Raw genomic sequence first — 50,052 nt, 5'->3', positions numbered from 1 at the left:
GNGNGTATCCGGGCCGCGGGTTCACCCCCGAGAGCCCCCCTGTGCCTACCCGCGCAACCACTCGACCGCGCGATCGAACACGGCGGTGAACCCGCGCTCGACCTCCGCCTCGTCGGCGCCCTGCAGGGGAAACGGGTTCGCGTGGTCGTACGCATAGGCCATGTCCAGTATCTCCACGCGAGCACCGGAGCCTGACAACGTCCCAGCCACGGCATTGGCGGGCATCACACTGTCCTTGCGCAGCGGAATGGCCCGGATCCGAGAGCCAATCCGCTGGAGTGCGGCCTCACGAGCGGCGTGGAGCCGATCATCCCGCACCATGAGCTCGAAAGCCCGGCCCACGGCATCCTCGGAGAGGAGCCGGCCCAGCTCGGGCCGGCTCTGTTTGTGCGAATCGAGCTGATCGAGAAACACATGCAGCGCCCGAGCGGCGGCGCTGTCGAGGATCTCCCGGGCCAGGGGAGACGTCTGCGACAGCATGCAGCCCCCGCAGAAGTTCACGAGCCGGGAGTCGGCGAACCGCCCGCCCTCATCGGCCATGAAGAGGAGCTCGGCCAGGAACGCGCCGATGGAGTACGCGAAGACATCCAGCCGGGCGCCAGGAGCCAGCAACGCCTCCTCTCCCCGGTGGACGCTCTCCGACAGGAGCGAGAGATCCCTCAAGGTCCGGACACCGGACCAGACGAAGCGCTCAGGGCGGGCGTGGATGCGGGTGCTCAAGGCGGCGTTGGCGAAGCTGGAGGCCGCGAGCTCCGGCATGCGGCGCATGCGCTCGCGGCTGAGCTGCCGCATGGAGCGAGGGTCCGACCAGAGGGCCGGGGACCTGTCCATGTGGAAGGCGACGGGGAAGAGGATGACGGGGACGCCGAGCCCCTCGACGAGGGCCTTGGCCCACGGCAGGTACTTCTCCCAGCGGCGCTCGTTGAGACCGTGGAGGAGGAGCACGCCCCGGGAGTGCCGCTCGGAACCAGGCGGCGCGAGGACGCGGTAAGGGAAGTCGAGGTTTTCCTCGACGCCCTCGTCCCGGTCGAGCAAACCCTTGTGGGACTCCGGCTCGAGCGCGGCCTCTGGCACCGGCAACAACGGGGGACTCCCGCCGGACGGCTCTCGCGCGGAGCGGAACCGGCGCTGATGCAGGACGAGCCCGGTGTCCATGATTCCGGCACCGCGCCCGTCCTGAAAGGCCTCGGCGAGCCTGCGGTACGTCCCGATGTAGCTCATGCAACCCCCTCCCGGTGGAGGACCGCCCTTCCGCGCCCCATGGTGTCACGAGGACGCGGGGCAGGACAGGGGCGCGAACCCCTACCCTGCCCCAGGCTCATCCCGCGGAGGTGGCGTTACGGCGCGGAGCAGAGGTTCGCGCTCTGGCCCACGGCGAACAGGAGGGCCTCTCGCAACGTGTCCGGCCGGTCCGCGCGGAAGAAGCTGCCCCGTCCCGCCAGCGCAATGCTCTGGAGCATGGGGCTGCTGTCCCCGTAGCCGACCACGAACGTCCGCACCGTCTGGCTGTTGGGCATGTCGCTTCGCAGATCCGTGTGCGACAGGAAGAACGCCACGTCATCCATGAAGTTCTTGTTGCCCACCCCATGGCCGATCGGCCAGTTGTAGTCGGCGTAATCACACGCTTCCTTGGTGGTGCCAAACAGGTGGCAGTAGTTCACGCCCCCCACGTTGGGATTCAACTCAGGATCGATCGGGTTGAACGTGAGCAACGAGCCATCCGGGTGCCTGGCGCCATTGGCCTTGAGAATGTCCATCATCTTGGTGATGGGCACCGAGTTGTCGGACCGGGGCGCTCCTGCGCTCACCACGATGATGTTGTTGCTCTGTGAGGCGTTGCAAACAGATTTGTCATATCCGGTGCCCTCCCAGGGCTGACCCGGCAGGACCTTGTCGGTATACGGATCGGCATACGGAGGCTTGAGCCACTCCTGCGCGGCCACGCCCCAGAAGTACCCCGGCTGACCGGTGTACGGGTTATCGTAGGTGCCACCATTGCAGCAGCCCGGCCAACCGAAGTCACCAGGATTGACGGGCTGCTGGAACCAGTACCCCCACCGGTTGTCCGCCACCTGAGAGGAGAAGTAGCCGCCCAGCCCGAAGAGGGCCTCGCCGATGGAGCGCTCGTTGTTGTTGAACTTCACCTCGTTGACGGCATGCCTCAGCCTGGACCGGTTCAGCGCCTCATCATTGAAGGTGGGGTAGGACTGGTCACACGTTGGACGGAGCTTCTCGAGCATCGCTGGCGGATCGAACCAGCCGTGATCCTCGCCGAAGGTGGCCACGCCCATGCGCACGTTGGTCACCGAGCTGATGACGTCCTTGAGTGCCTTGCGCGCCACCACGAACCTGGGCGGACGCACATTGAGCACACGGCCGCTGAGGACCCACTTACGGAACGCTTCGGGCGGAAGCGGCGGCTCGTCCAGTTCCTTGAGGGGACCGGCTCCGCTCGGATTCGTCGCCTGGGTCGTGGGGGTCACGATCGGACCGCGCCACCAGCCCTTACTCGCCAGACACGCCCGGCACTCGGTCATGAGGGGCGAGTCGACGGAGCCATAGGGGTAATCCGTCAGGTCCCAGCCCACACTCGCGTAGCAGACCGACAGGATGTCCCCGTAGCTGTAGAGGGGGCCCGCGAAGTTGTTGCCGTTGATCGTGAACCAACCCTCCTTCACGTTCCAGGCGAGGCGCCGGCCGCGCGAGAAGTAGAACTTGTTCGGGTCGAAGAACGGCGACTTCAGATCGCTGTCGGAGTCATAGGGGATGGAGCCATTCTTCGCTGGATCCACGCTGTTCTTGTCGAACCAGCTCATCGCGGCGACGAGCGCCGGGTCCTCGCAGCCCGTGTCCATGGCGAGACCGGCCGAGCCCTCGCTCCCTTGATCTCCCTTGGGGGTCACGGGCACTGCGGGCACCTTGTTGGCCGCGTACCAGCCCGGAGTGAAGACCTCGGGCAGGGATTGCGGGTAGTTCTGCATGGCCTCGCTGTTGTCCATCAGGAAGACCACACCCGGTGGCACATCCTGCGCCTGGACCGGCAGGGACAACAGCCCCGAGGCCCCGGCCGCCACCGCTCCCACGGTCAATCCCAGCCGATGGCCGGGCGAACGCCTGGAAATACCTACACGTCTCCCCAAATCACTGTGCATGTCATGGGCTCCTGGGGTTGGGTGCTTCATCGCCTCACACGGCTACGGCCGGTCTCGAAGCGCCAATCTTGATACCGCAATGGGCAAGCACTTGTATATGCCCCAAAAACCTCTGCCCTCCCACCTCCGTCACCGTCCAGCCCGGAAACAAAGGTGCCGTGGCAGCGAAAGCCTCATCATGACAAACCATGCAGGGAGTGCGGCATGCAAGGTTTTCGGTGTGCGGCTTCCCCGGTGTGCAAGACTTGAGGATTCCCGATGGAGTCCCCGCGCACTCCGTACGTATTTCTCAGCATGACCACCGCTGGGAAGGACGAAGGCCAGGACAGGGTCCGCACGGCCCCCTGCCCTGGCCTCGGCTCATCCCATCAACACGGCGTCAGGGCGTGGAGCCCGCGAGCGGGCGGATGACGTTGAGTGCCTGGAGGAGGGCCTCCCGGAGCTCGGTGGCATTTCTCGACCGGTAGAAATTCCCCCGGCCCGCCAGGGCGATGCTCTGGAGCATGGGGCTGCTGTCACCGTAGCCGATGACATGCGTGCGAACCGTCTGGGACCCCGCCATGTCACCCCGCAGATCCGTGTGCGACAGGAAGAAGGCCACGTCATCCATGAAGTTCTTGTTCGTCACCGCCAGACCCGTGGGCCAGTTGTAGTCGGTGTAATCGCAGTCCTGCTTCGTGAAGTACTCGACCAGAGGGTACTCGTCGCGCTTCACGAAACGGTCGCAGTAGTTCACCCCTCCCACGTGGGTGTTCGTCTCGGGGTTGGCCGGGTCGAACGTGAGCGGCGAACCATCGTGGTGCGTGGCTCCATTGGCCTCGAGGATGTCCATCATCTCGGTGATGGGCACCGTGTTGTCGGAGCGAGGCGTTCCGTCGGTCACCACGATGACGGCATTGCGCTGGGTCTCCGCGCAGACGGAGCGCCGGCCTCCCGGGGTCCCTTCCTCCCAGGGCTGGCCCGACAGGTATCTGCCAGTGACGGGATCCGTAGCGGGCGGCTTGAGCCACTCGTTGCTGGCCATGCCCCAGGAAGCGCCGGACATGCCCGTGTAAGGGTCATCGTAGGTGCCACCATTCCAGGCACCCGGCCAGCCCCAGCCCGGGTTGAGAGGCTGCGTGAACCAGTTCGCCCACTGATTGTCTGTCCTCTGAGAGGAGAAGTAGCCACCCAGACTGAACAGGGCTTCACCGGTGGAGCGCTCGTTGTTGCGGAAATCCACCCGGTTCACGACCTGCGTCAGCCGGGGCCGATTGAGCTGCGTCTCGTTGATCGCCGGGATGGAATCGTCGCAGCTCGGACGCAGCGGCTCGATCAGCAAGGCAGGGTCGAACCAACCATGGTCCTCACCGAAGGTGGCCACGCCCATTCGCACACCAGGCGCCATCCGGATGACATCCTTGAGCACCTTGCGCGCCACCACGAACTTGGGCGGCCGCACGTTGAGCACACGGCCCCTGAGGATCCACTTGCGGAACGCCTCGGGAGGAGGCGGCGGCTGGCCAATTTCTTGCCAGGGGCCCGCCTGGCTTGGACTGGTGTTCGAGGTCACGATCGGACCGCGCCACCAGCCCTTGGTCGCCAGACATGTCATGCACTCGTTGATGAGGGACGAGAGGCTACCCCCCGCCCCGTACGGGTAGTCCGTCGTGTCCCAGCCCACGCCGGCGTAGCAGGCCGTCAGCGTGTCCCCCATGCTGTTCAGGGGGCCCTCGAAGTCGCTGCCGTTGATGGTCCACGGGCCCTCCTTCACGTTCCAGGCGAGGCGCCGGCCACGCGAGAAGTAGAACCGGTTCGGGTCGAAGAACGGCGACTGCAGGTCGCTGTCGGAGTCATAGACGATGGAACCATTCTTCGCCGGATCCGTGCTGTTCTGGTCGAACCAGCTCATCGCGGACACGAGCGCCGGATCCGAGCAGCCCGTGTTGATGGCGAGCCCCGCGGAGCCTTCTCCTCCGAGGTCACCCCGGGCGGGATTCGTGGGCGTGGGGTAGTAGCCGGGCGTGAAGACCTCGGGCAGGTACTGCGGGTAGTCCTGCATGGCCTCGCTGTTGTCCACCAGGAAGACGACATTGGCGGGCACATCCTGCGCCTGGACCGGCAGAGACAACAGCCCCGAGACCCCGGCCGCCACCACCCCCACGGTCAATCCCAGCCGCTGGCCGAGCAGCCTCCTCGGAAAAAACACACCTCTCCCACAATCACTGTGCATGTCACGGGCTCCTGGGAAGGAATGCTGCAACGCCTCACACGGCCATGGCCGGTCCGAGGCGCCAATCTTGATACCGTAATGAGCAAGCACTTGTACATGCCCAAATCAAACCCTGACATCGAATTCCCCTCTCCATCCGTCACCGAAACAAAGGTGCCGTGAGAGCGAAAGATTCATCATGCAAGGCCATGCAGCGATTGCGGTGCGCAGGGATTGCGGTGCGCAAGAGTTGCGGTGCGCAAGGTTTGCGGAGTCCGGAGGAAACACCCGGGAACCTCGTACGTGATTCTCTGGATGACGTAGAGGTCACCGCGGTGGAACAGCCCCGTTCGCCCAGTCAAGGGGAGCCTTCCTATTCCCGGTCCTTCCGGTGTGACTCCGGGTACGGGTGGATTTCATGGCGCGGGCCCGGGCACCCGTGCACATTGCCGCCGCCTGCCAAGGAGAAACTTCAAGGAGTCCCACGAATGAAGCTCTACTACTCCCCGGGTGCCTGTTCGCTGTCGCCGCACATCGTCCTGCGCGAGGCGGGCCTGACCTTCGACATCGAGAAGGTGGACCTGCGCAGCAAGAAGACGGAGTCCGGCCAGGACTTCACCACCATCAACCCCAAGGGCTACGTCCCGACCCTTCAGCTCGATGACGGCGGCATCCTCACCGAGGGCCCGGCCATCGTTCAGTACCTCGCCGACAAGGCGCCCCAGAGCAAGCTCGCCCCGGCCAACGGCACCATGGAGCGCTACCGCCTCCAGGAGCTGCTCAACTTCATCAGCACCGAGCTGCACAAGGGCTTCAGCCCCCTCTTCAACCCCACCTATCCCGAGGACGCGAAGAAGATCGTCACCGAGAACCTCTTCAAGCGCTTCAACTACCTGAACACCTACCTGGAGAAGGGCCCCTACCTCACGGGCGAGCAGTTCACCGTGGCCGACGCCTACCTCTTCACCGTGCTGGGCTGGACGGCGTTCGTGAAGATCGACCTGGGCCAGTGGCCGGTGCTCAAGGCCTACCACGAGCGCGTGGCCGGCCGTCCCGCCGTGCAGGCGGCCCTCAAGGCCGAGGGGCTGCTGAAGTAGTCCCCCGAAGTCCTGGTGCCCGGACCGTGGAGGGCCCGGGCACCCCGTGCGCGAGAGGAATGGGCAGTGACGGCGCGGCCGTGCTGTAGTCGGCGCCCCTGTCCCGGACCGGAGACCGCACGGTGAAATCCCTCCCCCTCCTCGCCCTCGTCCTCGCCGCGATTGTCTGGCCCGCCGCCCCCGCGCTCGCCGCGAAGGCGCCCTCCCCCGCCCTCGAGGGCCTCGACGCGCTCTACCCCCAGCTCGATGCCCTCTACAGGGATCTGCACCAGAACCCGGAGCTCTCCCACCAGGAGGAGAAGACCGCGGCGAAGCTCGCCGAGCGCCTGCGCGCGCTGGGCTTCGAGGTGACGCCGAAGGTGGGCGGCCATGGTGTGGTGGCCGTGCTGCGCAACGGCAAGGGCCCCACGGTGCTGCTGCGCACCGACATGGATGCCCTCCCGGTGGAGGAGAAGACGGGGCTGCCCTACGCCAGCAAGGCGATGGCCAAGGATGACACCGGCCAGAGCGTTCCGGTGATGCACGCCTGCGGGCATGACGTCCACATGACGGCCTGGGTGGGCACCGCCACCCTGCTGGCGCGCGCGAAGGACCGGTGGCGCGGCACCCTCGTCATGGTGGGCCAGCCCGCCGAGGAGCGGGGCAGCGGCGCGCGAGGGATGCTCAAAGATGGCCTCTACAAGCGCTTCCCCAAGCCGGACTTCGCCGTGGCCCTCCACAACAGTGCCAGCGCCGCCGCGGGCACCATCGAGTACGTGGCCGGCTACGCCCTGGCCAACGTGGACTCCGTGGACATCACCCTCCACGGCAAGGGCGGGCACGGCGCCTACCCGCACACCACCGTGGACCCCATCGTGCTCGCGGCCCGTACCATCCTGTCACTGCAGACGCTCGTCAGCCGGGAGAAGCACCCGCTCGAGCCCGCGGTGGTGACGGTGGGCTCCATCCACGGCGGCACCAAGCACAACATCATCCCGGACGAGGTGAAGCTCCAGCTCACCGTGCGCTCCTACAAGCCCGAGGTCCGCAAGCAGCTCCTCGCCGGCATCGAGCGCGTGGCCAACGCCGAGGCCGCCGCGGCCAACGCGCCCCGCAAGCCCGACGTCTCCGTGACCGAGGGCACTCCCGCCACCTACAACGATCCGGAGCTGACGAAGCGGCTGGTGGGCGCCATCACCCGGGTGCTCGGCAAGGAGAACCTCCGCGAGGCCACGCCCGTCATGGGCGGCGAGGACTTCTCCGAGTACGGCCTCGCCGGAGTCCCCGCCGTCATGCTCTGGCTGGGCACCGTCGAGCCCAAGCGGCACGCGGAGGCGAAGGCAGCGGGCGAGACACTCCCCTCGCTGCACTCGCCCCTCTTCCATCCGGACCGGGAGCGGACCCTCCGCACCGGCGTCACCTCGCTGACCACCGCCGCCCTGGAGCTGCTGGGCAAGCCGTAGGGCCGCGCTCAGTTGGGCTGCACGCAGAGGTAGTTCAACGCCGTCACGACGTTGCTGCTCACGCCCGTGGCGTCGATGATCCGGAACTGCACCTGCGCATTCCAGTAGTAGGCGTCCGTGTAGAAGCCACGGGGGCAGTTCTCCGACAAGGTCGTGCCTCCGTCGAACCAGCCGCTGCTCCAGTTCCCCAGGTCGCTGGAGTAGAGGATGTTCCAGCTGTACCGGTAGGGCGCGGCACCGCCGGTGCCGCTGCCCGTGCAGTTGATGGTCGAGGAGGGCCGCGAGCAGGAGAGTGACGCCGTGGCACAGGTCTGCACCACGGACTGCGAGGCGGAGCGGGGGCTCTCCACGCAGACGGTGCGGTTGCCGTTGCTATCGATGACCATCGGGTAGGCCCTGACCTCGAAGGAGTGCGTGCCGCAGGCATGCCCGGCGCTACTGAAGAACCAGGTACCGGAAGCCCCAGTGCGATCCTCGACGGACCGCAAGACGCCATTGACGTAGTAATTCAGGCGCACCGCGTTGGCGCCGGAAGACACGCTCCAGCTTCCGCTGCCGGCGATCTCTCCACCGTACGAGCTGATGCCGCCGATGGAGAGTTGGGTCACGCTCGAGCCGGAGCACAGGGCCGACTCCGCGGTGCCCAGCGGCTCACCGGCGGGAGCCAGTTCCACTTCCGAGGGCGCACCACAGGCGGTCAGCAACAACCCGGAGAGCCACAGACACAGCGGTGCACGAGCAGGAGCACGCGACATCACGGATTCCTCCAAAAGTAGACCTTGAATGGATTGAATGAATATTACGATATTCTAGTTTTGCGTGAATATCCATCCATTTCGAGAACCGTGTTGGAGCAACCCGTCGAAGCCCGGTCAGCGATGGATACGACCCATCCTGCCGCTCTGGTAGTCCTCGAACGCCTGGAGGATCTCCGACTTCGTGTTCATCACGAACGGCCCGTAGCGCACCATCGGCTCCTTCAGGGGCACTCCCGACAGCAGCAGGAGCTGCAGGGGCTCGTTCCCCGTGTTCTCCATCACCACCGTGTCCGCGTCGTGGGTGAACAGCACCGCCTGCCCGTCCACCACCCGCGTCCCCTCCGGCCCGAACCTGCCCTCACCCCCGAACACGTAGGCGAAGGCGTTGTGGTCCCTCGGCACCGGCTGCTCGATGCGGCCTCCCGGCTCGAGCGTGAAGTGCAGGTACTGAATGGGCGTCCGCGTGTCGATGACCGCCCGCACACCGAGCGACTCGCCAGCAATCACCTTCACCTTCACCCGGCCATCCGGCGTCGAGGCCACCGGGATGCGCGCGGACGGCAGCTCCTGGTAGCGCGGCGGCATCATCTTGTCGCGCCGGGGCAGGTTCACCCATACCTGGAAGCCGTGCATGCGGCCCCCCGTCCGCGCGAACTCGCGCGCCGGCATCTCCGAGTGCACCACCCCCGCCCCCGCCGTCATCCACTGCACGTCCCCAGGCCCCAGCTCGCCCGCATGGCCCGCCGAGTCCGCGTGCTCGTGCCGGCCCTCCAGGATGTAGCTGACCGTCTCGAAGCCCCGGTGGGGATGATCCGGCGCCCCCTTCGCCTCGCCTGGCGGCAACTCCACCGGGCCCATCTCGTCCAGCAGCAGGAACGGATCGAACTGCATGAAGCCCGGGATGGGGAACGGACGGCGCACCACGAAGCCCTCGCCCTCCAGGGTACGGACGGCGTCCACCACCTGCTGGACGGAACGCGTGCTCTTGCCGGATTCACTCATGACTGTCTCCCTTTTACTTCGAACCCTAATGGTTCGTACTGGAAGTAAATGCGCGAGCGGGAACTTCGTTGCGGGGCCCCCGGAAGGTTCAGCCCTCGGAGAGCGAGAGGCCGAGCTTCTTGCAGAGCTCGCCGAGCGTCTCCTGCTCCTCGGCGGACAGGGCCCCCATCAGCGCCGTGACGTGGGCGGCATGCGCGGGAAACACCCGCTCGATGACGCGCCGGCCCTCGGGGGTGAGGCTCACCACCACCACCCGGCGATCCTCCGGGCTGCGCTCCCGTTGAATCCACTTGCTGCGCTCGAGGTTGTCCAGCAGCGCCGTCATGTTGGGGTTGCTGCGCAGCAGCTTGCGGCCCAGCTCGCTCTGGCTCATCGGCCCCACGTGCAGCAGGGCCTCCAGCACCGCGAGCTGCGGCGGGGTGATCTCCAGGCTGGCCAGGTGCCGCTGGAGCCGAGCCCCGAGCGTCTCCGTGGCCCGCGTCAGCTTCACGAATGTGTCGAGCGCCCGCACTTCCCGTGCGCTCCCCTTGTAGCGAGCCGGCATCGTTCGAGCCCGAATGGTTCGGACCGTGAAGGTCGCGAACGAAAAGGTTCGCATTGGAACTAATCCCGTTCCGGGCCGTACGCAAGCGCGCGCTCCCATCCCATCCGAAATCCCGGGCTTGCGCCAGTCCGCCCGCCCGCCCCCTGGACGGCGCTCCATGACTCGACGGAGAGCGCACTAGCATCGGCTCCGTGATGCGCGCCGTACTGCTTCTGCTCCTTCTGCTTCCCGCCCTGGCGTCCGCCACGGACGTGCGGGGAACCCTCTCCACGTCCACCGTCTGGACGAGGCATGGCAGCCCCTATGTGCTGCAAGGTGATGTCACCGTGGCCTGGGGCACGAAGCTCACCATCGAGCCCGGCGTCCAGGTCATCGCCGCCGCCAGCGACGCACTGAAGTCCGGTGTGGATCCCCAGCGCGTGGAGTTGATCATCGATGGGGCGCTGGTGGTGCGCGGCACCGAGGCGAATCCCGTCGCGCTCACCTCGCGCGGTGGCAGCGGCTCCTGGTACGGCATCCGGGTGCGCGGCGGCCGGGGCACGGAGATCCACGGCGCCGTCATCACCCAAGCGCACCAGGGCATCGCGCTGAGCATGAGCGCGGCGGTGAGGAACACCTCGGTGAGCGCCACCGCGGAGGACTGCATCCTCGTGAGCTGGGGCACCGCCACGCTGTCGGGCAACGAGCTGAGCGGCTGTGGACATCGCGAGCCGGAGCAGGCCCCGCGGATGGCGGCCCTCCCACACGCCCCCTCGAGCGAGCCCAGCATCCGGGGCCGGCGCATCGTCATGGTGGCCAGACACATGGTGGCCAGACAAGGTGCCCGTGGCGGAGTGCTCGCCACCCACGTCCCCCGGCTCCGCGAGGAGCCCCCTTCCCTTCCCACCCCGCTCGCGCAGCACATACCGGGGCTCGCGCCCGCCGTCCTCGTCCGCCCGACGGGTGAGACCCGCGCGCGCATCGCCACCTTCCGGCCGGCGGAGACCCTCGGGTCCTTGAGGCGAAGGCCCTGGAGCCGGCCCGTCCCACCGGGTGGGGCTCCCGATACACCTCCCATCTCCGGAGCAATCCAGGGCTCGCGCCCACCCGACCGTCCAGCACCGTCCCTTCTGTCTCCAGGTGCCGGAGACTCCACCGCGGATCCCCCTTCAGGGGAGGAGTGCGCCCGCGTTCCGCAGGTGGACGAGTCCCCACGGTGTCCCGGCCTCCGACGCTGGAGACAGGAGCAGGAGCGGCCCGGTGGCGCCCTCTCCGGCGTTTCGAGAGCGCGTGAGCCCGCTCCAGCGCCACCAGGACCCTGGCACCTGGAACGCGGGCGCCTGACAGCCCCTGGCTGACCCGGGACACCCGCTCGTCAACGGAAGCCCCTCCCCCGGGGACGACACGGCTGGCGCTCGCCGCGAGCGATGTGCATCCGTGAACGGGAGAGGTCCGTCCCGAATGGGTGGAGCACGGTACCCGCCTGGCGGGGAGACATGCCCTCCCCTCGTCCGGGGAGACGGGACGGCCATGCGCGCCGAGCGTCCGCCCTTCCCCGCTCCCTGGACCGGGATGCGGCGTCACACTCCCGCGTGGCCTCCATCCTTCCCCTGGAGGAGGCCATGCCATGGAATCCAACCGGCCGCGGCACCACACCGGCAGGCGCTGGGCGAAGCTGCGCAGCCTGGAGTCCACCCTGCGCTTCCTGGAGGAGCAACAGGAGGAACCGCGCGTCCCCCACGCCGCGAACATCATCAAGAACCTGCACGAGCGTCTGAAGCAGGCGGAGGCCGGGCTCGAGGCACGGCGCTGGAGGCCCCGCCTCCCGCTGGACAACTGTCAGTTCTGGGAGCTCGTCCACGGCGTCGCCGCGGATCTGATGCTCCTCCTCCCGCTCGACATGCTCGCCACCGAGGCCCTCTCGGTGGAGGAGAACTTCCGGCGCAACATCCACGAGCCCGTCGCCCGCGCGACCTGGCTGGGGCACGATGAGAAGTCGGGTCCGCTGTGCGCCGCGGTCCGGAGCGTCGTGGCGCTCTCCCAGCAGGTGGAGGGCCTGAAACCCGAGGAGGAGCTGAGGCTGCGCCACGCCCGGCAGATCCTTCGCAGCGCGCTGCGCCAGGTGCTCCGACACTCGGACAAGCACTACCTGCAGCTCGACCTCACCATGTTGATCCGCAGCCTGAGCGGGACCCTGCTCGTGCTGATGTTCGTCCTGACGCTGCTGACGCAACTGCCCGCGCAGTTCGCCGGGCTCATCCTCCGCAACCCCATCGAGCTGCCCTGGAAGGCAACCACGATGAGCACGCTGTCGCTCGTCCTGCTCGGAGCGGGGGGCGCCATCACGGCCAACATGCTCTCGGAGCGGCCGGTGCTCGTCATGCGAGGCCCCTTCTGGAGGCAGTTCGTCTACTACCTGTTCGTCAAACCCTCCATCGGCGCCGTCGCCGCGTTCCTCTTCTACCTGCTGGCCGTCTCCCAGCTCTTCTTCAGCATCGAGACCGTTCCGCCCTCGCCAGGTGTGCTCGGTGCCCTGCGGGACACGGCCCAGCTCCAACCCGCGCTGCGCATCGTCCTGGGCAACAACGAGGCCCTGGTGTGCACCTACGCCATCCTGCTCATCGCGGTGGGCTTCTCCGCCGAGCGCCTCCTCAGTCCCATCATGGACCGGGTGATGAACAAGCTCTTCATCACGGCGGACAGGGCCGAGCCCTCTCCGGGCACCCCCGTCCCGGCGCCTCCTCCCCCGAAGACGCCGGACCCGGGCACCCCTCCACCCGTCCCCCTCTTGTCCGGAGAGCCCCTCCGGAGCACGTAGACGGAGCCCGGAGGATGGTTCCCAAGCCTCCGGGCTGACACTCCGCCACCGCCGGGGCGGCGGATGTGGAGCCCGGGGCTTACACTTGCGGGCATGGACTCGCGACCGCCTCCTCCCAACTCGCGTCTGTGCGTCGGCCTGCTGTCTGGCACCAGCGTGGATGCCGTGGAGGCCGTGCTGTGCCGCGTCGAGGGCACCGGCCCCGAGGTGCGCATCTCCCTCGTGGCCCACGTCTCCCGGCCCTTCACCCCCGAGTTCACCCGGCGCGTCCTCGCCGCCAACGACGCCCGCTCGCTCTGCGAGCTCAACTTCGCCCTGGGTGAACACTTCGCCGCGGCCGCCCTGGAGGTCATCGCCCGGGCGGGTCTGCGCCCCAGGGACGTGGACGTCATCGGCTCGCACGGCCAGACGGTGGCCCACCTCCCGGCGAGCCTCTCCGAGACCCCCTCCACGCTCCAGTTGGGGGAGCCCGCCGTCATCGCCGAGCGCACCGGCCTGCCCGTGGTGAGTGATTTCCGTACCCGGGACGTGGCCGCCGGGGGCCAGGGGGCGCCGCTGGTGCCCTACCTGGACTGGGCCCTGTTCCGGAAGCCGGGGGTGGCGCGGGCGCTGCAGAACATCGGCGGCATCGGCAACGTGAGCGTGGTGAGCGAGCGGATCGAGGACACCATCGCCTTCGACACCGGGCCGGGCAACATGGTGATGGACGGGCTGGCCCGGCGCATCTCCGGCGGCCAGCTCCAGTGCGACCTGGACGGGAGCCTCTCGCGCCAGGGCCGGGTCATTCCCGAGCTGCTCGCGGAGCTGCTCGCGCACCCCTTCCTGGCCCTCCCCCCGCCCCGCAGCGCCGGCCGCGAGGGCTTCGGCGACGCCCTGGTGGAGCGGCTGTGGGAGCGCCATGGAGCCTCGCGGCCCCATGACTTGATGGCCACGGCGGTGGCGTTCACGGTGGAGGCCACCGCCCGGGCCTACGAGCGGTGGCTGATGCCGCGCTTCGCCCTGGAGGCGGTGTACGTCTCCGGCGGCGGCACCCGGAACCCGGTGCTGATGGAGCGGCTCACGGCGCGGCTGGCCCCCCTGCCCGTCCGCCCCCTGGACGTGCTCGGGCTGCCCGAGGGCGCCAAGGAGGCCGTGTGCTTCGCCCTCCTGGCGAACGAGCACCTCTCGGGGACCCCCGCGAATGTGCCATCGGCAACTGGCGCGAAGCGTCGAGTCGTTCTAGGTAAGCTCACACCGTGAGCAGCGTGAACCTGGTGGCCCGCGAAGTGGCCGTGAAGATCGTCTTCTATGGACCGGGCCTGTCCGGAAAGACGACGAGCCTGCGGAAGATCTACGAAACGGTGCGCCCCGCGCATCGTGGCGAGATGATGTCCATCGCCACCGAGGGAGACCGGACGCTCTTCTTCGACTTCCTGCCCGTGAAGGTCGAGCGGGTGAATGACTGCACGGTGCGGCTCGCGCTGTACACGGTGCCCGGCCAGGTCTTCTACAACGCCACGCGCAAGCTGGTGCTCCAGGGCGCCGATGGCGTGGTGTTCGTGGCGGACTCGCAGCCGGAGATGATGGACGCCAACCGCGAGTCGCTGGCCAACCTGGAGGAGAACCTGATCGAGCAGGGCGTCCGGTTGGAGCGCTTCCCGCTGGTGATCCAGTGGAACAAGCGCGACATCCCCAAGGCCCTGCCCGTGGCCGAGCTGCGCGCCGCGCTCAACCCGCGCAACGTCCCCGACTTCGAGACCGAGGCCCTCAGCGGCCGCGGCGTGCTCGACGCCCTCAAGGCCATCACCCGGCTGGTCATCCAGGATCTGCGCATCAAGCGCATCGTCCCCCCGCCCCGCGCCGCGACCCCGGCGGTTTCCTCCATGGGCTCCCCCAAGGCCAGCAGTGGAGGCGGACTGGAGGCCCAGCTCAGCCAGCACCTCGCGGGCCGCACCGCCAGCGGCACGGCCCCGGCCGCCGCGACGGCCTCCGCCCCCATGGTGGCGCGCCCCTCGCGCAGCATGCCGGCCATCGCCCCGCCACAGCCCCAGGTGCAGGTCCAGGTGGCACCGGCCGTCGCGCCTCCCGCCCTCACCGGACAGCGGCCGCTCGGACCCGCGAGCGCCCTGGCGCCCTCGGATCTGTTCGACCACGCGCGCGCCGCCGAGGGGGCCTTCTCCTCCGGGGATTATGGGACGTGCATCCAGGCCTGCATCGATGCCACGCGGCGCGGGCTCGCGTTCGCCGGCGAGGGGACGATGGGCGCCCAGGCCCACCTGCTCCGCGTGGACGGAGCGGATCTGCTCCGGCTGCAGACACTGGCGGCACGCTCGAGCAACCGCGTGGATGACGCGGCGTTCGCGCTCTACGTGCTGATGCAGATCTTCTCCCGGCTGCACGCCGCGGGACTGCCCGCTCCCGCGGCGGAGTAACGGTCCCCGGGCCTACAGCCCGAGCTCCTTGCGCAGCCGCGTGTGGAGCCTGCCCAGGGGAGAGAAGCTCAGCTTCTCGTCGAGGCTCATCTCCGCGAACGTCCGCGCCGTCCCCGAGGGCTGTCCCTTGGGGATGAAGATCGGATCCCAGTGGAAGCCGCCCGTCCCGCGTGCGCTGGTGGCGATCTCCCCCTCGGTCTCCTCGATGAGGACGTGGCGCTCGCGGCCGTCGCAGTAACACAAGGCACCGCGGGCCCTGGCCGTCCGATGGCCCGCGGGGACCACTTCACAGAGCCGGTTGTCCAGGGACTCCCAGAACGGTTTGACGAGCGCACCGGGCAGCCCGTTGAGGGCATCGATGCAGAGCGCTCCGTGCTCGACGATGACGGGCACGCGGACGGCCCGGTAGGCCGCGATCGCCTTGGCCCGGATGACCGTCTCGAGATCCTTGTCGAGGATCTCCGTGATCTTCGCCTCGAGGTGGCCGATCCGTGCCGGGCTCCCGAAGACGTGCTGGAACTCGCGCAGCTTCTCGGGGTTGGTGGTGTTGTAGAACCAGGTAGGCGCCATGGTGGGCAGGCTCCGGACTCAGGCGATGCTCTCGAGGAGTTTCGCGACGCTGGCGGACTTGTCGGTGGGATCGAGCTGGATGACGTCGATGTTCCACTGCTCGAGGATGTCCGGCTGCACGAGCCCGGCCCCGTGCGTGGCGAAGAAGCACCGCCGGGCCTGGGAGTGCTTCACCCCCATCTGGCTCTGCTCGCGGAGCTGGTTCATCCGGTACCAGATGTAGCGGATGTTGGTGTCGCTGAAGCTGTAGCCGATGAACAGGAAGCTGTTGGAGAGCAGGTCCGCGCGCAGCCGCTGGTCCGGCGGGGCCTCCAGCGCCATCCGCCGGAAGTAGGAGCTCTCGGTGAGGACGATGGTTTCCGGCTGGGTCAGCGTGCCGTGGAACTTGACGACCTCACACACGTCCCGCACGCGAGGCCCCTGGAAGTCCGCGAAGGAGGCCAGCACCGACACCTGTTTGCCCGCGTCCTCGAACGCCCCCTCGACGTGCCTGTCGTAGTTGGTGGTGTAGATGGTCCGCCACGGGAGCGCCGCGAGGGCGAGGTGCATGGGGGACGTCTTGCGGAGCGCCTCGGCCTCGGCGGAGTCGAAGCCCCGCGTCATCGTGTAGACCAGCTCCTTGAAGCGGGTCGGCCCGGAGAGCTCGAAGAACTCGGCGAGCTGCTCGAAGCGGCCGTGCATGTCGAACAGCTCGGGCTCGAAGCCCAGGGTCTTCGCCAGGGAGGCGATGAGCTGGCTCCCATCCGGCAGCTTCAACGGCTTGGAGAAACCAGCACCCAGGAAGGGAATGAGCCGCCCTTCCCGGAACTCCTTCTTCAACAGGGGGGCCGCCTCGGAGAGGGTCAGGGTGGTCATCGTCTCAGCGCATCTGCAACAGGCCCATCCGCATCAGCTTGGCCAGCGTCTTCAGCGTCTCCAGCTCGCGCGCGGAGCTGGCCAGCACCAGGGTGGACACGTCCCAGGAACCGTTGACGAGCGCCGACACCTGCCGCTCCTCCTGATTGAGCAGCGTCTGCGTCTCCGGATCCGGCCGCAGCACCGGCACCGACAGCGGCGGCAGCTTCGCGTAGAGCGACGCCACGTGCTCGCTCTGCACCATGCGGGCGAACTCGCGCACCCGCCGGTCCGTCGGGTCGCTCGACAGCAGGGACGAGCACACCAGCTCCGCCGCGTCGTACTGGCCCTCGCGGATGAGCACCGCGCCCTTCTCCAGCATGTCCGTCACCGGATCCACCACCACCTCCGGTGCCCCCTCCACCTCCACCTGCTTGGCCCGCAGCAGCTCGAACACCCGGCGCGTGGTGGCCGAGCGAGACAGGCCCAGCGACAGCCGCAGCCGCCCCAGGTTCTGCCCGCCCGCGCACATCGTCAGCAGGATGCGGTGCATCAACGGCTGGCGGGGGGTGGGCTGCACGCGCGAGCGCACCGTCAACGCGTCTCCCGGCAGCACCCGGTCCACATCCGGCTGCTCATCCACCCAGCGCAGCGACTCGAAGAGCAGCTCCCGGAGGCTCATCTCGCAGGGGCCCCACTCCTCGCCCGTGCGGTCCAGGTCCTCCGACCAGTGGAAGGCACCGTGGCCCCCGCGCGTCTGGTCCACCATGGAGCCGAGCATCTCCTCGCGCACCAGCTCGCGCACCAGCTTCAGCTCCACATTGTGCTTGCGGAAGAACGGCTCCACGTCCTCCGTGCCCGGAGGAACCGCGTTGAAGGCCGCCAGCACCTCCGCGCCATCCGCCAGCTTCGCCAGCGAGAGGACCCGGGCCACGCGCCCCCACAGCCCCTCATGGGCCACCGAGAGCACCTGGCCGGAGAGCAGGAACAGTTTGCGCTCGCCGCCCTCCCAGGTGAGGAGCTGGAGCGTGCCCGTCTTGCGGGAGCCGTCCAACCACTGGAGCAATTCGGGAAGGGGGAAGCTGGAGAAGTCGCCGTGGAGAGCCATGGGTGTCTTGAAGCCAGGATACAGTCCCACGCAATGCGCGTCGTGGTCCTGTTCATCGATGGGGTCGGCATCGGACGAAACGAGCCGGAGGCGAATCCACTCGCCAACCGCGACTATCTCCTCTCCCACTTCCGGGAAGAACCCCCCCGCGCGCTTCCCGAGGGGGGGCAGTGTTTTCCGGTGGACCCCACCTTTGGCGTGGCCGGGCGGCCACAGTCCGCCTCCAACCAGACGGCCATCCTCACCGGCCAGCCCGCCCCCGTCCTCATCGGCCGGCACGTCCTGGGCTACCCGGACGCCCCCCTGCGCGAGCTGCTGGCGCGCCACTCCATCGTCAAACGGCTGGTGGGCGCGGGGCGCAGCGCCACCTTCGCCAATAGCTACCCCGTGGCCTATCTGGACGCGCTGAAGCTCACCCGGCGCCCCTCCTCCAGCCCCCCCGAGTTCACCCTCCCCCCGGCCGCCCTGCGACGCCTGAAGGCCTCCGCCAGCACCCTGGCCTTCGCCGCCGCGGACGTCCCCCTGCGCACCCTGGAGGACGCCCGGGCCGGCCAGGGCCTCACCCATGACATCACCGGCGAGCGGGCCCAGGCCCGGAGCCTGTCCGCCCCCCAGCGCACCCCGGCCGAGGCCGCCGCCGTCTTCTGGCGGGTGGCTGGGGAGGCGGACTTCACCTTCTTCGAGCACTACCTGGCCGACGAGGCCGGACACGCCCAGGACTTCGCCGCCGCCCGCGAGGCCCTGGACACCTTCGACGCCTTCGCCCGGGCCGTCATCTCCACCCGCCCCCCCGACGCCCGGGTCCTGGTGTGCAGCGACCATGGGAACGTGGAGGATTTGACTACACGTTCCCACACCCTCAACGCCGTCCCCGTGCTCTACTTCGGACCGCCAGCTCCCGGACTGGAGTCCCTGGCCACCGTGGCGGACGTGGGCCGCACGGTGCTGCACTGGCTGGACGTGGAATGAGGACGGAGATGCGCATCGTGGCGTTGGGAGTGCTGGTGCTGCTGTCGGGCTGCGCCTCCAGCCGGTTCTCGGCCCCCGGAGCGGCACTCGAGGCGTCGCTCCCCCTGGAAACCTCCGTCGGCGAGTTCCGCATCGACTACGACCACGAGGACGCGCGGGACGCCGCCCGCATCCGGCAGGCGGTCACCGAGGCCCTGCCCAGGCTGGAGCGCTGGGGCGCGCTGCGCGAGCCCGTCACCATCAAGGTCATGCCCGACCACGCGTCACTGGAGGCCGCCGTCCGGCAGCACGGCTATAGCTGGCTGCGCGCCTGGAGCCGCTATGACGACGTGTTCGTCCAGGCCCCCGCCTCCTGGGCCCCGGCCGGAGCCACCCAGCCGCAGATCAACGAGCTGCTCCTGCACGAGCTCACCCACAGCGTGATGTACCAGCAGGCATCGGAGCGGCGTAACTGGTCGCGCAAGCAGATTCCCCTGTGGTTCCGCGAGGGCATGGCCTCGTTCACGGCGGAGCAGGCGTACCGGTGGGTGTCGCTGGAGGAGATCGCCCGGCATTACGAGCGCTCGCCCACGAGCGATCCGGTGAACAATCCCGGGGATTTGTACCGGGACGATTCGAACTTCATCTACGGGGTGGCCCACCACACCTTCGCGTTCCTGGTGAAGCGCTACGGCGAGGAGTCGGTGCGCGGTCTGCTGCGCGAGATGAAGGGCGGCAAGGAGTTCCCCCAGGCCTTCGAGAGCGCCATCGGGCTGTCGCCGGATGCCTTCGTACGCGACTTCACCCGGTATGTCCGCTGGCGCGGGTTCAGCGGCGGACGGGTGCAGCCCCGGGCCCCCACGCCCTCGAATTGAGCGGTTTCGAATCGAGCGGTTTCGTCGTTCAGGAACATCCGAATGTCATCTGATTCCCACCGGATGACATTCAGTCCGGACCGGATGCCATTCGGATGGAATCGAATGTCGAGCGCCTGCGGAGATCCAACACCCGCGCCCGGCGCACCTCCCCGCTCCCCCGGTGAAGGCGCGGTGCGTTGGCGCCCGCCTCCTCGCGGGCCTACCTGCCACCTCCTGAGGGTGTCCCCCCACCCCATTGGCCCACCGGCCCGCTTTTCTGTTACGACAGCCGTGGACATTCCCCACCCCGGTCCGCGTCCCCCCTCGGACTGGGAGTGCGAGGAGATTGCACGATGAAGCTGCGTACGCTGGGCCTGACGGTACTCGGTGCGGTGGGACTCTCCGCCCTGACGGCCTGCAAGAAGGACGAGGCCGCTCCGGCTCCCTCCGCCGCCCAGGCTCCGGCTCCTGCCGCCCCCACCATCAAGGCCGCGCCCCTGCCCGCCGACACTCCCCTGCCCCAGGAGCCCCAGGAGGAGGCCGCCCAGGCCCCCCAGGGCGGCGGCACCGTGCGCGGGCTCGTCACCTTCAAGGGCAAGCCCCCCGCCCCCAACCCCATCACCCCGGGGACGGATCCCAACTGCGACGGCATGGAGCTGGTGGACCAGCCCGTGCTCGTGACGGACGGCAAGCTGGCCAATGTGCTGGTGCGCGTGCAGGGCAACGTGCCCGGCCAGCCCACGACGCCGCCGAGCACCATGGTCGTGGTGGACCAGAACCGGTGCATGTACAAACCGCGCGTGCAGGGCGCCGTCATCAACCAGCCGCTGGTGCTGATGAACAGCGACAGCACGCTGCACAACGTGCGGGGCGTGTCCGGGGGCAAGCAGCTCTTCAACGTGACGCAGCCGCCCCTGAAGACGAAGGAGGCCCTGCCTCCGAAGGAAGCGGACGTCATCCGCCTCAAGTGCGACATCCACCCGTGGATGACGGCGTTCGTGGTGCTGAGCCCCCATCCGTACTTCGCCACCACCGCCGAGGACGGCGCCTTCTCCATCCAGGGCCTGCCCCCGGGGACGTACACGCTCGAGGCGTGGCACGAGACGCTCGGGACGAAGACGGCCCAGGTGACGGTGCAGGAGGGCAAGGAGGCCACGGCCTCCTTCGAGTTCGTGGCCGCGAAGTAGCGGCACGGGTTCGCGTCAGGTGGGACCCGCCGGGGGAGCATCGGGCGGGCCCAGCCGCCGTGGGTCCCAGGTGAACTCCTGGGTGGGGGTCAGCTTCATGTTCGTCAGCCCATGGCGCTTGACGAACCCGGCGAAGCGCTCGGAGACGAGGATACGGCCCTGGAGACCCCGGGGACGGAAGACGTCCTCGCCCTGCCAGGTGCCCGGCTCCAGGGTGAAGCCGTGGATGGAATCCCTGCCAGGCGTGAGACACTCCGGACAAGACACGGGCACGAGGCGGCGCACGCGGCTGCGGCCATCATCCACGGCGGCACGACTGAAGCAGACGGTGACGGTGAAGTAACGGGGCACGGCACCGGGCTTGAAACCCTTGCGCTTCCTCTTCACCCGTACCACGTCGACTGGGTGGAACCCGAGCAAGCCCGTCAAGCCTTCCGCCCGGAACGCCTCCGCGAAGCGCTCGGAGATGAGGACGTTATACCCAGGCCCGTTGATGAAGTCGCCCCAACCCTGGCCATACAGTTCCAACTCGACGCGGTAGGGCGGCAGCCATGTCAACATGCCGATGGCGCCACCACACCGTGGGCAATGAGGGGCGTCTCCCCTGTTGATGGGCTCAACCTTGCTGCCCTGGGTGTCATGGGGCCCCCACACGTCATCCTGGAGCACGAAGAAGCGCGGGGGCTCATCTACCTGGGAAGCCATTGGGGAACCTCTTGAGCATCTCCGGGCGACTGTAGATCTCTCGCAGGAAACTCTCGAACTCCTTCCGCGTTGCCGAGGAGAAGTCCTTGAGCCATTCGATGACCTCCTTGTCCACGTCGCGGTGCCATTGCTGATAACCGCAGTGTGACTCCTCGTCCTTGGCCCTGGTCACGAAGCGCTCATCCCGAGGCTTGTAGAGTCCCCGAAGCGTTTTGTGTTCCTCCAGTTCTTTGGAAATAGGCCGGGAGATGATGTGGTGATTCTGGCCCGTGCATTGGGGAGGCTCGCCTGAATCTTCAGTGACTTCCGCGTCCGATTGCGCCTGCGCCTCTTCTTTCCCTTCGAGCGACTCCCCCTCCGTCTTGGCCATCTCATGGAGCACCCTGGCGCCATTGAGCACCTCGGCGATCTCCGCCGCGCTGGCCCCACAGTGTTCCGCCGCACTCAGAGGCCATCTCTGGATGCAGCAACTCATCGTGTTCCAGCAGGTGACCTGGGCCAGGTAGACGGGGCTGCTCGCGGCGGCCGGACTGCTCGCGGTGGAGTGTGCCCCCACGGAACAGCCCGCCGTGACACTCGCGAGCACGGCCAGCACGCACAGAACGAAAACGCGACCCGTCTCTCTTGCACCAACCATGGGCTGCTCCCTCGAAACGGAGTGGACCCGAGACGAGGCCCTCCTCCGGATGGACACAGCCCGAGCATGCCACGGGCTCCAGGCGGAACCGCACCCGGAGCCCGGTACCGCGGGACTACTTCTTCTTGATGGTCAGCTTCGTCTCGGTGGCCTTGCTGCCACCCTCGGCCTTGATGGTGACCGCGCCGGCCTTCACCGCCGTCACATTCCCGGTGGCGTCCACCGTGGCGATCTTCTCGTCGCTGGTGGTGAACGTGAAGGACACGCCCTTGATGGCCGCGCCGTCCGTGCCCTTGGCCACCACCGCCAGCGCCGCGCTCTCGCCCACCTTCAGCGTCGCCGGCACCGTCTCGAACGCCACCGCGTCCACCTCGGGCAGCTTCACGGTGACCTCGAACTCCTGCGTCAGCTTGCCGGACGTCACCGTCACCTTCGCGGTGCCCACCGCCTTGGCCACCAGCTTGTTGCCCTCCACCTGCACCACGTTCGCGTCCGCGGCGGCGTAGTCCAGCTTCGCGTCCTTCACCGGACGGTCCGCGTCATCCTTCACCTCGGCCTCCACCACCGCCTCCGAGCCCAGGCCCGTCAGCGTGAAGGGCGCGCCCTGGATGACGATCGCCGAGGGAATCACCACCTCCACCGGGGCCGAGGCGCTCACCTCACCCGAGGTGACGGTGATGTTCGCCGAGCCGCTCTTCACCGCCGTCACCTTGCCCGCGGCGTCTACGGTGGCGACCTTCGCGTTGGTGGAGGCAAATGCCAGCTCCGCCTTCTCCACCGGCTTGCCCTCCGCCGTCACGCCCTGGGCCGACAGCGCCACGGACTGGCCCGCCTCGGACAGCTCCACCTTGGCCGGCTTCACCTCGATCCGCTCCACCTTCGCGCACGCGGACGCCAGCACGACCACGGATGCGGCCATCAGCGGATTCAGAAACCTCTTCATTGAATGTGCCTCCCACTCGCCCTCGGGCGAGCGATTGATGTCGGATTCACTCGAGGAACTTGGTGTTCCAAGGAACCGGGTGGTAAAACCCGTTACGCCTCAGCAATTCGTGTTCCATATCCAACAGCCCTCTGAGGGCTTCCGGAGACCGTGGAGAAAAGGGACAGCCCACCCGGCGCGTTGCCCTTTTTCTCCACACCTGCGCGCGACAGCCCGAATCCGGATACGGTGGGACGCGCCAGCATCGAGCACCATGGATCGCGTCATCAGAGCCGCCGAGACACACGCCAGGTCCGAGCCCCGGAGGAACGCACGGTGAAGGGGCTGTGGCTTCCGTTCTTCCTGGTGGGACTCACCGCGTGGGCCGTCCCACCGGGGATGCCCGTGTGCGAGCGGCCCTATGTCGTAGCCCCAGCCGAAGAGCAGCCCTTCCCCGAGGAGGTACGGCGAGCCCTGGATGCGCTCGTGCGCGCGGAGCTCTCGCGGGAGCCGCACGCGGGCCTCGCGGTGGGCGTGCTGCGGGGCACCCAGCGCTGGGTGGGGACCTACGGGCTGAGGGACGTGGCGCGCGGACTGCCCGCCACGCCGCGCACCACCTGGCGCCTGGCCTCCATCACGAAAACATTCACCGCCGTGGCCGTGCTGCAACTCGTGGAGCAGGGCCGCATCGACCTCGACGCGGACATCCGCACGCTGGTGCCCGCATGGCCGGAGAAGCGCTGGCCGGTGACGGTGCGTCAGCTGCTCGGCCACCTGGGCGGCGTGACGAACTACGGCCGCTTCGGCCCCAGCCATGACAGCGGATGGGTGGACACCGCTGGTGCGCTCGAGCTCGTGGCGGGCTACGAGCTGGAGGCCGAGCCCGGTACCCGCTTCATCTACAGCACCTGGGCCTACAACCTGCTCGGCGCCGCCATCGAGGCCGTGTCCGGGCAGAGCTACGGCGAGTACCTCCAGGAGCACGTCTTCGGCCCCGCCGGCATGGTGCACGCGGCGCTGGACGATCGCCGCACGCGCGACGAGCACCATGCCGCGGGCTACCGGATTCGCGACGGGCAGAGGGTGGCCTCCAAGGTCATCGACGTGTCCGGCCGCTTCGCCGGAGGCGGCACCCGTGCGTCCATCGAGGATCTGCTCGGCTTCAGCGGAGCACTGCTCGACTACCGGCTGCTGTCGCGCACCAGCTCGGGGTGGATGCAGACGCCGATGAGCACCCGGGATGGACGGCTCACCGACTACGGCATGGGCTTCGCCACCTGGCCGCTGCGAGGCCACTACGTGGTGGCCCACTCGGGAGCCCAGCCGGAGACGTCCACGCTGCTCCTCCTGCTGCCCGGGGAAGACGTGGCCATCGCCCTGGCGAGCAACGTGGAGGGCCAGGCCGCCTCGCTCAAGCGCATCGCCTACGGCGTCATCGAGTTGCTGCTCGAGGACAAGGGGCCGCGGCTGAGCGCGCACCGCCAGGGCCCGGTGGACGCGGTGGTGAACGAGGCGCTAAGCCGGGTCTTCGGCTACGGGCTCGCCTATCACCAATGGGCCACGCATGGGCCGGGGACCCTGCCCGGGACGGGCGAGCTCCCAGAGGCCTTCGAGCAGGTGGCCCGGCTGCTCGACCGGGCAGCCATCGAGCGGGCTCCGAACGTGGCGCGTGAACGCATCCTCGCCGCGCATGAGCCGCGCGAGGACTGGCTCTTCGTCCGGGTGGGCGCGCACATGGCCCGGACCCTGGAGGAGGCATGGGGGCCCGAGCGGCTGCGCGGCTATTCCGCCCGGGGCCCGCTCGCCTTCTTCAACGACTACCTGGCCGTCTGCGAGTCGCGGCAGTGCCCCGAGCCCTTCCGCTTCAACGAAGCTCTGCGCGCGGACCTGCGCCGGTTCACCGGGAACAACATCGAGCCCTCACGGCACTGAGCCCCTGGTGAAGTGTCCACGAAGTCCCTGGACATGGTCCGTAGGGGGCGTGGATGTCCCCTCTCCCTCTGGGAGAGGGTCAGGGTGAGGGTCTTCCCTCTGTACGACATCGCGACAGAGAGGCGCGCAGGGGACTACCCTCACCCCCCGCCCTCTCCCAGAGGGAGAGGGAGCATGCGCAACACGATCCACTGACTCCGGCCACCGGAAGATCCGCCGATTCCGCACGAGAATCCGCTCTGACGCCGGGCCAGGCCCGCGCGTATCCGTTTCTCATGCGAGGACGGACATGAAGACGGCTCCGGAACAGAAGGACGTGGTCATCATCGGTGGTGGCCCGGCGGGCCTGAGCGCGGCGCTGATGCTCGGGCGTGCCCGGAAGCAGGTGCTCCTGTGCGACGGGGGCTCGCCCCGGAACAGCGCGGCCGAGGGAATCAACGGCTTCGTCACCCGCGACGGGATTCCCCCGAAGGAGTTCCGGCGCATCGCCCACGAGCAGCTCGAGCCCTACGGTGTCGACATCCTGCTGGACACGCGCGTCACCGCCGTGGAGCGACTCGAGCCTGGCTTCCGGGCCGTGCTCACGGGAGGGCGGGTGGTGGAAGCCCGCCGGGTGCTGCTCGCCACGGGCATGGTCGACGAGCCACTGGACCTGCCCGGCTATCGCGAGCTGTGGGGCCGGAGCATCTTCCAGTGCCCGTATTGCCATGGCTGGGAGGTGCGGGATCGGCCCTGGGGACTGCTCGCGACGAGCCCGCACTTCCTCGACTTCGCGCTCTTCATCACGGGCTGGTCCCGCGACCTGGTGGTCTTCACCCACGGCTCCATGGAGGTGACCGCCGAGCAGCACCAGCGGCTGGAGCGCGCCGGAGTCCGCCTGGAGACCCGGAAGATCCGCCGGCTCATCGCCAGCGGCGGACACGGAGCCCATGGAGCGCACCTCGAAGCCGTGGAGCTGGAGGACGGGACGCGGGTGGCGCGAGAGGTGCTCTTCTCCCATCCCCCGCAGCGACAGACGGAGGTGGTGCAGCGGCTCGGCGTCGCGCTCGACGAGCAGGGCTTCGTCCGCGTCAACGAGCACATGGAAACCTCCGTCCCAGGAGTCCACGCGGCGGGAGATCTCACGACCCGATTCCAGGGCGCGAGCGCGGCGGCGGGTGCTGGCACGATGGCCGGGGCCATGATGAACCACGCCCTCAACATGGAGAACGCGGCCGCCGGATTGTGGCCAGAAGGTTGAGCCCGGCCCACGCCATCGCTACGAAGGAACCATGACGAGGAGGAAGACCCCTCAAGAAACGAAGCTGCCCTCGCCGACCCACGAGGACTTCAAGCAGCACCAGCTCCCGGTCTGGGTGGGGCGATACAGCCACAACCGCAGCCACAACCACTCCACCCGGCCGGGAACCTTCACCCATTCGTATGCCGTCATCTTCCTCGTGACGCGCGGCCAGTCGACGATCCACCACAGCGGTGAGCAGGTGCTGCGAGCGGGAGACGTCCACATCATTCCTCCCGGGGATCCTCACGGCTCGCCGCACGCCGGTGACGCGGAGGGATGGGTGATCTCCTTCCACCCGGAGGCGTTTCCCCACGAAGACCCGAACTGGGGAAGCAGCGAGGGACTCCGGCTGGGTCCCCTGCTGCGGATCCGGAGTGGATGCCACCCGGTCCTCCGCCCGAAAGCCGCCCAACGCAAGCGCCTGGAGCGGTGGATGCGGCTCATGGAGTCCGAGTTCACCGGCGACGAGCGCTCCCGCGACGAGGCCGTGGGCGCCCTGCTCCGCCTGGTGCTGATCGAGCTGGAGCGCATGACGGGCCTCGAGGACCCACCGGACCCGGCGGGACAGAGCCTGGCGCGGCGGGCGCTCACGTTCATCGAGACGAACGCGCTCGGGCCGCTGTCCCTCACGGAGGTGGCACGGGCCGTCGAACGATCCACCACGCACGTGGCCGGCGTGGTCCGCAAGGAGACGGGCCGCACGGTGGGCCAGTGGATCCTCGAGTACCGCATGGCCGAGGCCCGGCGGAGGCTCCGGGGCACGGACGAGCGGGTGGACATCATCGCCGAGCGCGTGGGTTACGCGGACGCCACGCACTTCATCCGCCTCTTCCGGCGGGCCCACGGCCTCACGCCCGCCGCGTGGAGACGCCAGGCCACGCTGTCGACTCGTACATGAGCCAACGAAAGGTGCGCGATCCGTGTACCGGAGTGACACCTTTCGGATGAAAGCCCGGCCGCGAGCCGCATGGTGCCGCCGCCCGTGCTCCCCTACGTTTTTCGTTTCGGGGACTCGAAGCGCGGAGAGGGCATATGGCGGACGCATTCGACGTGGTGGTCATCGGCGGAGGCCCGGCGGGAGAGAACGTGGCGGCGCGGACCGCCGCGGGAGGACTGGCGACGGCCCTCGTGGAGATGGAGCTGCTCGGCGGGGAGTGCTCCTTCTGGGCCTGCGTTCCCAGCAAGGCGCTGCTCCGGCCCTCCGAGGTGCACTGGATGGCCCGGCACTCGCCCGGTGTCCGCGAGGTGGTGAAGCAACCGCTCGATGCCTCCGCGGTCCTCGCCTACCGGGACAAGATGGTCCACGGCTACGACGACAAGGGCCAGGCGGAGTGGGCGCGAGGCGCGAAGATCGAGCTGGTACGAGGGCACGGCCGGCTCGCGGGCCCTCGGGTGGTCCGGGTCACGACTCGTGATGGAGCGACGCGCGAGCTGACGGCGCGCCGCGCGGTGGTGCTGGCCACGGGCAGCCGCGCGCGCATCCCGGACATTCCGGGCCTGCGCGAGGCGAAGCCCTGGACGAACCGCGAGGGCACCGGCGCCAAGAAGGTGCCCCGGCGGCTGGCGGTGCTGGGAGGCGGCGTGGTGGCCACGGAGCTGAGCCAGGCCTGGAAGGCGCTCGGAGCGGAGGAGGTGACGCTCATCCAACGCGGCGGGCACATCCTCTCACGCCTGGAACCCTTCGCCGCCGGGCTCGTGGAGAAGGCCCTGCGCGAGAGCGGCGTCACGGTGCGCACGCGCACCCAGGTGACACGCGTCCACCGCTCCGGAGGCCAGGGCGAGGCGACGCTCACACTCGACTCCGGCGAGACCCTGCGCGCGGACGAAATACTGGTGGCGCTGGGCCGGGAGGTGACCACGCGGGACGTGGGCCTGGAGACGGTGGGGCTGACGCCGGGCAAGCCGGTGGAGGTGGACGATCTGCTCCGCGCCAGGGGAGTGGAGGGCGGCTGGCTGTACGCGTGCGGAGACGTGAACGGGCGCAACCTCCTCACGCACATGGGCAAGTACCAGGCGCGGCTCGCGGGAGACAACATCCTGGGCCGGCAGGAGGAGGCGTGGGCGGATGCGCGAGCCACGCCCCAGGTGATCTTCACGCACCCGCAGGTGGGCGCGGTGGGGCTCACCGAGGCCGAGGCCCGTGAGCGGGGCCTTCAGGTGCGCACCGTACAGGTGGACCTGGACTCGGTGGCGGGCACGAGCCTGCTGGGACAGGGCTTCGAAGGAGGGGTGAAGCTGGTGGTGGACGAGCAGCGGCGTGTGATCCTCGGGGCCACCTTCGTGGGCCCCGGAGTGGGCGAGATGCTGCACGCGGCCACCATCGCGGTGGCCGGTGAGGTGCCGCTCGACAGACTCTGGCACTCGGTGCCGGCCTTCCCCTCCGTCAGCGAGGTGTGGCTCCGGCTGCTGGAGGCCTATGGCTTGTGAGCGGCCTTCGCGAAGGAGTCGAAGGCGGAGATGACCTCGGGCGGGGCCTGCACCAGTTCGATGAGCACGCCCTCGCCCCCGAGCGGGAACTGCTCGTTGCCCTTGGGGTGGATGAACGTCACGTCGAAGCCGGCCGCGCCCTTGCGGATGCCGCCGGGAGCGAAGCGCACGCCCTGCCCTTCCAGCCACGTCACCGCCGCGCGCAGGTCATCCACCCAGAGGCCCAGGTGGTTGAGCGCGGGGTCGTGCACGCGCGGCTTCCCGTTCGGGTCCACCGGCTGCATCAAATCCACCTCCACGCGGAAGGGCCCGGCTCCGGCCACGACGATGTCCTCGTCGACGTTCTCGCGCTCGCTGCGGTAGGTGCCATGGGGCTCGAGGCCCAGCACGTCCACCCACAGCTTGCGCAGGGGCGCCTTGTCGGGCCCGCCAATGGCCACCTGCTGGAGGCCCAGGATGCGAAAGGGTCGTGTCGTCATGGCCACGCACCGTCGCAGAGGGCGCGGCCGCGGACAAGGGCCCGGCGCGCCCACGTCAGAAGCCCGGCGGCACCCGGCCATGCAGACACGTGATGGTGTTGGGCACCCGAGGCCCCGACCACAGCGCATGCCGCATCCCCGTGCGCACCTCGGGCGGCACCCCCTCCTCCACCGGCCAGTGCGGCTCCTCGCCGGGGCGCAGCGAGTGCAACCCGCTCTGCCAGGGACCAATGACGTAGGTGTGCCCCGCGGCACGGCAACCGAAGAAGCGCGTCCACGCTTTCGCGAAGGCATGACCCCGGGCCGTCCCGAACGTCTCGCAGGTGCGGAACCACCAGAGCGAATCTCCGCCGGGCACGAGCCGCTCGCGCAATTCCGCCAGCCGCGCGTGCCACGGATGGCCCGGCGCGAGCGCCCGCACATCCATCGGCACCCGGTCGATGAGCACACATCCCCAGTTGCCATGGCCCCAGAACTGGATCTCCGCGATGGGCCGCTCACGCGAGCGGTCGAGCAACCAGTCGAGCGCCTCGGGCCAGCTCGCCACGCCCTTCCAGTCATCGAGCCGGCCGAGCGCGCGGTACAGCACGCCGCCCACCCGCCACGAGAAGGTGAGGCCCGGAAGACCCCAGCGCCCACCACAGGTGCGGTCGTACACCATCAACCTCGAGCCCACGGTCCGCTCAGCCATGGCCGGTCCTCCGATGATGTTCCTTCGAGAAGATAAAGGGTCCCGAGCGCCGCGAGCCAGGGGCTGGCGGTGAGCCCTGGTAGGGTCCGCGCCACCACCAAGGCGAAGCCCACGAAATAGGCCCCGGCGAATGAATATCTCCCGGGGGTGGGCCGTCCGCTTCATCCCCGGAACCCACATCGAAGGAGCTCTCCGAATGCGTGCCCTCCTGGCGGCCCTGACCCTCTCGTTCTTCCTGCTCCCCTCCTCCAGCGACGCGGCCACGCTGCGCTGCGGCAACGCGCTCGTGTCGGACGACGCGACCAAGGCGGAGGTCCTCGGCAAGTGCGGCGAGCCCATGGACAAGAACACCCGCACCGAGAGCGTGGGCGAGAAGACGAGGCAGAAGGGCGAGGAGACCGAGACCACCCAGGAGCGGGTCGTCTACAAGACCATCGAGGAGTGGACGTACAACTTCGGTCCCCGCCAGCTGATGCAGGTGGTGGTGTTCGAGAACGGCCGGCTCGTGGATGTGAGGAGCGCCGGCTACGGGCGCTGAACCGTCCAGCTCCAGGCCTGCCACGCGAGCCCGGGCAGCACGGAGCCGAACGTGCCGCCCAGGTCATCGGGTGCTTCCGAGTCCATGGGCGGAGCAACATACCCCGCCCGGACCTCATGTCAGCCGGGTTAGCCGCCCAGCGCGCCGTTGATCAGCGGCGCGAGGATGTCCATGCCCGGATCATCATCGTTGTAGCCGTTGGCCGGCTCGTAGATGCGGATGCGCTGGTTGTCGTTGATGAAGCGGGAGAGGAACACGTCCATCGGCACGAACTCGCTGTTGCACTTCCAGTTCTGCCACGGCTCGGAGACGTACTCGTACCAGCGCTTCTTCTCCATCTTCTGGCAGGCGTGCGAGCCAACGAAGGTGATGATGGTGCTGCAGTGGCTGACGTTGATCGGCCGGGCGTGCGGGATGAAGTAGCTGAAGTTGTTGTAGAGGTTCAGCTCGGCCACGAGCCGGTCCTGGTCCTGCTTCCAGTAGCCCAGCACCGACTCCTGGTCGTTGGGCGTGTGGAAGCGCTCGTAGGAGAAGCGCGAGTAGTTGTAGTCCCGCGTATAGGCCGTGTAGGCGAGCTGGTCGTTGGGGAACTCCATGGCCACCATGCGGTTGATGGTGCCCATGTTGTTCTGGTCGAACGACGCCGGCAGCTGACCGAACACCGAGTTCAGGTTCCACGACTGGCGGATCTTGTCGTGCAGGGCGCGCGAGCGGTCATTGACGTTGGCCGCCAGGTAGATGGGGCCCGAGTCATTCAGGTAATAGCCACGCGCCGGGTTGATGGCCTTGCGTACGAAGTAATACCCGGCCGCGGTGGCGGTGCCGCCGGCGCTGAAGCCGGTGACGAGCAGCTTGTTGACCCGGGGGAACTGCGTCTTGGCGTAGTTGGCCGCGGCGATCGAGTTGGTATATCCCGAGTGGTGCCACGTGAGCGGCGGCTGCGCGCCCGTCGGATCCACGTAGGTGACCGCGTTGTTGCCCACGTGCACGTCACCCGTGCAGTACGGCATGTAGACGATGTTCCAGTCCTTGGTGACCAGGTCCTTGCGGCTGCGGAACGGCAGGCCCGGATCCGCACCGTTCACGATCGGCGAGACGTACTTCGCCGTGAACTGCTGCATGTAGTCATCCGTGAGGCCGTTCGGATTGGCCGCGCCCAGCACTCCCGCGCGCCCGCTGCAGGTGTCGTAATCCCAACACGCGCCGCCACCCTCGAACATGAACAGCAGGTTCTGCGAACCCGTGTCACTGCGGTGGACGAAGAACTTGTACTGGGAACCGTTGCCACACTTCGTTCCAGGCAACTCCACCTTCTGCCAGGTGTAGTTGTTTCCTCCGTCCACGAGCACATCGACAATGCCAGAGACGAGGACCTCGGCCTGAGCGGTGGCCGCCGGAACGGCCGCGGCCGCGAGAAGACCCATCAAGAGATGGTTTTTCATCCCAACTCCTTCCATGGTTGGTTTATGGGGGGAGACTCCCACCTAGCACAATCCGTGAAATAGTTGTATCTCCAGACTGAACGGCGTTTTCCTACTTTACGAGATTGTGACAAACACGTATCACGAGGTATCTCATCCGTCATGGCTGTGACTGGTCGACCGAAGAGTCTGCCGTGGTTGCTCGGGGCCGCGGCTGTCGTGCTGCTGGCGCTGGTGCTCGTCGGTGTCTTGCTCGCGAGTCCCTCCACGGATGACGCACCAGGACAAGAATCACGGGCCGCGGTGCCCGAGCAGCGCTCACCCGCCCCGGAGCCCCGGGCCGCCCCCACGTCATCCGCGCTCGCGACGGTGCCGAGCGATGCCGGACTCCCGGCCAATCCCATCGCCGAGGCTGCTCCCAGTGAGGCGCCCGCACGGCATCCGGTGGATCTGGAGAAGCTGCGCACGCTGCTGCCCAACAACCTCTATTGGGAGACGGGCGTGCCGACGAAGGACCCGGAGGTGCTGCGCAAGCGCGACGAGGAAGGAAAGCGCTGGAACGCGCTCTACGGCAAGGTGCAGTCCAACACGGCCACCGAGCAGGAGATCCACCAGTACTACGAGCACCGCCGCCAGGTGTCGGAGGATGCCATCGCGTTCGCGACGACGGTGCTCGAGCAGTACGGCACCCAGTTGCCGGACCAGGAGCAGGGCCTGTACGCGCTGAGCATCCGGATGCACCGCACGCGCCTGGAGGAGTTGCCCCGGCAGATCGAGGAGGCGCTCTCGCGCAAGAGCGCCCAGGACCAGCGCCGCGAGACCTGGCAGCGGAGTGGTGGCGGTAACTGAGCGGCGGGCCCGTCCGTACTGTCGGTCTCCATGCAACCAGCACGCGGGGACCCCTTCCCGCCCGCCATGCGCGCCCTCACCCTGTAGGGCAGCCATGGATCTCTCCGCTCTGTCCGAAGCCGACAAGCGGCGCTGGGTCGCGCTCGCGGGCCTGGTCGCCATTCCCGTCTACGTCATTCCCGTGGGCCTCTTCGGCCTGCGTGCCCTCTGGCCCCGGACGCTGCGCACCGCCACCTCGGGTGCCATCGCCCTGGGCATGGTGTCGCTGCTCGGCCTCGGCCTGAAGGGGTTCGCCCGGGTGAAGGCCAGCCAACCGGGCGACCGCGAGCGCTGGCGGCTGCCCTTCCGCGCGCCCGTCATGCCGGAGGAGTTCGCCGCCTCGGCCGCCTCGGGCCACTGAGTCGTTGGGGCTCCAGCGGCAACGCCTTGCGTCATCGGGACGCCTTGCGTCATCGAGGGTGGAAGTGTGCTCGATGATGCATTCCGCCGGACACATCCAGGTCATGGCCGGGAGGACGCCCTTCGCACGAGGGGCCCGCGCGGCAAGTGGCACCCGCTTGCGGTATAGGTTCGCCTGCCCTCGGGCGGGAGGCGGTTCGTGTCACTCAGTGTCTTCGATATGTTCACCATCGGCATCGGGCCCTCGAGCTCGCATACCGTGGGGCCGATGCGTGCGGCGCGGCAGTTCGTGGAGAGTCTCGCGAAGGAAGCGGGAGGGCTCGGCGACGTCGAGTCCGTGAAGGCGGAGCTGTTCGGCTCGCTCGGGCACACCGGTAAGGGACACGGCAGCGACATCGCCGTGCTGCTCGGGCTGGAGGGCGAACGTCCCGAGGAGGTGGACTGTGACGCCGTGCCCGCGCGCATCTCGGGCATCACCGAGACGGCGAAGCTGAAGCTGCTCGGCCAGCACACGGTGAAGTTCCGTCCCTCCGAGGACATCGTCTTCCACAAGCGGCAGTCGCTGCCGCGCCACCCGAACGGCATGCGCTTCACCGCGGTGCTCTCCGGGAGGAGCGAGCCCTTCAGCCGCGTCTACTACTCGGTGGGCGGCGGCTTCGTCATCAACGACGATGGCAGCTCGGCGCACGCCGTGGGCGTGAAGGACTCGCGCATCCCCTACCCCTTCAAGACGGGCGCGGAGCTGCTCGCGCTCTGCCACCAGCACGGGCTGAGCATCAGCACGCTGATGATGGAGAACGAGAAGGCGCTGCGGCCGGAGGCCCAGGTGCGGGCGGGGCTGCTGCGCATCTGGGAGGTCATGCAGGCGTGCGTGAAGCGTGGCTGCGAGCGCGAGGGCATCCTCCCGGGCGGGCTGAAGGTGAAGCGGCGCGCGGCGGGCATCTACCGCAAGCTCAAGGGCGACATGCGCGGCAACGCGGATCCGCTGCTGGCCATGGACTGGGTGAACCTCTACGCGCTGGCGGTGAACGAGGAGAACGCGGCGCAGGGGCGCGTGGTGACGGCGCCCACCAATGGCGCGGCCGGCATCATCCCCGCGGTGCTGCACTACTACCGGCGCTTCGTGCCAGGCGCGGATGACGAGGGCGCCGTCCGCTACCTGCTCACCGCCGGGGCCATCGGCATGCTCTACAAGCTCAACGCCTCCATCTCCGGCGCCGAGGTGGGCTGCCAGGGTGAAGTGGGCGTGGCCTGCTCCATGGCGGCCGCGGCCCTCACCGAGGTGATGGGCGGCACGCCGGAGCAGGTGGAGAACGCGGCGGAGATCGGCATGGAGCACAACCTGGGCCTCACGTGCGATCCGATCGGCGGGCTCGTCCAGGTGCCCTGCATCGAGCGCAACGCCATGGGCTCCATCAAGGCCATCAACGCCGCGCGGCTCGCGCTGCAGGGTGATGGCAAGCACAAGGTGTCGCTCGACAAGGTCATCGCGACGATGCGCCAGACGGGCGCGGACATGATGACCAAGTACAAGGAGACCGCGCGCGGCGGCCTCGCGGTGAACATCATCGAGTGCTGAGCGGTCGCGGCACGTCCACGGCCAGCGTTGTCTGTCTTCACGTGAGGGCTTGATCTTCTTCTCTCGGAGTGATGGGCTCCGAGGGGAGAGGACACCCCGTGACCGAGCACTTCGTTTTCACTCGCAGGCAATTCCTCAAGTCGACCGCCGTGGCGGGAGGGCTCACCGTCATCTTCAATTCCCTGCCGTCGATGGCCCAACGCAAGACGACGGCCTCGGCGGACGGGAAGGGCTGGATGGGCCCACCGGGCAAGGCGCGCTACCGCATCGAGGGGCTCCCCAAGGTCACCGGGCAGAAGATCTACGCGCGGGACTTCCGTGCCTGGGACATGAAGGGGTGGCCCACCACCGAGCGCCACGTCATGGTCCTGCGGGCGACCTCCGCGGACCGGACCCTCACCGCCGTCGACCTGTCCATGCTGCCGCCCGAGCTGCGGCCCATGCGCACCGTCACGTCGGTGGACCTGGCCCGCGATGGCCTGCAGATGCCCTCGAGCACCACGCCTCCCGACGGGCGGCAGAAGGTCTTCCTGGCCGCCTTGAATCAGGTGCCCGCCTACCTCGGCCAGCCGGTGGCCCTGCTCATCATCGCGGACTACTACACCTACCGCGAGGCCTCGCGCCTGCTGCGCTTCAACCCGCAGGTGCTCCAGTACGGCCCTCGCATCCCGCCCTCGGGCGCTCCTCCACCCGCGCCCTACAGCCCTCCCACCTTCCTCACGTTCTACAACAACGCGCAGGGCGTGCAGTTCTCCCAGGTAAAGGACGGCTACAGCAATCCCTACACCCCCTCCGTCAACCCGGTGGACGCCGAGGCCGCGAAGACCCGCGCGCTCATCCAGAAGGAAATGGAGTCCTCCGGGTGGAGGCTGTTCGAGGGCTCGTACGAGACCCAGGTCATCGATCCGATGTTCATGGAGCCCGAGGCGGGCCTGGCCTGGCTCGACCGCGCCAACAAGCGCATGAACCTGGTGCTGGGCACCCAGAGCACCAATGGCGATCTCTCGGACGCCTTCAGCCTCTTCAAGACGCAGACACCCAACAGCCCGCTCGACGTGCGGAGCGTGGTGCTCAACTCCTGCTACCCGGGCGGTGGTTTCGGCGGACGGGACGTGTCGCTCTTCCCGCTCATGATGCTCCTGGCGGCCACGTACGCCGACGGCCCGGTGCGCATCGCCTATGACCGCTTCGAGCAGTTCCAGGGCGGCATCAAGCAGCTCGGAGCGAAGATGACCCAGGCCTTCGCCGTGGATGGTCAGGGGCGGCTCCAGGCCATCTCCAGCCAGCTGTCGCTGCTGGCCGGCGGGCAGAACAACTACAGCCAGTGGGTGGCCCAGCTCGCGGGCTATTGCGGGGGCGGAGGCTACAAGGTGCCGCGCGTGTCCATCGACGCGCTCGCCCAACCCTCCGTCGGCGTGGTGGCGGGCTCCATGCGTGGCTTCGGGGGACCGCAGGCCTTCTTCGCCGTCGAGTCCATGATGGACGAGATCGCCAGCGCCCTGGGCCGCGATCCCATCGAGCTGCGCGAACAGAACGCGCTGACCCAGGGCGACTTCACCGTGACGGGCGCGCCGCTCCAGGAGCCCATGCGGCTGGCGGAGATCTGCCAGCTGGCGCGCAAGCACGAGCTGTGGACCGGGCGCCAGGACGAGAAGGCGAAGCGCAAGGCGAAGGGACAGCTCTACGGCGTCGGCTTCGCGCTGGCCAATCAGGCCTATGGCACGGGCGCGGACGGGGTCATGGCCGCGGTCGAGATCGATGCCCAGGGCACCCTGCGTCTGACCACCAACTGCGTGGACATGGGCAATGGCTCGGCCACGGCGCTGGCCCTCAGCACCGCGCGCTACCTCGGGGCCAACGCGGCGAGCGCGAACATGGGCCAGGTGGAGTTCTTCGATCCGCTCGGCTTCGTCAACGCCGCGCAGCAGCCCACCACCTCCTCCAGTACCGCCAAGGCCGCGCTGCCGAAGAAGGAGGCGGCCGTCCAGCGCGCCAACACCTCGCAATTGGAGCGGCGCAACGAGCGGCCCCACTTGAAGGAGAGCGACAGCACCCAGAAGAGCGACAGCAACCCCTGGGACAACCCGCGCTACACGAAGAGCTACTCCATGTCTTCCAGCGCATGCATCACCGCCTTCCAACAGGTCCACGCGCTCGAGCAGGCCAGCCGCGTGCTGTTCACCACGGGCCTGTTCCCCGCCGCCCGGAAGCTCTGGGGCCTGGCGCCTTCCAACCCGCTCAAGGCGGAGGAGACGCGCTGGGAGGACGGCTTCCTGGTGGCCCCGGGGCTCCCGAAGCTGGCACTGCCCGCCATCGCCGCCCGGCTCCACGCCGACAAGGGAGTCGCGGGCGCCATGGTGCACGCCCTCTATCAGGCACGCTGGGTGCAGGCGGACTTCACGCTGGAAGGCTCCACGTGGACCTGGCCCATCGACGGGCTGTGCACGCGGCCGGCCAGTGCCACGAGCTGGCGGTGGCACGAGCGCAAGAACGTCGTCGCGCCCACCGCCGCCAGCGGCGCCTACGGCCGCAGCCTCTACTCGCCCTCGGGCGCCCTGGTGGCCGTCGAGGTGGACCCCTCCACGGGCCGCGTCCAGGTCGTCGAGGTGCACACCTTCCTCGACGCGGGACGCCTCATCCAACCCGAGCTGGTCGTCGGTCAATCCGAGGGCGCGGTGGCCATGGGCATCGGCTACGCGCTGCTCGAGCAGCTGCCCCTGGGCGTGGGAGGCGCGGGCGAGGGCAACTGGAACCTCAACCGCTACCAGGTGGCGCTGGCGAAGGACCTGCCGCTGGGGCGCATGAAGCTGCACGTGTTGCCGCCCCTGCCGCCGCCGGATGATCACCCCAAGGGCATCGCCGAGGCGGTGCTCTGCCCGATTCCCCCCGCCATCGCCAACGCCGTCACCGACGCCACCCAACGCCGCTTCCGCTCGCTGCCCATCACCCCGGCCCGGATCCTGGAGTCCCTCCGCTCATGAGCTCCACCCCCATCATCAATGTGAACCTCACCGTCAACGGCAAGACGTACGTCCACAAGGTGCCGGCCTCGCTGCCCCTGGTGGACTTCCTGCACGAGGAGGTGGGGCTGACGGGCACCAAGTTCAGCTGTGGCATCGGCGTGTGCCGCGCCTGCACGGTGGCCGCGTGCCGCGTGCCCCAGGCCCATCCGGTGCCCACGCTCGCGTGCTCCACGCCCGTGAGCGAGCTCAACGGCCAGTCCATCACCACCGTGGAGGGACTCGCCGGGCCCTCGGGCCCCAGCCCGCTCCAGCAGGCCTTCCTGGAGGAGTTCGCCTTCCAGTGTGGCTACTGCACCCCGGGCTTCCTGATGGCCACGCACATGTTGATGGAGCGGCTGCGCAAGGAGCCCATCCCCGAGGCCCGGTTGGACGCGGCCATCCAGGACGCCTGTGGAAGCCACATCTGCCGCTGCACCGGTTACGCCCGTTACTACGCCGCCATCCGCAAGGTCATCCTGGGCACGCCCGGGTTGATCGCGCGGTGAGCACTCGACGCCAGGGAGGCGCCCGTTTCCCCATGCGCTGGTCCACACCGATATCGTCCCTCCGCCTTGGTGCCTGTTGGCTGCTGGTGCTGCTCGCACCGGGGGCCCGGGCGCAACAAGAGCTGCTGCCCTATGCCCGCGAGTGCGCCGAGAAGATCGGCCCCATTCCCGCGTTCGACTGCACCAAGGGCACGCGCGTCCCCATCACCGTCAATGGCAAGGTCCCCGCCACCTACGTGCCGCAGATGACGTGTGACCGGCCCTCGCTCCTGCCCCCGGGTGAGGGCGAGAACACCGACGGGCAGTGCATCCCCGAATCGCGCGCCCTGGTGCTGCGCGACGACGGCAAGGTGCAGATCAGCGCCTACTGCCGCCAGAAGAAGATCCGCCCGGCGAACACCTACCTCTACGACGAGATCGATCTCATCTCGCACAACGTGGAGACGGGCAGCACCTGCTGGTTCCAGGCGCTGGCGCCCAATCCGCTGTCGGCCGACAAGGGGCTGGACGGGCGCCGCGTGCCTCCCCCCGAGGAGGTGACGCCCCCCGCCGGAAAGCCAGCCGCGAAGGACTTCTGGAACACGCCCGCCAAGACGGCCTCCGGCCAGTGCGGCTCGTGCCACGACAGCGATCCGTTCATGTACAGCCCGCTCATCGGCCAGACGGGACAGATGCCGAGGGACCCGCTCGGCCTGTACGCCAACGACATTGGCGAGGACTTCAAGAAGTGGCCCAAGCCGGTCGCGCTCTCCACGCGGGGAAACACGTGCACGGGGTGCCACCGCATCGGCTCGCAGCACACCTGCAAGACGGCCATGTACGAGACCGTGGGCATCTACTCCGAGGACCTCGGCAAGTACCTGGACAGCTGGGCGCGGGTGTACCCGAACTCGCATTGGATGCCGCCGGGCCTCTCCATGTCGAAGGAGCAGTGGGAGGCCACCTACCGCGGCAGCATCGATGCGCTCGCCCGGTGCTGCGAGAACCCCCAGGCTCCGGGGTGCATCGTGACGCCCATCACCGGCATCACGCCCTGACATCACTCGCCCAGGGCCGCACCTGCCCTGGGCGGCTGGCCATAGAGCCGGAAGAGCACCGGCACCACCAGCATGTTGAGGAAGGTGGAGGAGAGCAGCCCTCCCAGGATGACCACACCCATGGGGGCCTGAATCTCATTGCCCGCCTCTCCCCCGGCGATGACGAGCGGCACCAGGGCGAGCCCCGCGCACAGCGCCGTCATCAGGATGGGCGCCAGCCGCTCCAGCGAGCCCTGCACCACGGCCTCCGGGAGGCTCTTCCCTTCCTCGGTCATCAGATGCTCGAAATGGCTCACCATGAGGATGCCGTTGCGCGTGGCAATCCCAAACAAGGTGATGAATCCCACCAGCGAGGCCACGCTCACCACGCCGGACGTGAGCACCACCGCCACCACTCCGCCCATGAGCGCCAGCGGCAGGTTGATGAGGGTGAGCAGCGCATTGCGTACGGACGAGAAGGCCACCACCAGCAGCAGGAAGATGCCCACCACCACGCCCAGACCCAGCAGGGTGATGGTGCGGGCCGCCTGCTCGGCGCTCTCGAACTGGCCGCCGTAGACGATGTAGTACCCCTCGGGGAATTGAACCTCGCGCGAGACCCGGGCCCGGAGCTCGTCCACCAGCGAGGACAAGTCCCTCCCGGACACGTTGGCTTGGACCACCATCTTCCGCTGCACGTTCTCGCGGGTGATGGTGTTGGGACCGGACTCGCGGGTGAGGGTCGCCAGCATCTTCAGGGGAATCCGCGGGCCCTCGGGAGTGTCGAGCGGCGTGGAGGCAATGGCATCCAGGTCCGCCCGTGAGGCGTCATCCAGGCGCACGACGAGCTCCACCGCCCGCTGCCCCTCCAGCAGGGTGCCCACCGACTCTCCGGAGAAGGCCCGCTCCACCGCCTCGGCCACCTCGCCCGTGGTGAGGCCGTAGCGCGCCACGGCGTCACGGTCCATGCGAATCTCCACCTCCGGGATGTTCACCTGCTGCTCGATGGACACGTCCACCGCGCCCCGAGTCGTCTCCGCTACAGCCTTCACGCGCCCGGCCAGTCCGCGCAGCGTGTCCAGGTCATCACCGAAGAGCTTCAACGCGATGGCCGCACGCGAGCCCGAGAGCATGTGATCGATTCGATGGGAGAGCGGCTGGCCGATGGTGACCACCGCTCCTGGTACCTGCGCGAGCGCCTGTCGCATCGCCTCCAGCAACTCCTCCTTGTCGCGCTTGCCCTTGGAGAGGTCCACCCCCACGTCGAGCTCGGAGGCGTTGACGTCCTGGGCATGCTCGTCCAGTTCCGCGCGCCCGGTGCGGCGTGAGGTGGACACCACCTCGGGAAGGGCCAGCAGCGCCTGTTCGACGCGACGGCCGAGCCGGTCCGACTCTTCCAGCGACGTGCCCGGCAGCGTGACGACATTCACGGTGAACGTCCCCTCGTTGAACTCAGGCAGGAACGCGCGCCCGAGGAAGGGAACGAGCGCGAGCGTGGCGAGGAAGGCCAGGCCGGCCCCACCCAGGATCGCCCGGGGACGCCCCAGTGCCCACGTGAGGAGGGGCTGGTAGCGCCCCTTCAGCCAGCGCAGCACGGGCCCCTCCTCCGCCCCCAGGGAGCGGGCCCGCGGCAACAGGTACGCGCAGAGCGCGGGGGTCACCGTGACGGCCACCGCCAACGAGGCGGCGATGGCCACGATGTAGGCCAGCCCCAGCGGGGCCAGCATCCGCCCCTCCAGCCCCGAAAGGAAGAAGAGCGGCACGAAGACGAGGATGATGATGAGCGTGGCGAAGACGATGGAGGCACGCACCTCCACCGACGCCCGGTAGATGACCTCGAAGGCGGAGCGGCGCTCACGCTCGGGAAGGTGAGCGTTCTCCCGCAAGCGCCGGAAGACGTTCTCCACGTCGATGATGGCGTCATCCACCAGCGCCCCGATGGCGATGGTCAACCCGCCGATGGTCATGGTGTTGAGGGTGACGCCAAGAGCCTTGAGAACCAGCACCGCCACCACCAGCGACAACGGGATGGCCACGAGCGAGATGAACGTCGCCCGCAGGTTCATCAGGAACACGAGCAGGATGACGGCGACGAGGATGGCGCCGTCCCGGAGCGCCACGGACACATTGCGCACCGCCACCGAGATGAAGTCCGCCTGCCGGAAGATGTGGCGGTTGATGCTCAGTCCCCGGGGCAGGGTGGGCTGGATGTCGTCCAGCACCGCGTCCAACTGCCGGGTGAGCTCCAGCGTGTTGGCCTCCGGCTGCTTCATCACGGCGAGGATGACGGCGGGCTCCGCGTTGGCACTTCCCTCCCCGCGTTTGGTTTTGGGCCCCACCCGTACGTCCGCCACCTGCCCCACGCGGATGGGCTGGCCCGCGCGCACGGCGACCACCGTGTTGGCCACGTCCTCCACGCCCTGGGCCCGCCCCACGGCCCGTAGGAGGTACTCCTGCCCCCGCTCCACGAAGAAACCACCGGAGGTGTTCCGGTTCGTCGTCCGCAGCGCGTGCACCACCTGCTCGAAGCCGACGTCGAGCGCCTGGAGGGCTTCGGGCCGGAGCAGCACCTGGTACTGCTTCACCGCCCCGCCAATGGGCACCACCTGGGAGATGCCCGCCACTGACAGCAAGCGCTTGCGCAGCACCCAGTCCGCCGCGCTGCGCGCTTCCATCATCTGCGCCTCCCGCCCCGCCGCGTCCGGAGCCCGCGCGGCCTTGTCCCAGGAGACGGACAGGAAGAGGATCTCCCCCATCACCGAGGAGATGGGCGCCAACGCGGGCGGCGGCACCTCCGGCGGGAGCTGGCTGGCCACGAGCTGGAGCTTCTCGTTGACCACCTGCCGGGCGGTGTAGATGTCGGTGCCCCAGTCGAACTCCACCCAGACGATGGAGATGCCCACCGCCGAGGCCGAGCGCACCCGGCGCACGCCCGTGGCGCCATTCACCGTGGTCTCGATGGGGAACGTGATGAGCGTCTCCACCTCCTCGGGCGCGAGCCCGTGCGCCTCGGTGAGGACCGTGACGGTGGGAGCGGTGAGATCCGGAAAGACGTCCACGGGCATGCTCCGGGCAGTCTCGATGCCCAGGACGAGCAGCAACACGGAGGCCGCCACCACCAGCAGACGGTTGTCGATGGACCAGCGAATGAGACGATTCATGCCGGGCCCTCAGTGCGTGTGCCCATGCCCGACGGCGGCGCCCGCCACGGTGGACAGCTTGATTTCGTAGGCCCCCTGGGAAACGATCCGCTCCCCCTCCTTCACACCCTCGAGCACCTGGACATAGCCGCCCGAGCGCACCCCGGGCTGGATGGCCCGCTTGAAGAAGGACTCGCCCCCCTCCATGACGAAGACGGTGGGCTTGCCGTTGTCGTCGATGATGGCGGACTCGGGGATGGCCACCCCGCGCACCGTCTCCCCCGTGTAGAGCATCACCTTGGCGAACATGCCCGGCTTGAGGACGCCCCCGGGATTGGGCAGCTCGAAGATGACGGGCAGCGTGCGCGTCACCCGGTCCACCACCGAGCCCACCGCCACCCGGCGGCCCGTCTTCTCGTCCACGGAGAACTCCCGCTCGAAGCCCGCCACCGAGAAGGCCGCACCGGGCGAGCGCTCCACCTTCGCCACGTCCGCTTCGTACACTCGCGCCTCCAGCCACAGCCGCTCGGGGTTGACCACCGAGACGAGCCGGGTGCCCACATCCACGATGGCCCCGGGCGTCACCTCCGCGTAGGACACCACCCCCTCCACCGGCGAGCGCAGCTCGAAGGCCGAGCCACTGGGGCCTCCTGGCGACCCGCTCTGCGTGCTGCGGTAGAGCGCGAGCTGGCGCTCGGTGGCCGCCACCCGCGCCGCCGCCACCTCCCGCGCCACCCGCGCCGCGTCGAGCTGCTTCTCGGGAATGGCCTTGCCCGAGAACATCTCCTCCGCGCGCGTCACCTCGCGCTCCGCCAGGCCCAGCTCCGCCCGGGCCCGCGCCGCCTCCATCTCCACCGTGGCCACATCCATCCCGGCGGCGGCGCTCGTGGGCATGAGCCGCACGAGCACCTCGCCCTTGCGCACGCGCTGCCCCAGGTGCACCACCCGGTCCCCCACGGGAATGCGCCCCGCCACGGGAGCCGACAGCTCCGCGGCCTGGCCCGCCACGGGTTTGAGCTCACCGGTGGCGCGCACCCCACCCTGGAGGACTCGCGGCTCGGCCGGCGCCGTCGCGTACTGCGTCTTCCACTGCTGCTCCTTGAGGAAGGGCACGGTGGCCTCACCGCCCTCCTCGGGAGGCGCGGCGGCCACGGCAGCGGCGACGTGGGGGTACACCACCACCTTGCCCACGTCCACGGTGCCCGACACCTGCTCGCCCTCGAGGCGCAGGGTGAGCGAGCCCTCACCCGCCTTCGTGGGCCGCACCTCCGGTTTGAAGATGCCGTCGCGCAGGAGCTTCTCGGCGACGAATCGCTCCTCCGAGCCGTCCGCGTAGCGCAGGGTGGCCGTCACCCGCCCCTTCGTCACCACGTGGAAACCGTTGGGGTCTCGCGCGTCGGTGAAATGCGCCACCAGCGGGGAGGGCTGGCCCACCACGAAGGCCGGGTACTCCATGAAGAGCTCCAGGCCATCCTGGTAGACGGTGACGGACTCGTCCGGACGCTCCGGCCCGCTGGCGGCGGGGGCGCCGTGCTCATGGTCTTGTCCGGCGCCATGCTCATGGTCACCCGGGGCGCGCTTGCAGGCGCTCAGGCACGCCAGGAAGAGAACGAGAAGAAGAGAACGGCTCATCGGGGGGCACTCCGGGGCGTGGCGCCGTCATAGGCACCCGCGAGAAGAAGAAGGTCTGTCTCCGCCTCGACCAGGGACACCGCCAGCTCGACAGCGGTCAGCCGTGCCTCACGGGCGGTGCGCTCGGCTTCCATCAGGACGAGGAGCCCGGCACCTCCACCCCGGTAGGCAGTCGCGGCGACCTGCCGCAGTTCCTGCACACGCCCGAGCACCTCGCTCCGGTGCCGAGCCTGTCTCTCCCGCCGGCCGGACACCGCATCGAGAACGACAGCGAGCCGGGTCCGTGCTTCGTGGACAAGTGCCGCACGGCGTGCCTCGGCGAGCCCCCGGCGCGCCTCCGCCCGGGCCGCCTCGCCTTGCCGGCGGTCGAAGAAAGGCAGCGGCAGTCCCACGCCGACCACGTACCCCACCCCGGCCCCCGGCAGTCCCACGTCGAGGAATTGCGCGCCCGCTCGGACGGAGGGCTCCGGAATCCAACCCCGCCCCGCCGCACGCCGGGCGGCCTCCGCGCCACTGGCTTCGAGCGCGAGGGCGCGCAGGTCGCCACGCCGTTCCTCGAGCTCCGCCAACAGCGAGGCCCCCTCCGGCAGGGGTCGCTCCACCCCGAGAGCGCCCTCGAACGGGGGGAGTACCGTCACCCCGGGCCCGAGGAGCCGCAGCGCCTGGGATTCTGCCTGTCGCTCGTCCAGTACGGCTCCGCGCAGCGCATCCTGCACCGTCGCCGCCTCCAGCTCGATGCGCAGCCTGTCGTAGCCCGCGGCCTCCCCCGCCCGCTCGCGGGTGGCGATGGCCTCGGCCAGGCGCCGCAGCTCGGCGAGTGACTGCTCCAGGATGGACCGGCGCTCCCGAGCCGCCAGCACCACGGAGAACGCCCTCGTCGCCTCATGCCGCAGACCGGCCCGGGCCCACTCATGCCGCGCCTCGGCGGCCTTCGCGTTCCGCTCGGCGGCCTGCCGCTCCCACCCCAGCCGTCCGGAGAGCACCAGGGGGATGGAGGCCACCAGCACATCCTGGCTCTCCCCATCCCGTGTTCCGGAGGTCGTCTTCTGGCGCTCCCACCCCAGCTCGGGGTTGGGCCACACACCAACACCCACGGCTTCGGCCCGGCCGAGCACGGCTTCGAGTGCGGCGACGCGGGCCTCCAGGCTCCCGGTGAGAACCCGCTCCACGTATCGCGATTCGTCGAGCGTGGGCTGAGCCACGGCCGTGCCCGCCAGCAGCAGGAAAATACTACCCAGGATAGTAGATGAAGCCGGACAGCGAGGGAGCGAGCGCATGCGCATGGCCGGGGCTCTCAGAAGAGGAGATGGAGGGCCGTCTCCACCGCGTGGTGGAGGAAGGCGGTGTGAGCGAGTGCGAACAGCCGCGGCGGCGAGTGGAGGCGCGACCGCGGCGGCCACCATTCCCACCGAGACCAGGGCGGGGAGCGTGCCGAGCACGAAGGCCAGATCCGCCCGAAGCGCGGGAGCGCGCGGCAACACCCGGCCTCCGAGGACCAGGAGCGCTGGCCACACCCGCAGCGAGACAGCCAGCCCGATGAGGGCCGCCATTACCCACGCCCCTTGCGCCGCTGCGCGATGAGCCGCGCCAACTGGTCGAGCAATCCCTCATCGACCTCGGCCGTTGCATCGACGAAGGCCGAGAGCGCGACCTCGCCATGCGCCCGCAGAATCTCCGCCGCCAGGCCGTCCGCGAGCGCCTTCTCGAACTCGGCCCTGCCGAGCGCGGGCGCGTACCGCCAGGCCAGCCCGTCCTTCTCTCGGACGAGCAGCCCCTTGCGGTGCAGCCGGTCCATGGTCGTCATGATGGTGGTGTAGGCCCGCTCCTCGGCCCCCGTCATCCGGTCGCACACCTCGCGAGCCGTCACCGGGGCTCGGGCCCAGACGACATCCATCACGGCCGATTCCAGGTGGCCCAGCGGTTCCCAGGTGCGTTTCTTCACGGTGCCCGCATCTGAGCCCGGCCAGCTACTACCGTCAATAGTAATGGACCCACTCAAACCGCTCCCAACTGCTGGGCGGCGCCACCCATGGTGCTGGGCGTCGTCCTTCAGGACGCACCATGGGCGGGAGCCTGGCATGCCTGCTCGGCCAGACCGCTGGAGCGGGTGGCCCGGACGCTCGGTCTGGAGACGCGGAGCATTTGCCGTCCAGCCGTCGGAGGACATACGGTTCACCCCGCCTTTCTGGAGACGAAATGCTCAAGAAGATTTCCCTCGCGCTCGTCGTCGCACTCATCGGCGTGGGTGCCGTGGTGGCATCGCGGCCGTCCACCTTCCGCGTCGAGCGGTCCATCATCATCGCCGCCCCGGTCGAGCTCCCCTTCGGCGCCGTGAACGACTTCCACAAGTGGCGGTTCTGGTCTCCCTGGGCGGCGAAGGACCCGAAGATGCAGACGACCTTCGACGGGGCCTTCGCGGGGCCTGGCGCCATCTACACCTGGTCCGGCAATGATCAGGTGGGCAAGGGCAAGATGACCATCGTGGACGCGAAGCTCTACGAGTCCATCCAGATCCAGCTCGAGTTCTCCGAGCCCTTCGCGGCCACGAACACCGCCTTCTTCACGTTCAAGCCCGCGGGCGAGGGCACCATCCAGGTGACCTGGGCCATGGAGGGAAACAACACCTTCCTGGGCAAGGCCATCTCCCTGTTCATGGACATGGACGCGATGATCGGCGAGGACTTCCAGCAGGGCCTGAGCACCCTCAAGACGCTGACCGAGAAGGAGGCGAAGAACCGCCTCGAGCGCGAGCTCCAGCTCCGGGCCCGGACCGCCGCCGAGGCCGCCAGGGTCGAGCAGGAGGCCCAGGCAGCCCAGGCGGGAACCTCCACGCCGTGAAGTCCCCGCTGTCCGCCGGGCGGGCCTTCAGCGGCCGCCCAGGTTGGCGCAGGCGCGTTTGTCACCGCCATCGCACGCGCGCTGGATGAGCTTGTTGGCCTCCGCGTCGTTCTTCTCGGCGCACGAGCCCGTGCGGTGGCAGATGCCCGCGCTGAAGCAGCCGCCGGGATCCCCGCCCTCGCAGGCGCGCTTGTAGAGCGAATAGGCCCGAGCCGGATCCGGCGCGCCCACGCCCCTCCCCTGCCAGACGAAGGTGCCCAGCACGTTGCACGCCCGTGCGACGCCCGCGTCGCAGACGCGCGTGTACAGCTCCACCGCGCGCGGTGCCTCACCGCGCCGATCGGCCTCCATGGCCCCATCCAGACACCCCTTCACCGTCCCGCCAGGGCACTGCGCGTCCTGCTTCGCCAGGGCCGCCGCCTCCTTGTCCTGCGCGCTCGGCCCGGACGCACTTCCCTGCTTCTCGGAACACGCCGCCAGCACGAGCAGCGCGCACACCCAGAACCCCTTTTTCATGTGAACTCCTATTGAAACTGGATTTCAGAAAAAAGTGACAAAAACAGTTAGCCCTACTAATCCGTCCGGCGCCTCCCCAACCCCTCTCCCCGAGGAGCCCCGTGAACCGATTGAAGCCATTGCTGCTGCCCGCCGTGGCGGCGCTGCTGTGTGCCGGGCCGGCGCAGGCGCAGATCGCCGCGTCGCACGTCTACCACAACCACATGCCCAACTTCTGGGCGTACTACGACGTGAGCAAGTACGCGTCGACGCCCGTGGGCGGAGCCATCCGCTACACGTATGACGGCCAGGTCATCAACCTGAAGCAGAACCCGCCGTCGAACTACACCTATTACCTGCCGTCGGGCGCGCCGATGCCGCACGACGATCTGGTCACCTACTACTCGCACCACGCGAAGACGGGCGCCTATATGTACTGGCCTCCGAACGTCGCGGTGGACATGAGCACCAACGCCCCCACCGGGCAGATCCACGTGACCATGTCCGGGTCGGTGGTGAACAACGTCCAGGATCTCAACACGCTGCAGAACGTCTCCGGCTACAACAACACCAGCTGGGGCACGCCGTGGCGGGACCGGTACAACACCCTGCGCACCCCGGCGGGCCACCGGACGCTGGATCTCATCCACTTCACCGGCCACCACTCCATGGGGCCGCTGGTGGGGCCGGAGTACTTCCTCAAGGATCTCATCTACCAGAGCGCCACGCTCGCGCAGCCCTACTTCCTGGGCGGCAACTTCCAGGCCTCCAAGGGCTTCTTCCCCACGGAGCTGGGCTTCTCCGAGCGCCTCATCCCCACGCTGGCGAAGCTGAACATCCAGTGGTCCGTCATCGGTGACAACCACTTCTCGCGCACGCTCAAGGACTACCCCTTCCTGAACGATCCGGGCTCGGACACGCTGGTGTCGCCGCCCAACCGCGCGGACCTGCAGAACACCAGCAGCGTGGGCAGCTGGGTGAGCCTGCAGATGGCGCACGAACAGCAGACCATCCGCAACAAGTACCCGTTCGCCTCCACGCCGCACTGGGTGCGCTACGTGGACCCGGCCACGGGCGCCGAGTCGCGCGTGGTGGGCATCCCCGTCAACCAGAACGGCTCCTGGCTCGAGGGGTGGGAGGGCGAGGCCACCGTCGACGTCGTCAACCTCCGGAGCTTCGAGGGGCTCGTGCCGCAAAAGCAGTTCTTCGTCATCGCGCATGATGGAGACAACTCGGGCGGGCGCGCGGGCTCGGAGACCACCTGGTACAACGGCCGGAGCGTCACCTGCACCAACGGCGTGCAGTGCATGGGCATCAGCGAGTACCTCGTCAACCACACGCCGCCCGCCACCGACGTGGTGCACGTGCAGGACGGCTCGTGGGTGGACACGCGTGACTCCTCGTCCGACCCCCAGTGGCACCACTGGAAGCTGCCCTTCGGCATCTGGAAGGGCCAGTTCCCCGCGTTCAACTCGGCCACCGGGCTCAACCTCGCGCCCAAGACGAACCTCAGCGGCGTGCAGGAGGGCATGACGGTCTCCTTCGAGCACGGCTGGCATTACCTGGAGCGCAACTTCGCCCTGCTCCAGGCCGCGCTCAACTACGCGAAGACGGCCGAGCAGATCTGGCTCGACGGCCACCCCAACCACTGGAAGCCCACCACCACCCTGGACAACCAGGTGACGCACGCGGGCAACCAGCTCAACCCGTGGATGATGTCCTTCCCGGTGAAGGGTGACGCGGCCAACGACTGGGCGGGCGGCGCCAACCCCGCCGAGCTGGCCTGGTACTTCCTGCTGCCCGCCATGGACTCGGGCTTCGGCTACTACGACGAGAACCAGGACGACAACGTCAAGCCCACGCTCGCCTTCAACCAGTCTCTCTACTTCTCCAAGCCCTACGTGCAGGACCGCCTCACCCAGGACCGCACCGGCCCATCCGTCTGGTGGCCGCAGCGCTGGCCCTACAACCCGGGCAGCGCCAACACGGACAAGTCCGAGGGCTGGACGCTCCACCACTTCAACAACACCTTCGCCATCTACACCTATGCGTACGACCTGAGCGGCATCACCAGCATCAAGGCCCGCGTGCGCGTGCACACCCACAAGAGCATCGACCCGCTGGACAACACCCACAAGGTGTATGACCCCGCCGCGCGCAAGGCCGCGGGCGTGCCCAACATCGACACCACGCGCGTGGGCGCCTGGGTGGACCATCCGTTGACCCGGCGCGACCTGAAACCCGTCATCAACGGCGTCGCGTGGCAGCCCGCCTACCTGCCCGTCATGGCGAAGGTGCCCGCGCAGGAGATTGGCGACCTCTACTACGTCTACCTCGGCAACTACCGGGACCAGCTGCTCGACTACTACATCGAGGCCACGGACAGCCGGGGCAACGTCACCCGCAGTGAGATCCAATCCGTCTACGTCGGCGCGGGCCGGTACAACCTGGTGGGCGGCAAGTACCTCGAGGACCTCAACGGCACGGTGCAGGGCACGCACCCGTTCCTGGTGGTGGACACCACGGCGCCCTCCACGCCCACGGGACTGGCGGCCTCCACGAAGACGGATCGCTCGGTGAAGCTCACCTGGAGCGCGGCGTCGGACAACGTGGCGGTGACGGGCTACGACGTCTTCCGCAATGGCACGCAGGTGGGCTCGAGCA

Annotated in this window: 41 protein-coding genes and 1 pseudogene; 22 read left to right on the top strand and 20 right to left on the bottom strand. The window is 68.6% G+C overall.

Translation table 11 applies throughout. From position 1 onward, the window contains the following. Window positions 1-45: 45 nt before the first annotated feature. From Q664_RS29855 to Q664_RS29845, 3 genes are all read right to left on the bottom strand, one after another. Window positions 46-1,221, bottom strand: coding sequence for a DUF6051 family protein (locus Q664_RS29855; protein WP_052518842.1), 1,176 nt, complete (start codon window positions 1,219-1,221; stop codon window positions 46-48). Window positions 1,222-1,337: 116 nt separating this feature from the next. Then, the gene (locus tag Q664_RS29850) at window positions 1,338-3,083 is read right to left on the bottom strand and encodes a pilus assembly protein (RefSeq protein WP_152622409.1); all 1,746 of its coding nucleotides are present in this window, start codon (window positions 3,081-3,083) and stop codon (window positions 1,338-1,340) included. Between the two features lie 448 nt (window positions 3,084-3,531). Continuing rightward, a complete protein-coding gene (locus tag Q664_RS29845) occupies window positions 3,532-5,340 on the bottom strand; it encodes a pilus assembly protein (protein WP_160174526.1) in 1,809 nt (602 codons plus the stop codon). Between the two features lie 491 nt (window positions 5,341-5,831). Here Q664_RS29845 and gstA point away from each other — a divergent pair, with 491 nt between their 5' ends. Together gstA and Q664_RS29835 are read left to right on the top strand one after the other, a co-directional pair. After that, complete coding sequence (gstA, locus tag Q664_RS29840) at window positions 5,832-6,440, top strand: glutathione transferase GstA (protein WP_043403409.1); 609 nt, start codon at window positions 5,832-5,834, stop codon at window positions 6,438-6,440. Window positions 6,441-6,562: 122 nt separating this feature from the next. Further along, window positions 6,563-7,882, top strand: coding sequence for an amidohydrolase (locus Q664_RS29835; RefSeq protein ID WP_043403407.1), 1,320 nt, complete (start codon window positions 6,563-6,565; stop codon window positions 7,880-7,882). 8 nt (window positions 7,883-7,890) lie between these two features. Here Q664_RS29835 and Q664_RS52840 read toward each other — a convergent pair whose 3' ends face one another. The 3 genes from Q664_RS52840 to Q664_RS29820 form a co-directional block, all read right to left on the bottom strand. Continuing rightward, complete coding sequence (locus tag Q664_RS52840; RefSeq protein ID WP_063934777.1) at window positions 7,891-8,637, bottom strand: hypothetical protein; 747 nt, start codon at window positions 8,635-8,637, stop codon at window positions 7,891-7,893. Window positions 8,638-8,754: 117 nt separating this feature from the next. Then, window positions 8,755-9,642: a pirin family protein gene (locus Q664_RS29825; RefSeq protein WP_043403406.1), complete on the bottom strand. Its 888-nt coding sequence runs from the start codon at window positions 9,640-9,642 to the stop codon at window positions 8,755-8,757. Window positions 9,643-9,730: 88 nt separating this feature from the next. Beyond that, entirely contained in the window at window positions 9,731-10,186 is a 456-nt protein-coding gene (locus tag Q664_RS29820) for a MarR family winged helix-turn-helix transcriptional regulator (protein WP_043403405.1), read from the bottom strand. 194 nt (window positions 10,187-10,380) lie between these two features. On the opposite strand from Q664_RS29820, the gene Q664_RS29815 reads away from it, so the two are divergent. The 4 genes from Q664_RS29815 to Q664_RS29800 all read left to right on the top strand — a co-directional run bounded on the left by Q664_RS29815 (window position 10,381) and on the right by Q664_RS29800 (window position 15,394). After that, window positions 10,381-11,523 (top strand): hypothetical protein, encoded by a 1,143-nt coding sequence (locus Q664_RS29815; protein ID WP_043403404.1) that lies wholly within the window; start codon window positions 10,381-10,383, stop codon window positions 11,521-11,523. Between the two features lie 269 nt (window positions 11,524-11,792). Then, window positions 11,793-12,983, top strand: a complete 1,191-nt coding sequence (locus tag Q664_RS29810; RefSeq protein WP_043403403.1) for a hypothetical protein — start codon at window positions 11,793-11,795, stop codon at window positions 12,981-12,983. A 93-nt stretch (window positions 12,984-13,076) separates the two neighbouring features. Beyond that, the gene (locus Q664_RS29805; RefSeq protein ID WP_043403402.1) at window positions 13,077-14,222 is read left to right on the top strand and encodes an anhydro-N-acetylmuramic acid kinase; all 1,146 of its coding nucleotides are present in this window, start codon (window positions 13,077-13,079) and stop codon (window positions 14,220-14,222) included. Further along, on the top strand, window positions 14,219-15,394 hold the full coding sequence (locus Q664_RS29800) for a GTP-binding protein (RefSeq protein ID WP_043403401.1): 1,176 nt from the start codon (window positions 14,219-14,221) through the stop codon (window positions 15,392-15,394). The genes Q664_RS29805 and Q664_RS29800 overlap by 4 nt, the downstream gene beginning before the upstream one ends. A gap of 12 nt (window positions 15,395-15,406) precedes the next feature. Here Q664_RS29800 and Q664_RS29795 read toward each other — a convergent pair whose 3' ends face one another. From Q664_RS29795 to Q664_RS29785, 3 genes are read right to left on the bottom strand one after another with little or no spacing between them, the layout of a single operon-like run. Further along, window positions 15,407-15,964 carry a non-canonical purine NTP pyrophosphatase gene (locus tag Q664_RS29795; protein ID WP_052518840.1) on the bottom strand — a complete coding sequence of 186 codons (558 nt, stop codon included), beginning with the start codon at window positions 15,962-15,964 and terminating at the stop codon, window positions 15,407-15,409. Between the two features lie 18 nt (window positions 15,965-15,982). Then, window positions 15,983-16,819: an SIR2 family protein gene (locus tag Q664_RS29790; protein WP_043403399.1), complete on the bottom strand. Its 837-nt coding sequence runs from the start codon at window positions 16,817-16,819 to the stop codon at window positions 15,983-15,985. 4 nt (window positions 16,820-16,823) lie between these two features. After that, complete coding sequence (locus Q664_RS29785) at window positions 16,824-17,906, bottom strand: DUF4388 domain-containing protein (RefSeq protein ID WP_043403421.1); 1,083 nt, start codon at window positions 17,904-17,906, stop codon at window positions 16,824-16,826. 33 nt (window positions 17,907-17,939) lie between these two features. On the opposite strand from Q664_RS29785, the gene Q664_RS29780 reads away from it, so the two are divergent. The 3 genes from Q664_RS29780 to Q664_RS29770 all read left to right on the top strand — a co-directional run bounded on the left by Q664_RS29780 (window position 17,940) and on the right by Q664_RS29770 (window position 20,898). After that, on the top strand, window positions 17,940-18,875 hold the full coding sequence (locus Q664_RS29780; protein ID WP_043403398.1) for an alkaline phosphatase family protein: 936 nt from the start codon (window positions 17,940-17,942) through the stop codon (window positions 18,873-18,875). Beyond that, window positions 18,872-19,729, top strand: a complete 858-nt coding sequence (locus tag Q664_RS29775) for a hypothetical protein (protein WP_043403397.1) — start codon at window positions 18,872-18,874, stop codon at window positions 19,727-19,729. Before Q664_RS29780 ends, Q664_RS29775 begins: the two co-directional genes overlap by 4 nt. 335 nt (window positions 19,730-20,064) lie before the next feature. Beyond that, window positions 20,065-20,898: a carboxypeptidase regulatory-like domain-containing protein gene (locus Q664_RS29770; protein ID WP_043403395.1), complete on the top strand. Its 834-nt coding sequence runs from the start codon at window positions 20,065-20,067 to the stop codon at window positions 20,896-20,898. A gap of 15 nt (window positions 20,899-20,913) precedes the next feature. Here the strand turns inward: Q664_RS29770 and Q664_RS60190 are convergent, their stop codons facing one another. From Q664_RS60190 to Q664_RS29755, 3 genes are all read right to left on the bottom strand, one after another. Next, the gene (locus Q664_RS60190; RefSeq protein ID WP_043403393.1) at window positions 20,914-21,603 is read right to left on the bottom strand and encodes a hypothetical protein; all 690 of its coding nucleotides are present in this window, start codon (window positions 21,601-21,603) and stop codon (window positions 20,914-20,916) included. Then, on the bottom strand, window positions 21,584-22,198 hold the full coding sequence (locus Q664_RS56625; protein WP_152622407.1) for a Wall-associated protein precursor: 615 nt from the start codon (window positions 22,196-22,198) through the stop codon (window positions 21,584-21,586). The genes Q664_RS60190 and Q664_RS56625 overlap by 20 nt, the downstream gene beginning before the upstream one ends. A gap of 157 nt (window positions 22,199-22,355) precedes the next feature. Further along, window positions 22,356-23,183, bottom strand: a complete 828-nt coding sequence (locus Q664_RS29755; protein ID WP_043403392.1) for an Ig-like domain-containing protein — start codon at window positions 23,181-23,183, stop codon at window positions 22,356-22,358. A 315-nt stretch (window positions 23,184-23,498) separates the two neighbouring features. Between Q664_RS29755 and Q664_RS29750 the strand changes: the two genes are divergently transcribed. From Q664_RS29750 to Q664_RS29735, 4 genes are all read left to right on the top strand, one after another. Further along, complete coding sequence (locus Q664_RS29750; protein WP_052518838.1) at window positions 23,499-25,094, top strand: serine hydrolase domain-containing protein; 1,596 nt, start codon at window positions 23,499-23,501, stop codon at window positions 25,092-25,094. Between the two features lie 289 nt (window positions 25,095-25,383). After that, a complete protein-coding gene (locus Q664_RS29745; RefSeq protein ID WP_043403390.1) occupies window positions 25,384-26,334 on the top strand; it encodes an NAD(P)/FAD-dependent oxidoreductase in 951 nt (316 codons plus the stop codon). Between the two features lie 31 nt (window positions 26,335-26,365). Beyond that, complete coding sequence (locus tag Q664_RS29740; RefSeq protein ID WP_043403388.1) at window positions 26,366-27,274, top strand: AraC family transcriptional regulator; 909 nt, start codon at window positions 26,366-26,368, stop codon at window positions 27,272-27,274. Between the two features lie 134 nt (window positions 27,275-27,408). Further along, complete coding sequence (locus Q664_RS29735) at window positions 27,409-28,803, top strand: dihydrolipoyl dehydrogenase family protein (protein WP_043403387.1); 1,395 nt, start codon at window positions 27,409-27,411, stop codon at window positions 28,801-28,803. On the opposite strand, the gene Q664_RS29730 is transcribed toward Q664_RS29735, so the two are convergent. Next, on the bottom strand, window positions 28,791-29,282 hold the full coding sequence (locus Q664_RS29730; protein ID WP_043403386.1) for a VOC family protein: 492 nt from the start codon (window positions 29,280-29,282) through the stop codon (window positions 28,791-28,793). The two genes, Q664_RS29735 and Q664_RS29730, sit on opposite strands and share 13 nt — an antisense overlap. A 55-nt stretch (window positions 29,283-29,337) precedes the next feature. Continuing rightward, window positions 29,338-29,973 (bottom strand): hypothetical protein, encoded by a 636-nt coding sequence (locus tag Q664_RS29725; RefSeq protein ID WP_235216935.1) that lies wholly within the window; start codon window positions 29,971-29,973, stop codon window positions 29,338-29,340. Window positions 29,974-30,169: 196 nt separating this feature from the next. On the opposite strand from Q664_RS29725, the gene Q664_RS29720 reads away from it, so the two are divergent. Beyond that, window positions 30,170-30,511: a DUF2845 domain-containing protein gene (locus Q664_RS29720; protein ID WP_043403384.1), complete on the top strand. Its 342-nt coding sequence runs from the start codon at window positions 30,170-30,172 to the stop codon at window positions 30,509-30,511. Window positions 30,512-30,639: 128 nt separating this feature from the next. Here the strand turns inward: Q664_RS29720 and Q664_RS29715 are convergent, their stop codons facing one another. Beyond that, window positions 30,640-31,953, bottom strand: coding sequence for a pectin acetylesterase-family hydrolase (locus Q664_RS29715; protein WP_043403383.1), 1,314 nt, complete (start codon window positions 31,951-31,953; stop codon window positions 30,640-30,642). A 141-nt stretch (window positions 31,954-32,094) separates the two neighbouring features. Between Q664_RS29715 and Q664_RS29710 the strand changes: the two genes are divergently transcribed. The 6 genes from Q664_RS29710 to Q664_RS29685 all read left to right on the top strand — a co-directional run bounded on the left by Q664_RS29710 (window position 32,095) and on the right by Q664_RS29685 (window position 39,304). Then, window positions 32,095-32,781, top strand: coding sequence for a hypothetical protein (locus Q664_RS29710; protein ID WP_043403381.1), 687 nt, complete (start codon window positions 32,095-32,097; stop codon window positions 32,779-32,781). 94 nt (window positions 32,782-32,875) lie between these two features. Beyond that, a complete protein-coding gene (locus Q664_RS29705) occupies window positions 32,876-33,181 on the top strand; it encodes a hypothetical protein (protein ID WP_043403379.1) in 306 nt (101 codons plus the stop codon). A gap of 198 nt (window positions 33,182-33,379) precedes the next feature. Next, on the top strand, window positions 33,380-34,759 hold the full coding sequence (locus Q664_RS29700; protein WP_043403378.1) for an L-serine ammonia-lyase: 1,380 nt from the start codon (window positions 33,380-33,382) through the stop codon (window positions 34,757-34,759). A 98-nt stretch (window positions 34,760-34,857) separates the two neighbouring features. After that, complete coding sequence (locus Q664_RS29695; RefSeq protein WP_043403377.1) at window positions 34,858-37,740, top strand: xanthine dehydrogenase family protein molybdopterin-binding subunit; 2,883 nt, start codon at window positions 34,858-34,860, stop codon at window positions 37,738-37,740. Continuing rightward, entirely contained in the window at window positions 37,737-38,267 is a 531-nt protein-coding gene (locus tag Q664_RS29690) for a (2Fe-2S)-binding protein (protein ID WP_043403375.1), read from the top strand. The genes Q664_RS29695 and Q664_RS29690 overlap by 4 nt, the downstream gene beginning before the upstream one ends. A 32-nt stretch (window positions 38,268-38,299) precedes the next feature. Next, window positions 38,300-39,304: a hypothetical protein gene (locus Q664_RS29685; protein WP_052518836.1), complete on the top strand. Its 1,005-nt coding sequence runs from the start codon at window positions 38,300-38,302 to the stop codon at window positions 39,302-39,304. A 2-nt stretch (window positions 39,305-39,306) separates the two neighbouring features. Here Q664_RS29685 and Q664_RS29680 read toward each other — a convergent pair whose 3' ends face one another. The 4 genes from Q664_RS29680 to Q664_RS56620 form a co-directional block, all read right to left on the bottom strand. Further along, window positions 39,307-42,444: an efflux RND transporter permease subunit gene (locus tag Q664_RS29680; protein ID WP_052518835.1), complete on the bottom strand. Its 3,138-nt coding sequence runs from the start codon at window positions 42,442-42,444 to the stop codon at window positions 39,307-39,309. A 9-nt stretch (window positions 42,445-42,453) separates the two neighbouring features. Next, window positions 42,454-44,055 carry an efflux RND transporter periplasmic adaptor subunit gene (locus Q664_RS29675; protein WP_052518834.1) on the bottom strand — a complete coding sequence of 534 codons (1,602 nt, stop codon included), beginning with the start codon at window positions 44,053-44,055 and terminating at the stop codon, window positions 42,454-42,456. Next, a complete protein-coding gene (locus Q664_RS62300; protein WP_043403373.1) occupies window positions 44,052-45,338 on the bottom strand; it encodes a TolC family protein in 1,287 nt (428 codons plus the stop codon). The genes Q664_RS29675 and Q664_RS62300 overlap by 4 nt, the downstream gene beginning before the upstream one ends. Before the next feature lie 266 nt (window positions 45,339-45,604). Continuing rightward, window positions 45,605-45,997 (bottom strand): BlaI/MecI/CopY family transcriptional regulator, encoded by a 393-nt coding sequence (locus tag Q664_RS56620; protein WP_043403370.1) that lies wholly within the window; start codon window positions 45,995-45,997, stop codon window positions 45,605-45,607. Window positions 45,998-46,251: 254 nt separating this feature from the next. Here Q664_RS56620 and Q664_RS29660 point away from each other — a divergent pair, with 254 nt between their 5' ends. Further along, window positions 46,252-46,893, top strand: coding sequence for an SRPBCC family protein (locus tag Q664_RS29660; protein WP_043403369.1), 642 nt, complete (start codon window positions 46,252-46,254; stop codon window positions 46,891-46,893). Window positions 46,894-46,920: 27 nt separating this feature from the next. Here Q664_RS29660 and Q664_RS29655 read toward each other — a convergent pair whose 3' ends face one another. Next, on the bottom strand, window positions 46,921-47,409 hold the full coding sequence (locus Q664_RS29655) for a tetratricopeptide repeat protein (protein WP_043403368.1): 489 nt from the start codon (window positions 47,407-47,409) through the stop codon (window positions 46,921-46,923). Window positions 47,410-47,510: 101 nt separating this feature from the next. Here Q664_RS29655 and Q664_RS29650 point away from each other — a divergent pair. Further along, window positions 47,511-50,052, top strand: a pseudogene (locus tag Q664_RS29650) (alpha-amylase); the annotation flags it as partial.

This window comes from Archangium violaceum Cb vi76 (genome assembly GCF_000733295.1).
In the GTDB taxonomy this organism is placed as follows: Bacteria; Myxococcota; Myxococcia; order Myxococcales; family Myxococcaceae; genus Archangium; species Archangium violaceum.
This window is presented reverse-complemented; position numbering and strand designations above follow the sequence as displayed.

Excerpts from the sequence above, each read along its gene's own strand:
- Q664_RS29770 (WP_043403395.1), top strand. The coding sequence starts at position 20,065 with ATGAAGCTGCGTACGCTGGGCCTGACGGTACTCGGTGCGGTGGGACTC.
- Q664_RS29655 (WP_043403368.1), bottom strand. The coding sequence starts at position 47,409 with ATGAAAAAGGGGTTCTGGGTGTGCGCGCTGCTCGTGCTGGCGGCGTGT.
- Q664_RS29690 (WP_043403375.1), top strand. The coding sequence starts at position 37,737 with ATGAGCTCCACCCCCATCATCAATGTGAACCTCACCGTCAACGGCAAG.
- Q664_RS29785 (WP_043403421.1), bottom strand. The coding sequence starts at position 17,906 with ATGGCTCTCCACGGCGACTTCTCCAGCTTCCCCCTTCCCGAATTGCTC.
- Q664_RS29795 (WP_052518840.1), bottom strand. The coding sequence starts at position 15,964 with ATGGCGCCTACCTGGTTCTACAACACCACCAACCCCGAGAAGCTGCGC.
- Q664_RS29780 (WP_043403398.1), top strand. The coding sequence starts at position 17,940 with ATGCGCGTCGTGGTCCTGTTCATCGATGGGGTCGGCATCGGACGAAAC.
- Q664_RS29825 (WP_043403406.1), bottom strand. The coding sequence starts at position 9,642 with ATGAGTGAATCCGGCAAGAGCACGCGTTCCGTCCAGCAGGTGGTGGAC.
- Q664_RS29705 (WP_043403379.1), top strand. The coding sequence starts at position 32,876 with ATGGATCTCTCCGCTCTGTCCGAAGCCGACAAGCGGCGCTGGGTCGCG.
- Q664_RS29805 (WP_043403402.1), top strand. The coding sequence starts at position 13,077 with ATGGACTCGCGACCGCCTCCTCCCAACTCGCGTCTGTGCGTCGGCCTG.
- Q664_RS29855 (WP_052518842.1), bottom strand. The coding sequence starts at position 1,221 with ATGAGCTACATCGGGACGTACCGCAGGCTCGCCGAGGCCTTTCAGGAC.
- Q664_RS29720 (WP_043403384.1), top strand. The coding sequence starts at position 30,170 with ATGCGTGCCCTCCTGGCGGCCCTGACCCTCTCGTTCTTCCTGCTCCCC.
- Q664_RS29715 (WP_043403383.1), bottom strand. The coding sequence starts at position 31,953 with ATGAAAAACCATCTCTTGATGGGTCTTCTCGCGGCCGCGGCCGTTCCG.
- Q664_RS29710 (WP_043403381.1), top strand. The coding sequence starts at position 32,095 with ATGGCTGTGACTGGTCGACCGAAGAGTCTGCCGTGGTTGCTCGGGGCC.
- Q664_RS62300 (WP_043403373.1), bottom strand. The coding sequence starts at position 45,338 with ATGCGCATGCGCTCGCTCCCTCGCTGTCCGGCTTCATCTACTATCCTG.
- Q664_RS29810 (WP_043403403.1), top strand. The coding sequence starts at position 11,793 with ATGGAATCCAACCGGCCGCGGCACCACACCGGCAGGCGCTGGGCGAAG.
- Q664_RS29775 (WP_043403397.1), top strand. The coding sequence starts at position 18,872 with ATGAGGACGGAGATGCGCATCGTGGCGTTGGGAGTGCTGGTGCTGCTG.
- Q664_RS29755 (WP_043403392.1), bottom strand. The coding sequence starts at position 23,183 with ATGAAGAGGTTTCTGAATCCGCTGATGGCCGCATCCGTGGTCGTGCTG.
- Q664_RS60190 (WP_043403393.1), bottom strand. The coding sequence starts at position 21,603 with ATGGCTTCCCAGGTAGATGAGCCCCCGCGCTTCTTCGTGCTCCAGGAT.
- Q664_RS29675 (WP_052518834.1), bottom strand. The coding sequence starts at position 44,055 with ATGAGCCGTTCTCTTCTTCTCGTTCTCTTCCTGGCGTGCCTGAGCGCC.
- Q664_RS29725 (WP_235216935.1), bottom strand. The coding sequence starts at position 29,973 with ATGGCTGAGCGGACCGTGGGCTCGAGGTTGATGGTGTACGACCGCACC.
- Q664_RS29730 (WP_043403386.1), bottom strand. The coding sequence starts at position 29,282 with ATGACGACACGACCCTTTCGCATCCTGGGCCTCCAGCAGGTGGCCATT.
- Q664_RS29815 (WP_043403404.1), top strand. The coding sequence starts at position 10,381 with ATGCGCGCCGTACTGCTTCTGCTCCTTCTGCTTCCCGCCCTGGCGTCC.
- Q664_RS29735 (WP_043403387.1), top strand. The coding sequence starts at position 27,409 with ATGGCGGACGCATTCGACGTGGTGGTCATCGGCGGAGGCCCGGCGGGA.
- Q664_RS29790 (WP_043403399.1), bottom strand. The coding sequence starts at position 16,819 with ATGACCACCCTGACCCTCTCCGAGGCGGCCCCCCTGTTGAAGAAGGAG.
- Q664_RS29740 (WP_043403388.1), top strand. The coding sequence starts at position 26,366 with ATGACGAGGAGGAAGACCCCTCAAGAAACGAAGCTGCCCTCGCCGACC.
- Q664_RS29660 (WP_043403369.1), top strand. The coding sequence starts at position 46,252 with ATGCTCAAGAAGATTTCCCTCGCGCTCGTCGTCGCACTCATCGGCGTG.
- Q664_RS52840 (WP_063934777.1), bottom strand. The coding sequence starts at position 8,637 with ATGTCGCGTGCTCCTGCTCGTGCACCGCTGTGTCTGTGGCTCTCCGGG.
- Q664_RS29680 (WP_052518835.1), bottom strand. The coding sequence starts at position 42,444 with ATGAATCGTCTCATTCGCTGGTCCATCGACAACCGTCTGCTGGTGGTG.
- Q664_RS29820 (WP_043403405.1), bottom strand. The coding sequence starts at position 10,186 with ATGCCGGCTCGCTACAAGGGGAGCGCACGGGAAGTGCGGGCGCTCGAC.
- Q664_RS29745 (WP_043403390.1), top strand. The coding sequence starts at position 25,384 with ATGAAGACGGCTCCGGAACAGAAGGACGTGGTCATCATCGGTGGTGGC.
- gstA (WP_043403409.1), top strand. The coding sequence starts at position 5,832 with ATGAAGCTCTACTACTCCCCGGGTGCCTGTTCGCTGTCGCCGCACATC.
- Q664_RS29685 (WP_052518836.1), top strand. The coding sequence starts at position 38,300 with ATGCGCTGGTCCACACCGATATCGTCCCTCCGCCTTGGTGCCTGTTGG.